The 57088-nt window shown below is 66.9% G+C and carries 50 protein-coding genes and 1 tRNA gene (1 of these 51 running past the window's edge); 25 read left to right on the top strand and 26 right to left on the bottom strand.

Annotation, left to right across the window (positions count from 1 at the left end):
• Nucleotides 1–1381, top strand: the 3' portion of a protein-coding gene (locus U4012_RS16405; RefSeq protein WP_321799950.1) for a mechanosensitive ion channel domain-containing protein. The gene continues 1100 nt to the left of window position 1, outside the view; only the last 1381 of its 2481 coding nucleotides appear in the window; the start codon falls outside the window, past its left edge; its stop codon occupies nt 1379–1381.
• Between the two features lie 73 nt (nt 1382–1454).
• Here the strand turns inward: U4012_RS16405 and U4012_RS16400 are convergent, their stop codons facing one another.
• Nucleotides 1455–1670, bottom strand: coding sequence for a hypothetical protein (locus U4012_RS16400; RefSeq protein WP_321799948.1), 216 nt, complete (start codon nt 1668–1670; stop codon nt 1455–1457).
• On the opposite strand from U4012_RS16400, the gene U4012_RS16395 reads away from it, so the two are divergent.
• The gene (locus tag U4012_RS16395; RefSeq protein ID WP_321799946.1) at nt 1650–1907 is read left to right on the top strand and encodes a hypothetical protein; all 258 of its coding nucleotides are present in this window, start codon (nt 1650–1652) and stop codon (nt 1905–1907) included. The two genes, U4012_RS16400 and U4012_RS16395, sit on opposite strands and share 21 nt — an antisense overlap.
• 745 nt (nt 1908–2652) lie before the next feature.
• Complete coding sequence (locus U4012_RS16390) at nt 2653–4488, top strand: S53 family peptidase (RefSeq protein ID WP_321799944.1); 1836 nt, start codon at nt 2653–2655, stop codon at nt 4486–4488.
• Nucleotides 4489–4626: 138 nt separating this feature from the next.
• On the opposite strand, the gene U4012_RS16385 is transcribed toward U4012_RS16390, so the two are convergent.
• The 10 genes from U4012_RS16385 to U4012_RS16340 form a co-directional block, all read right to left on the bottom strand.
• Entirely contained in the window at nt 4627–6177 is a 1551-nt protein-coding gene (locus U4012_RS16385; protein ID WP_321799942.1) for a phospholipase D family protein, read from the bottom strand.
• Nucleotides 6178–6594: 417 nt separating this feature from the next.
• Nucleotides 6595–9045, bottom strand: coding sequence for a glucose/quinate/shikimate family membrane-bound PQQ-dependent dehydrogenase (locus tag U4012_RS16380; protein ID WP_321799940.1), 2451 nt, complete (start codon nt 9043–9045; stop codon nt 6595–6597).
• A gap of 630 nt (nt 9046–9675) precedes the next feature.
• Nucleotides 9676–9754, bottom strand: a tRNA-Ile gene (locus U4012_RS16375).
• Between the two features lie 138 nt (nt 9755–9892).
• Entirely contained in the window at nt 9893–12310 is a 2418-nt protein-coding gene (gene rpoD, locus U4012_RS16370; protein WP_321799938.1) for an RNA polymerase sigma factor RpoD, read from the bottom strand.
• A gap of 88 nt (nt 12311–12398) precedes the next feature.
• Entirely contained in the window at nt 12399–14273 is a 1875-nt protein-coding gene (gene dnaG, locus U4012_RS16365; RefSeq protein ID WP_124646444.1) for a DNA primase, read from the bottom strand.
• A gap of 72 nt (nt 14274–14345) precedes the next feature.
• A complete protein-coding gene (locus U4012_RS16360; RefSeq protein WP_059524656.1) occupies nt 14346–14792 on the bottom strand; it encodes a GatB/YqeY domain-containing protein in 447 nt (148 codons plus the stop codon).
• Between the two features lie 185 nt (nt 14793–14977).
• Complete coding sequence (gene rpsU, locus U4012_RS16355) at nt 14978–15190, bottom strand: 30S ribosomal protein S21 (protein WP_006479415.1); 213 nt, start codon at nt 15188–15190, stop codon at nt 14978–14980.
• Between the two features lie 106 nt (nt 15191–15296).
• Nucleotides 15297–16517 carry an NAD(P)/FAD-dependent oxidoreductase gene (locus U4012_RS16350; RefSeq protein ID WP_124521304.1) on the bottom strand — a complete coding sequence of 407 codons (1221 nt, stop codon included), beginning with the start codon at nt 16515–16517 and terminating at the stop codon, nt 15297–15299.
• 630 nt (nt 16518–17147) lie between these two features.
• Nucleotides 17148–18224: a TIGR03118 family protein gene (locus U4012_RS16345; protein WP_321799931.1), complete on the bottom strand. Its 1077-nt coding sequence runs from the start codon at nt 18222–18224 to the stop codon at nt 17148–17150.
• A 235-nt stretch (nt 18225–18459) separates the two neighbouring features.
• The gene (locus tag U4012_RS16340) at nt 18460–18876 is read right to left on the bottom strand and encodes a sulfocyanin-like copper-binding protein (protein WP_321799929.1); all 417 of its coding nucleotides are present in this window, start codon (nt 18874–18876) and stop codon (nt 18460–18462) included.
• A 101-nt stretch (nt 18877–18977) separates the two neighbouring features.
• Here U4012_RS16340 and U4012_RS16335 point away from each other — a divergent pair, with 101 nt between their 5' ends.
• Together U4012_RS16335 and tsaD are read left to right on the top strand one after the other, a co-directional pair.
• Entirely contained in the window at nt 18978–19199 is a 222-nt protein-coding gene (locus U4012_RS16335) for a hypothetical protein (RefSeq protein WP_321799927.1), read from the top strand.
• A gap of 436 nt (nt 19200–19635) precedes the next feature.
• Entirely contained in the window at nt 19636–20676 is a 1041-nt protein-coding gene (gene tsaD / locus U4012_RS16330) for a tRNA (adenosine(37)-N6)-threonylcarbamoyltransferase complex transferase subunit TsaD (RefSeq protein ID WP_044845274.1), read from the top strand.
• Between the two features lie 133 nt (nt 20677–20809).
• On the opposite strand, the gene folE2 is transcribed toward tsaD, so the two are convergent.
• The 4 genes from folE2 to U4012_RS16310 form a co-directional block, all read right to left on the bottom strand.
• Nucleotides 20810–21619: a GTP cyclohydrolase FolE2 gene (gene folE2 / locus U4012_RS16325; protein ID WP_044845273.1), complete on the bottom strand. Its 810-nt coding sequence runs from the start codon at nt 21617–21619 to the stop codon at nt 20810–20812.
• A 154-nt stretch (nt 21620–21773) separates the two neighbouring features.
• Nucleotides 21774–23678 (bottom strand): 1-deoxy-D-xylulose-5-phosphate synthase, encoded by a 1905-nt coding sequence (gene dxs, locus U4012_RS16320; RefSeq protein WP_044845272.1) that lies wholly within the window; start codon nt 23676–23678, stop codon nt 21774–21776.
• Between the two features lie 80 nt (nt 23679–23758).
• Complete coding sequence (locus tag U4012_RS16315) at nt 23759–24643, bottom strand: polyprenyl synthetase family protein (RefSeq protein WP_044845271.1); 885 nt, start codon at nt 24641–24643, stop codon at nt 23759–23761.
• Complete coding sequence (locus tag U4012_RS16310) at nt 24640–24933, bottom strand: exodeoxyribonuclease VII small subunit (RefSeq protein WP_044845270.1); 294 nt, start codon at nt 24931–24933, stop codon at nt 24640–24642. Before U4012_RS16310 ends, U4012_RS16315 begins: the two co-directional genes overlap by 4 nt.
• A gap of 271 nt (nt 24934–25204) precedes the next feature.
• Here U4012_RS16310 and U4012_RS16305 point away from each other — a divergent pair, with 271 nt between their 5' ends.
• Both U4012_RS16305 and U4012_RS16300 read left to right on the top strand, forming a co-directional pair.
• A complete protein-coding gene (locus U4012_RS16305) occupies nt 25205–26311 on the top strand; it encodes an aromatic ring-hydroxylating dioxygenase subunit alpha (RefSeq protein WP_321799921.1) in 1107 nt (368 codons plus the stop codon).
• Nucleotides 26312–26427: 116 nt separating this feature from the next.
• Nucleotides 26428–27297, top strand: coding sequence for a sulfurtransferase (locus tag U4012_RS16300; protein WP_124486430.1), 870 nt, complete (start codon nt 26428–26430; stop codon nt 27295–27297).
• Nucleotides 27298–27346: 49 nt separating this feature from the next.
• On the opposite strand, the gene U4012_RS16295 is transcribed toward U4012_RS16300, so the two are convergent.
• The 3 genes from U4012_RS16295 to polA form a co-directional block, all read right to left on the bottom strand.
• Complete coding sequence (locus tag U4012_RS16295) at nt 27347–28222, bottom strand: dienelactone hydrolase family protein (protein WP_321799918.1); 876 nt, start codon at nt 28220–28222, stop codon at nt 27347–27349.
• Nucleotides 28223–28661: 439 nt separating this feature from the next.
• Nucleotides 28662–29996: an NAD(P)/FAD-dependent oxidoreductase gene (locus U4012_RS16290; RefSeq protein ID WP_321799916.1), complete on the bottom strand. Its 1335-nt coding sequence runs from the start codon at nt 29994–29996 to the stop codon at nt 28662–28664.
• Between the two features lie 280 nt (nt 29997–30276).
• A complete protein-coding gene (gene polA, locus U4012_RS16285; protein WP_124523276.1) occupies nt 30277–33030 on the bottom strand; it encodes a DNA polymerase I in 2754 nt (917 codons plus the stop codon).
• Between the two features lies 1 nt (nt 33031).
• Between polA and U4012_RS16280 the strand changes: the two genes are divergently transcribed.
• Together U4012_RS16280 and U4012_RS16275 are read left to right on the top strand one after the other, a co-directional pair.
• Nucleotides 33032–33790 (top strand): TIGR00730 family Rossman fold protein, encoded by a 759-nt coding sequence (locus tag U4012_RS16280; RefSeq protein ID WP_044845264.1) that lies wholly within the window; start codon nt 33032–33034, stop codon nt 33788–33790.
• Between the two features lie 394 nt (nt 33791–34184).
• The gene (locus U4012_RS16275) at nt 34185–34475 is read left to right on the top strand and encodes a hypothetical protein (protein ID WP_044845263.1); all 291 of its coding nucleotides are present in this window, start codon (nt 34185–34187) and stop codon (nt 34473–34475) included.
• 119 nt (nt 34476–34594) lie between these two features.
• On the opposite strand, the gene U4012_RS16270 is transcribed toward U4012_RS16275, so the two are convergent.
• On the bottom strand, nt 34595–36121 hold the full coding sequence (locus U4012_RS16270) for an AMP nucleosidase (protein ID WP_044845316.1): 1527 nt from the start codon (nt 36119–36121) through the stop codon (nt 34595–34597).
• A gap of 129 nt (nt 36122–36250) precedes the next feature.
• Here U4012_RS16270 and U4012_RS16265 point away from each other — a divergent pair, with 129 nt between their 5' ends.
• From U4012_RS16265 to U4012_RS16245, 5 genes are all read left to right on the top strand, one after another.
• The gene (locus U4012_RS16265; protein WP_321799910.1) at nt 36251–36658 is read left to right on the top strand and encodes a hypothetical protein; all 408 of its coding nucleotides are present in this window, start codon (nt 36251–36253) and stop codon (nt 36656–36658) included.
• Nucleotides 36659–36765: 107 nt separating this feature from the next.
• Entirely contained in the window at nt 36766–37764 is a 999-nt protein-coding gene (locus U4012_RS16260; protein ID WP_124667574.1) for a homoserine kinase, read from the top strand.
• The gene (locus tag U4012_RS16255) at nt 37755–38564 is read left to right on the top strand and encodes a BPSS1780 family membrane protein (protein WP_124522658.1); all 810 of its coding nucleotides are present in this window, start codon (nt 37755–37757) and stop codon (nt 38562–38564) included. The genes U4012_RS16260 and U4012_RS16255 overlap by 10 nt, the downstream gene beginning before the upstream one ends.
• A gap of 158 nt (nt 38565–38722) precedes the next feature.
• Entirely contained in the window at nt 38723–39175 is a 453-nt protein-coding gene (locus U4012_RS16250) for a MarR family transcriptional regulator (RefSeq protein ID WP_321799906.1), read from the top strand.
• A 153-nt stretch (nt 39176–39328) separates the two neighbouring features.
• Nucleotides 39329–39748, top strand: coding sequence for an organic hydroperoxide resistance protein (locus U4012_RS16245; protein ID WP_040139352.1), 420 nt, complete (start codon nt 39329–39331; stop codon nt 39746–39748).
• Between the two features lie 108 nt (nt 39749–39856).
• Here the strand turns inward: U4012_RS16245 and U4012_RS16240 are convergent, their stop codons facing one another.
• Together U4012_RS16240 and U4012_RS16235 are read right to left on the bottom strand one after the other, a co-directional pair.
• Nucleotides 39857–40033: a DUF3563 family protein gene (locus U4012_RS16240; protein ID WP_006753395.1), complete on the bottom strand. Its 177-nt coding sequence runs from the start codon at nt 40031–40033 to the stop codon at nt 39857–39859.
• Between the two features lie 96 nt (nt 40034–40129).
• Nucleotides 40130–41224 (bottom strand): PHB depolymerase family esterase, encoded by a 1095-nt coding sequence (locus tag U4012_RS16235; protein ID WP_124486435.1) that lies wholly within the window; start codon nt 41222–41224, stop codon nt 40130–40132.
• 248 nt (nt 41225–41472) lie between these two features.
• Between U4012_RS16235 and U4012_RS16230 the strand changes: the two genes are divergently transcribed.
• The 4 genes from U4012_RS16230 (at nt 41473) to U4012_RS16215 (ending at nt 44601) form a co-directional block, all read left to right on the top strand.
• Entirely contained in the window at nt 41473–42171 is a 699-nt protein-coding gene (locus tag U4012_RS16230; RefSeq protein ID WP_044845257.1) for a phosphatase PAP2 family protein, read from the top strand.
• A gap of 136 nt (nt 42172–42307) precedes the next feature.
• Entirely contained in the window at nt 42308–43105 is a 798-nt protein-coding gene (gene modA, locus U4012_RS16225; protein ID WP_321799901.1) for a molybdate ABC transporter substrate-binding protein, read from the top strand.
• 10 nt (nt 43106–43115) lie between these two features.
• Nucleotides 43116–43793, top strand: coding sequence for a molybdate ABC transporter permease subunit (gene modB, locus U4012_RS16220; RefSeq protein WP_124921428.1), 678 nt, complete (start codon nt 43116–43118; stop codon nt 43791–43793).
• Between the two features lie 106 nt (nt 43794–43899).
• A complete protein-coding gene (locus U4012_RS16215) occupies nt 43900–44601 on the top strand; it encodes a sulfate/molybdate ABC transporter ATP-binding protein (RefSeq protein WP_321799898.1) in 702 nt (233 codons plus the stop codon).
• Between the two features lie 182 nt (nt 44602–44783).
• On the opposite strand, the gene U4012_RS16210 is transcribed toward U4012_RS16215, so the two are convergent.
• From U4012_RS16210 to U4012_RS16200, 3 genes are all read right to left on the bottom strand, one after another.
• The gene (locus U4012_RS16210; RefSeq protein ID WP_124486439.1) at nt 44784–45629 is read right to left on the bottom strand and encodes a TOBE domain-containing protein; all 846 of its coding nucleotides are present in this window, start codon (nt 45627–45629) and stop codon (nt 44784–44786) included.
• A 48-nt stretch (nt 45630–45677) separates the two neighbouring features.
• Nucleotides 45678–47309, bottom strand: a complete 1632-nt coding sequence (locus tag U4012_RS16205; RefSeq protein ID WP_321799896.1) for a CHAD domain-containing protein — start codon at nt 47307–47309, stop codon at nt 45678–45680.
• A 139-nt stretch (nt 47310–47448) separates the two neighbouring features.
• Nucleotides 47449–47832 (bottom strand): tautomerase family protein, encoded by a 384-nt coding sequence (locus U4012_RS16200; protein ID WP_124571627.1) that lies wholly within the window; start codon nt 47830–47832, stop codon nt 47449–47451.
• Between the two features lie 109 nt (nt 47833–47941).
• Between U4012_RS16200 and U4012_RS16195 the strand changes: the two genes are divergently transcribed.
• The 5 genes from U4012_RS16195 (at nt 47942) to U4012_RS16175 (ending at nt 52635) form a co-directional block, all read left to right on the top strand.
• Nucleotides 47942–48799: a LysR family transcriptional regulator gene (locus U4012_RS16195; protein WP_321799893.1), complete on the top strand. Its 858-nt coding sequence runs from the start codon at nt 47942–47944 to the stop codon at nt 48797–48799.
• A 41-nt stretch (nt 48800–48840) separates the two neighbouring features.
• Nucleotides 48841–49764, top strand: a complete 924-nt coding sequence (locus tag U4012_RS16190; protein WP_321799891.1) for a DMT family transporter — start codon at nt 48841–48843, stop codon at nt 49762–49764.
• Nucleotides 49765–49831: 67 nt separating this feature from the next.
• Nucleotides 49832–50611: a sensor histidine kinase gene (locus U4012_RS16185; protein WP_044846580.1), complete on the top strand. Its 780-nt coding sequence runs from the start codon at nt 49832–49834 to the stop codon at nt 50609–50611.
• Between the two features lie 76 nt (nt 50612–50687).
• Nucleotides 50688–52028, top strand: a complete 1341-nt coding sequence (locus U4012_RS16180; protein ID WP_321799888.1) for a hemolysin family protein — start codon at nt 50688–50690, stop codon at nt 52026–52028.
• 22 nt (nt 52029–52050) lie between these two features.
• Nucleotides 52051–52635 (top strand): thiamine phosphate synthase, encoded by a 585-nt coding sequence (locus U4012_RS16175; protein ID WP_321799886.1) that lies wholly within the window; start codon nt 52051–52053, stop codon nt 52633–52635.
• A gap of 37 nt (nt 52636–52672) precedes the next feature.
• On the opposite strand, the gene U4012_RS16170 is transcribed toward U4012_RS16175, so the two are convergent.
• Entirely contained in the window at nt 52673–54322 is a 1650-nt protein-coding gene (locus tag U4012_RS16170) for a DUF3459 domain-containing protein (RefSeq protein ID WP_044846627.1), read from the bottom strand.
• 299 nt (nt 54323–54621) lie between these two features.
• Between U4012_RS16170 and U4012_RS16165 the strand changes: the two genes are divergently transcribed.
• Nucleotides 54622–55332, top strand: a complete 711-nt coding sequence (locus tag U4012_RS16165) for a class I SAM-dependent methyltransferase (RefSeq protein ID WP_321799883.1) — start codon at nt 54622–54624, stop codon at nt 55330–55332.
• 214 nt (nt 55333–55546) lie between these two features.
• Here the strand turns inward: U4012_RS16165 and U4012_RS16155 are convergent, their stop codons facing one another.
• Complete coding sequence (locus U4012_RS16155; RefSeq protein WP_044846584.1) at nt 55547–56200, bottom strand: DUF1345 domain-containing protein; 654 nt, start codon at nt 56198–56200, stop codon at nt 55547–55549.
• Nucleotides 56201–56336: 136 nt separating this feature from the next.
• Here U4012_RS16155 and U4012_RS16150 point away from each other — a divergent pair, with 136 nt between their 5' ends.
• A complete protein-coding gene (locus tag U4012_RS16150; protein ID WP_044846585.1) occupies nt 56337–57062 on the top strand; it encodes a metallophosphoesterase in 726 nt (241 codons plus the stop codon).
• Nucleotides 57063–57088: the final 26 nt, after the last annotated feature.

The raw sequence follows: 57088 nt of genomic DNA, 5'->3' as shown, positions 1-57088 counted from the left end.
GGCGGTCGCGCTCGTCGGCCACTTGATGATCTCGGCGCTGATCCTCCGGTGCCGCCAGCCGGTCGCCGCGCGCATCCGCGCGGCCGGCGAGGATCGGCCGGCCTTCGCGATGGTCGGCAATGCGCTCGCCGACGCGTGGGCGCCCGTGTCCGTGTTCGTCGTGATGGCGCTGTGGTTCGTGTGGGCGCTCGACGTCCACAACGGCTACCGCGTGCTGATCACGCTCGGCGGCCGCTCGATCGCCGTGATGATCGGCATGCGGATCGTGTCGATCGTCGTGTTCGGCGCGCTCGCGCGGGTGTTCCAGCGCCGCGACGACGACCGCACGCTCGTCCACCTGCACGCGTACCGCTACTACCCGCTGGTGCGCCAGGTCGTGTCGGCGGCGATCGCCGTCGTGACCGTCGTGCTGCTGCTGCAGACCTGGGGCGTGCCGATCTTCCACGCGTTCGCGACCGGCACGATCGGCCATCGGCTCGCGTCGGCGCTGATCACGATCGCGATTGCAGCCGTCGTCGCGCTGATCGTCTGGGAAGCCGCGAACATCGCGATCGAGCGCCGCCTGCAGCAGTGGACACGCGAAGGCAACCTCGTGCGCGCGACGCGCTTGCGCACGCTGCTGCCGATGCTGCGTTCGCTGCTGTTCATCATGATCGCGCTCGTCGTCGTGCTGACCGGCCTCAGCGAAATCGGCGTGAACATCGGTCCGCTGCTCGCCGGCGCCAGCATCTTCGGCGTCGCGCTCGGCTTCGGCTCGCAGAAGCTCGTGCAGGACTTCATCACCGGGATCTTCCTGCTGATGGAGAACGCGATGCAGGTGGGCGACTGGGTCACGCTCGCCGGCGTATCCGGCACGGTCGAATACCTGTCGATCCGCACCGTGCGGCTGCGCGCGGGCGACGGATCGCTGTACACGATCCCGTTCAGCTCGGTGACGACCGTCAACAATACGAATCGCGGGCTCGGCAACGCGGCCGTCAAGGTCAGCATCGCCTACGGTCAGGACATCGATCGCGCGATCGCGACGCTGAAGGAGATCGGCGCCGCGTTGCGCGACGATCCGGATTACAAGGACGGCATCCTGTCGGACTTCAGCTACTGGGGCATCGACCAGGTCGACGGCGCGGCGATCGCGCTGGCAGGACAGATCCAGTGCAAGGACTCGGCGCGCTGGGGCGTGCAGCGCGAATTCAATCGGCGCATCGCGGTGCTGTTCCGCGAACGCGGAATCCGGATCGCGAATCCGCAGCGCAGCCTCGTCGCGTATGACGAAGGTTTGCGTCCCGTCGCGCCCGAGAACGATGAGAACGGCGACCACGCCGCCGGCACGCCGGACGCCGGACCGCCGCCGCCCGTTGCGCCGGCGCGCAAGCCGGACTGATCGTACGGATGCCGCTGGCGCGACCACCGCCGGTCGCGCCGTGCGCGCGCCATCGAACGACGGATAGCAGCGCTCAACGCGCGGCGGTTTTCTTCGCGCGCCGAACGCACTTCGCTGCGTTCGCCGGCGCGGCCGGCGTCGCGCCGGCATCCCGCTCGCCGCCGCGCACGCTGCCGGCCAGATCGTCGCCGACGATCTTTCGGTGCGCGCGGCTTACCGCGACGGTTGCCCGAGCGCCATGTCGCAATTCATCGAGGACTTCAATGCCATGACCGTTCGCCTCAAGCACGCGACTACCTTCGAAACGACCTCGCCCGCCGATGCGGACCGCATCGTGCGCGCGCCGCTTGCGGAACTCGAAGCGCGGCTCGACGAGATCAAGACACTTGCGTCGGCAAGCGGCGACGCGCCGGACGAACGCCTGCTGCACTGTATCGACGGCCTGTTCCGGCTCGTCGACGACCTGCAGGCCGTCGAGCGGCACGACACGCCGAAGCTCGAGCTTCGGCGACGGGAGCGCCGTTGAAGTTTCCGTGCGGATGGCAGACCGGATTGCGTTACGCATTCGCCGGCGAGCGCGCTGCGCGACGCATGACCGGCTCAGCCGGTGTCTACGGCTCGAATGTTTCCTCCACAACCATTCGCTCATTACGAATCGAATCGTCAATTATCCGGCACGCCGATGCGTCATTACATCCGAAAGCGTCTTTGAAAATTACAAAATACCCCGCAATTTTTCAAAATCATTTCAGCTTATTCAATTTAATTTTGTTTCATATAATCAGAAAAAGTTTGACACCGAACTTTCGTTCTTGATACCGTCCGATTCAAGCAATCTGACGAATTGTCCACCACGCAATCGATTCCGCTCGACGCATTGCGCTTGCGCCACACCGACGTTCTCGCCGCCGACCGCCTCTTCTTCCGTTGGCGCATGCAACATCCCGATGCAATTGATTGGGCAGCTGCCGTCCGGCAGCGGGCCGAAGGATCGAACCGAATGAGCAGGACACCGAAACTGTTGCTCTAGTCATCCCGCCTGCATCAAACCCGCTGGCGCGGCCGCCCTGCTTCGCGGCGCAGCGCCTCCATTGCCGAGCATTCCAGCATTTCGCCCCCGGAGGATCACCACCCTTGCGGACCGGGCGAAAGGCCCCGTCGCGTCCGCGCCATCCGCGCGAGCGCGGCGGATATCGGCGGCGCACGATCCGCGCCGCTGTCGACCGTCGTTGTTCGTGCCGTTCGATGTTCAACCGGAGGGGTAATTCAACATGAATCAGGTTGCAGACAAGAAACAAAAGCACATCCGCATCGTCAAGCTCGCCTTCGCCGCCGCGGCAGCCGCTTCGTTCGGCATGGCGAGCGTCCATGCCGCACCGGCCGCCGGCTGGACGGAAACGCGCACCAAGGGCTTCCTGCCGCTCGTCCAGCAAGGTGAAAGCAGCAGTACCGCCGGCGCGCCGGCGGCCAGCACCGCCGCCGCTGCCGCGGCAGCCACCGAGATGGCGCCCGGCGAATCGGTCGACATCGTGCTCGGGCTGAACCTGCGCAACGAAGCGCAACTCGACCAGTACCTGCACGACCTGCATACGCCCGGCTCGCCGCACTACAAGCAGTTCCTCACGCCGGCGCAGTTCGCCGCGCAGTACGCGCCGACCGACCAGCAGGTCGCCTCCGTCGTCGCGCACCTGCGCCAGGCCGGCTTCGTCAACATCGTGGTTGCGCCGAACCGCCTGCTCGTGTCCGCCTCCGGCACCGCGGCAACGATCAAGTCGGCGTTCCGCACGACGCTCAAGCGCTTCACGCGCAACGGCCGCAGCGTCTACGCGAACACCGATGCCGCGCAGGTGCCGAACGCGATCGGCGGCATCGTCGGCGCGGTGCTGGGCCTGCAGAACGTCGAGCTCATGCACACCGGCGCGGGCAGCAAGCCGCAAGGCAACACCAGCAACCTGGCGATCCCCGCCGGCGCATCCGCGGTGCCGCACAACCCGACGGAATTCTCGTCGCTCTACGGCGGCGACGGCACGCCGACGGCCTCGCAGACCACGGTCGGCATCATCGCCGAAGGCGACCTGTCGCAGACCGTCAGCGACCTCAACACGTTCGCCGCGAACAACGGCCTCGGCACGATCAGCAGCAGCGTCGTGCCGACGGGTCCGTCAGGCAGTTCGTACACCGATACATCCGGCACCGTCGAATGGAACCTCGACAGCCAGTCGATCGTCGGCGCCGCCGGCGGCAGCGTGAAGCAGGTCGTGTTCTACGTGGCACCGTCGATGACGCTCACGGCGATCACCGCCGCGTACAACAAGGCGGTGAGCGACAACGTCGCGAAAGTCATCAACGTGTCGCTCGGCGTGTGCGAATCGTCCTCGTACAGCACCGGCTCGCAAGCGACCGACGACACGATCTTCAAGCAGGCCGTCGCGCAGGGGCAGACCTTCTCCGTGTCGGCCGGCGACCACGGTGCGTACGAATGCGCGAGCGGCACGCCGTCGCGCTCGACCTACACCGTGAGCGAGCCCGCGACGTCGCCGTACGTAATCGCGGTGGGCGGCACGACGCTGTTCACCAATACGTCGACCAATGCGTACAACAGCGAAATCGTCTGGAACGATCCGAGCTGGCAGCCGGGCACCGTGTGGTCGACAGGCGGCGGCTACAGCAAGTACGAAGCCGCGCCGGCGTGGCAATCGTCGAGCCTCACCGGGTCGACCAAGCGCGCGCTGCCGGACGTCGGCTTCGACGCCGACCTGCGCACCGGCGCGATCCTCGTGGTGAACGGCCAGACGTCCGACACGCTGTGGGGCTCGGGCTACCTGAACAACGAAGGCGGCACGAGCCTCGCCGCGCCGATCTTCACCGGCATCTGGGCGCGGCTGCAATCGGCGAACAACAACGCGCTCGGGTTCCCGGCGTCGAGCATCTACAAGTACTTCCCGAGCAATGCGGCGCTGCTGCACGACGTGACGTCCGGCAACAACGGCAGCGGCACGTACGGCTACAAGGCGAAGGCCGGCTGGGATGCGACGACGGGCTTCGGCAGCGTGAACATCTCGAAGCTGAACGCGTTCATCCAGGGCACGGCGGATTTCGCGCGCTGATCGTGCGATGAGCGGTGCGGTTCCGGGTGCGGGTCATTTCGCGCGCCCGGAACCGTGTCGGCGACAGTGCACGCGGCGCGTCCCGATCGACGACGACCGTCGGCACGCGTCGCCCGCGGCTGTCGCGCGCAGGCGAAATCACAGCTGCGATTCGATCGGAAACAAGCCGAGAAACCACACTTCCATGCGCCGCGCCGCCGACACTTCCGGTTCGTGATCGAGTTCGGTCACCTTCCCGTCCGCGTCGGTCTGAATCCACTTGAGGCGCCCCTTCCCGCCCGGATCGGTCCTCGCTTCGACGCGCCACGCGATTCGATCGAGCCGCGGCTCCAGGTCCGTCGCGACTTCGGATGCAATCGCCGGGCTCTCGCAGTAAACGCCGATCTCGGTATTGAGGTTCAGCGAGCGCGGGTCGAGATTCATCGACCCGATGAAGATGCTCTTGCGATCGAACACATACGTCTTCGCATGCAGCGATGCGCGCGACGAGCCGATGATGACCTGCTTCGAGATGCTCTTGTCGCCGGACGGGCGTCGCTCGTAAAGCCGCACGCCGGCTTCGACGAGATCGCGCCGATAGCGCCGGTAGCCGGCATGCACGGCCGCGACGTCGGTCGATGCGAGCGAGTTGGTCAGGATCGTCACTCGGACGCCGCGCGCCGTGAGCGCACGCAGCCGTTCGACCATCTCCTTGCCCGGCACGAAGTACGGCGACACGATCAGCAGCTCCTGCTCGGGCCGCAGCGCGAGTGCGCGCAGTTGCGGCATCAGGTGCCCGTCACTGTCCTTCGGCGAGCGTGCGATCTTCGCCGGATCGTCGTACAGGACCGTCGCGCGCCCCCACGACAGCTCGGTCCCCTGCCCGTGCACGATCTGGTCGAGCCTTTGCCGCGCCTCGAGCACGTACGGATTGTCCTCCATCGCGCGCAGGTAATCGCGCAGCCGTTCGCGCTCCCGGTCGAGGCCGCCGGGCGCCGCGTCGTGCCCGACCAGCGCATCGACCGGATATGCATACGGCGAATTCCAGAACGTATCGAATTCGGTCGAGATGTCGTTCACGACCGGGCCGTGCACGACCACGTCGAGATCGCCGAACTCCAGCATCGACGACGCGCCGAAGTACTCGTCGCCGATATTGCGGCCGCCGACGATCGCCGCCTGGTTGTCCGCGATCATCGCCTTGTTGTGCATGCGCCGGTTGACCCGCGAGAACTCGAGCACCGTGCCGATCTTCTTGAAGTGGCGCGTGGCGACCGGATTGAAGAGCCGGATCTCGATGTTCGGATGCGAGCTGATCTCGAGCAGCTTGCGGTCGTCCGCGTTCGTCCCGAGATCGTCGAGCAGCGCGCGCACGCGGACCCCGCGATCGGCCGCGCGGATGATCGCATCCGCGAGCTCGTGTCCGGTCAGGTCGTCGTGCCAGATGTAGTACTGAAGGTCCAGCGAGCGGTCCGCGCGATCGGCGAGCAGCACGCGCGCGTCGAGCGCATCGACCGGGTCGCGCAGCAGATGAAACGCATCCTGCCCAGGATGGGTGGCGGCCTGCTGGCGGAACGCCGCGCCGAGGCGCGTGTTTTCGGTATCGGAGAACGCATGCGTCGGCGCACGATCAGCCTGCGGCGGCAGGCTGGCGCACGCGGCAAGCATCAGCAACGAGAGAATCGCACTCCACGAACGCAACATGATCATGATGGCCACCCCACGGTCGGGCGAAGTCTGTTTGTGTTTGTTCTGGCTGCCGGACGGGGCGCGGCGCGGATCCCCGGTCCGCACGCTGGACGAATCCCGAGCGCGCGCGCCGGTCGCGCCACAGCATACTTCGATTGACATCGGGACGGCACGCGCTCCGTGTTTCCCGGTGGCGGCGATACGACATGCGACGCGGACGTGAACACGTTCGACACGTTCGCCACGTTCAGGCGGCGCGCAAAAGAAAAACCCGCGAGGCCTTGCGGCGTCGCGGGTTTCGAGATTTTGCCGAAGGCAAACGAGTCGCCAGAAAGCAGGCAAAAAAACGGCATGCCACGCATGCCGTTTCGGGGATCGCACCGTGCGCCGCGAGGCTCGATACCTCTGTCCGGCGCTCGGTGCGAACAGCAACGCGTGTTAGTTCGGCAGCGCGTAAGCGATCACGTAATCGCCGAGCTTCGTGCCGAAGGAGCCGTGGCCGCCTGCGGCGATCACGACGTACTGCTTGCCGTTGATCGAGTAGCTCATCGGCGTGGCCTGGCCGCCTGCCGGCAGGCGGGCTTCCCAGAGTTGCTTGCCGTCGTTCACGTCGAACGCGCGGATGTAGTTGTCCGCCGTTGCGCCGATGAACGCCACACCACCGGCCGTGATCATCGGGCCGCCCAGCATCGGCATCCCCATCTTGAACGGCAGCGGGATCGGCGAGCTGTCACGCACCGTGCCGATACGCTTCTTCCAGACGATCTCGTTGGTCTTCAGATCGATACCGGCGATGTAGCCCCATGCCGGTTGCTTGCAGGGCAGGCCAAGCGGCGAGAGGAACGGGTTCAGCGTCACGCCAAACGGCACGCCGTACTGCGGCTGGATACCCGATTCCGTACCGCTCCCCTTGGCACCCGATGCCGGTTCGATCGGGTTGCCCGGACCGCGTGGGATCAGACGCGACACGAACGGCAGCGCAATCGGGTTGGCGATGGCGATCTGACGATCGGTGTCGAGCGCAATGCCGCCCCACTCGAACATGCCCAGGTTGCCCGGGAACACCAGCGTGCCTTGCAGCGACGGCGGCGTGAAGGTGCCTTCATACCGCAGCTTGTGGAACATCACGCGGCAGACCAACTGGTCGTACATCGTCGCGCCCCACATGTCCTTGTCCGTGAGCAGGTTCTTCGGACGGAACGTGAGTTCGGAGAACGGCTGCGTCGGCGAGGTACGGTCGCCAGGCGCGGCGCCTTGCGGCACCGGCAGTTCCGGAGCCGGCACGACGGTTTCGCCGGTGCGGCGGTCGAGCACGAACAGGTTGCCGGTCTTGGCCGGCCCGTACACGACCGGCACGGTCTTGCCGTCCTTGGTCGTGATGTCGGCGAGCGTCGGCTGCGACGGCATGTCCATGTCCCACAGATCATGGTGAGCGGTCTGGTAGAACCAGGCCAGCTTGCCCGTCGACGCGTGCAGCGCGAGCAGGCCGCTTGCATATCGCTCCATCTCCGGCGTACGGTCGCCGCCCCAAATGTCCGGCGTACGCACGCCCATCGGCAGATAGACGATATCGAGCTTCGCGTCGTAGGCGGCGGGCGCCCATGAGTTCGGCGAGTTCCAGGTGTAGTGCTCGTCCGGGCCCGGGATATGGTTCGGGTCACTCGCGCCCGGATCGAACGCCCACACGAGCTGGCCCGTGCGCACGTCGTAACCACGGATCACACCCGACGGTTCCCGGTTCGAGAAGTTGTCTTCCACCGCGCCCGCTACGACGATCACCTTGCTGGTGACGACCGGCGGCGAAGTGGGCTCGTACATACCCGGCGTGGTGACCGGCATGGCATGCTGGAGATCGAGGTCGCCATTGCTGCCGAAGCCCGCGCAGCGCTCGCCTGTCAGTGCGTCGAGCGCGTACAGGTGGCCGTCGTTGACGGGCAGGTAGATACGGCGCGAGCACGCCCCCGTGGCCGATACGGCTGCGTCGCTTGCCGGTGCGGCGGCCTGCGGCGCCGAAGCAGCAGCGTCGCTAGCGGGAGCAGCCGTTGCCGATACATCGGCACTCGCCGTCAGATCGACATACGACACGCCGCGGCAAGTCACGTGCTGGAACGACGGATCGGTCTTGAGCTTCGGATCGAAGGTCCACTTGAGCGCGCCGCTCTGCGCGTCGAGCGCGAAGAGCTTCTGGTGCGGCGAGCACAGGTAGAGCAGATTGCCGATCTTGATAGGCGTGACTTCGTCGGTGATTTCACCCGGATCGTTCGGGCCTTTCATGTCGTTCGTGCGGAACGTCCAGGCCACCTGCAGGTTCTTCACGTTGTCCCGCGTGATCTGCTGCAGCGGCGCGTAGCGCGTGCCTTCCTGACTGCGGCCGTACGCGGGCCAGTCCGAGGCGTCGATGCCGTTGGCGTTCGCGGCGAGCGAACCGACAGACGAAGCCATCGTGCCATTGACCGTCTGCGGATCGTTGAAGCAGGCGTACACGAGCACGCCCGCCCAGATCACCAGCGCGCCGACGAGCGACTGCACGCCGAACTTGCGTGGCGCGTCGAGACGCCAGCTCACGAGCAGCAGCAACCACACACCGAACACGACGAGCACCCCCGAGCGCGGCGCGAGCGCCCAGAAGTCGGGACCCGACTCCCACAGCGACCAGATGGCAGTGCCCCCGAGCACGAGCGCGTAGAGCACGAGCGCAGTGGGACTACGGCGATACAGCAGCCACGTCACTGCCAGCAGCACGACGCCGGTCACGACGTAATACGCCGAGCCACCGAGCGAGAGCAGGTACGCGCCGCCTATCAGCAGAAAGAGCGATGTAAGCACGATAAACAGGAGCGTTACGACGCCGATGAACCCGGGCGATGATGATTCGCTTGATCTGGTCATGATGATCTCAACCTTCTTTTGAGGACGGCGCCAGCATCGCTTGTCACGCGATGCCTGTGGCGAGGCTCGCCCGCGCGAACACCGGCGAGTCGTCCAGCCACTGCGCTGTGCCCGCAGTGGCCGGCTGTGCGGAAAACGCTCCGCGAAACGGCCTGTTGCTTTAGAAGACGTGCATCATCCCGACGTACGCGCCGGTTTGCCCTTCGTCCATGTTCGGACGGGTCGGCGAGCTGGAAGCTGGAATCGCGAGCCGTCGCAAACACCGGGAATTTACCGTTCTTGCTGTTGTCCACGTGTGCGACCGTGCCGTACAAGAAGGCGCGCTTGCTCGGATTATAGGTGGTAGCGAGTGCGTCGAGCTCGCCTGCGTATGCCGATGGTCGGCTTCGATGCGCACCGGTCTGTCGTCGAATACGCAGACAAGCGATCGCTCGCCGCGAAATCTTCGGGAAGGCAGTTTAGGGATGGGGAACACGAACGGTCCCTACCCGTTCGGGTAGTCCGGAGCCATGGATTGCCCGGATCCGACGCGTTGAAGCCCAGAAACGAAAAAGCCGGCCCACCGGGCCGGCTTTTCGCGTCCAATCGCGGTCGGTTGCACCGCGTGGAAACTCTCGAACAAAGCGAATCTGGTGGGCCCCCCGGGAGTCGAACCCGGCACCAACGAATTATGAGTTCGCTGCTCTAACCAAGCATGAGCTAGGGGCCCAGACGGGAAGCAACCTGTGCTACACGCCACCCCGGCAACGAAGCCGGGCCGGCATTGTAACAACAAAGCCGCTAAAGAGGACAAACGCCACCGGCATCACGCGGATACCGGCGGCGTTCGCAAGTGAGACGCTGGAAATCAGTTCCCTTCGAGGAACGACTTCAGCTTGTCGGAACGGCTCGGGTGACGCAGCTTGCGCAGCGCCTTGGCCTCGATCTGACGGATCCGCTCGCGGGTAACGTCGAACTGCTTGCCGACTTCCTCGAGCGTGTGATCGGTGCTCATCTCGATACCGAAGCGCATCCGCAGAACCTTCGCCTCACGCGGCGTCAGCGAATCGAGCACATCCTTCACGACGTCGCGCATGCTGGCATGCAGCGCGGCATCCGCCGGCGCGACCGTGTTGTTGTCCTCGATGAAGTCGCCGAGATGGGAATCGTCGTCGTCACCGATCGGCGTTTCCATCGAGATCGGCTCCTTCGCGATCTTCATGATCTTGCGGATCTTGTCTTCCGGCATCTCCATCTTCTCGGCGAGCGTTGCCGGATCCGGCTCGAGACCGGTTTCCTGCAGGATCTGCCGCGAGATGCGGTTCATCTTGTTGATCGTTTCGATCATGTGAACCGGAATACGGATCGTGCGCGCCTGGTCCGCGATCGAACGCGTAATGGCCTGGCGGATCCACCACGTCGCATAGGTCGAGAACTTGTAGCCGCGACGGTATTCGAACTTGTCCACCGCCTTCATCAGGCCGATGTTGCCTTCCTGGATCAGGTCGAGGAACTGCAGGCCGCGGTTCGTATACTTCTTCGCGATCGAGATCACGAGACGCAGGTTCGCCTCGGTCATTTCACGCTTCGCCTGACGCGCCTTCAGTTCGCCGGCCGCCATCTGGCGGTTGGTTTCCTTCAGGTCCTTCAGCGGCAGCACGACGCGCGCCTGCAGGTCGATCAGACGCTGCTGCTGCTCGCGGATCGCCGGAACGTTACGCGACAGGACCGCGCTGTACGCATGGCCTTCGGCCGCGATCTTCTCGGCCCAGTCGAGATCCGTCTCGCTGCCGGGGAAGCGCGCGATGAATTCCGAACGCGGCATGCCGCACTTGTCGACGACGATGTGCAGGATCTGACGCTCGACCTGACGCACTTCGTCCACTTGCGCACGCAGCGTGTCGCACAGACGCTCGACGGTACGCGCGGTGAAGCGGATCGTCATCAGTTCGGTCTGAATCGTTTCCTGCGCCTTCAGGTAGGACTTCGACTTGTAGCCTTCCTTCTCGAACGCGCGGCGCATCTTGTCGAACCACTCGCTGATCTGCGAGAACTTGTCGAGCGAGGCACGCTTGAGGGCTTCGAGCTGGGCGGCATTGGCCGACGCCTGAGCGGCACCGTCGTCTTCCTCCTCTTCCTCTTCTTCCTCTTCCTCTTCGGCTTCCTCGTCCTCGTTCTCGATCGCTTCCGCTTCCTTCGCGGAGAAACCGTCCGTATCGGCGGAGTCCGAAGCATTCGGATCGAGCAGGCCGTCGACGAGCTCGTCGACGCGGATCTCTTCGTTCGCGACGCGCTCGGCCATCGCGAGGATGTCGGCGATCGTCGTCGGGCACGCGGAAATCGCCATCACCATGTGGCGCAGGCCGTCCTCGATCCGCTTCGCGATCTCGATTTCGCCTTCGCGCGTGAGCAGCTCGACCGTGCCCATCTCGCGCATGTACATCCGGACCGGATCGGTCGTGCGGCCGAATTCCGAATCGACGGTCGACAGCGCGACTTCCGCTTCTTCCTCGACTTCATCGTCCGACGACGCGGCCGGCGCGTTGTCGTTCAGGAGCAGCGTTTCCGCGTCCGGAGCCTGCTCGTAAACCGCCACGCCCATGTCGTTGAACGTGCCGATGATGCCTTCGAGGGCTTCGGTCTCGGTGAAGTTGTCCGGCAGATGGTCGTTGATTTCGGCATACGTGAGGAAGCCGCGCTCCTTGCCGAGCTTGATCAGCGCGCGCAGTTTCACGCGGCGCTCTTCGAGCTCCTCGGCCGTGCCGGGCGTGCTCGTCGCGAACGCTTCCTTCAGCAGCGCCTTTTCCTTGGCGCGACGATCGCGCACCTTGGATTTGCCCGGGGCAGCCGCGGCTGCGGGCTGCTCGTCGCTCTGATTTGCGTCGTCATCGACGGATACTTCGTTCAGCTTTTTGGTCATGGAGTTCGCCGTACCGGCTATATCGACTCGCGGCTGCTGGACGACAGCCGGTTGAACCGTAGGTGCATGAGTAGTACGTACTGCCGTTTCGTCCGCGGCGGCAGTCGTGTCCCTTGCGCTTTTCGCACTTGCCCGCTTCGCCGCCGGCTGGGCCGGCCCGGAGTCGGGTCTGGCGGCAGCCCGTGTTCTGGCTGCCGGCGCCGGCGCAGCCTGAGCAGTGCCGGCCGCGGTTTTCTTTCCCGCAGAGGCTGACGTGGCTGAAGACGTTGTCCTGGTGGAAGAAGCAGACTTGGCCGCTGTGACCTTGGTGGTCGGCTCCGTCGAGCCCTTGCCTGCTGCTTTCTTTCCGCCTGTCGTCTTTGCCATCGCGAATCTCGCCTCTGCTTAGAAAACAAACCGCTGGAAACCTTATATTATAGCACGCTGGGGCGCCCTCTCTCAGCGCCCCGGCCGCCTACAGCCCGAGCCGACGTTTCATATCGGTTCGCTGCTGGTTCAATTCCGTCAATTCGGCCAGTTCCTCGGGTGTGAAGGTCGATTGCCGCGCCAGCCGATCGAGCCGGTCGCAGCAGGCGTCATAGCGCATCTTGAGCACCGCGGCCTGCAGTTCCTCCCCCGCGATCCGTTCCTGTTCACGCTGCCGCTCGGGCACCGTCTCGTCTTCCGGATTCTGTAACAGCAAATCGCGGACGTTTTCATCATAGTCCAGAATTTCGCGGAAGATTTCCTCGTAAGTCGCGCCGTTCGAGGAGGTCCGCAGGACATCGGACAGCAGCCGGAACTCCGCGCCGTCACCCAGCGCACGCGCATGCTCGACGACTTCGGCGAACAGCTCGCCGATCCGCGGCAGCGCGCGCAGGGTCGCAAGCTGTTCGTCGTCGAGCTGCGACGCGATCCGCGGATGCATCACGAGCGTGCGCAACGCGCGCTTTTCGCTGTCCGTCACGCGCCGCCGCTCGCTGCGCGCGGGCGCCTGGCGCGGCGGCGCCGCGATGCGCGCATCGACGTCCGACAATCCCGCGACTTCCTCGAACGGGATATCGAGACGGTCGGCGAACATGTGCATGATCTGCGCGCGCAACGCGTTCGCCGGCAGCGCCTGCAACAGCGGCTTCGCGTCGAACAGCGCCTTCGCGCGACCTTCCGGCTGATCGAGCGCCTTGCCCGCAATTGCTTCGTTCAACAGAAATTGCGACAGCGGCATCGCGCGCTCGACCTGCTCGGAGAACGCGTCCGCACCGAATTCGCGTACATAGCTGTCCGGATCGTGCTCGGCCGGCAGGAAAAGGAATCGGATCGTCCGGTTGTCCGCCGCATGCGGCAGGCACGCTTCGAGCGCGCGGCGCGCCGCGCGCCGGCCGGCCGAGTCGCCGTCGAAGCTGAAAATGACCGTGTCAGTCTGGCGCAGCAACTTCTGTACGTGGATCGGCGTGCATGCCGTGCCGAGCGTCGCGACCGCGTTCGGGAAGCCGAGCTGGGCGAGCGCGACGACGTCCATGTAGCCTTCGACGACCAGCACATACTTGCGCTCGCGGATCGCGAGGCGCGCCTCGAACAGCCCGTACAGTTCGCTGCCCTTGTTGAACAGCGGCGTTTCCGGCGAATTCAGGTACTTCGGCTCGCCGCTGCCGAGCACGCGTCCGCCGAACCCGATCACCTGCCCCTTCACGTTGCGGATCGGGAACATGATCCGCTCGCGGAACCGGTCGTAGCGTCGCGCCACACCCTGCGCGTCGGTTTTCTCGCTGACGATCACGAGCCCCGATTCGACGAGCGAGTCGTCGCGATAGTCCGGGAACGCCGTTTCGAGGTTCTGCCAGCCGTCCGGCGCATAGCCGAGCCCGAAGCGCGCGGCGATCTCGCCGGTCAGGCCCCGGTTCTTCAGGTACTGGATCGCGACGGTCGCGCCACGCAGTTGCTTGCGGTAGTAGTCGCACGCGGCGGACATCACGTCGGACAGCGCGGTCGCGACCGATTTCGACACGGGCGCCGGATAGTCGCCGCCGCCTCCACCGCCGCCGCCGCCGCGCATCGACGGCTCGTGCGGCACGGTCAGCCCGACCGACTGCGCGAGCTCCTGCACGGCTTCCGGGAACGTGAGCCCCGCATGCTCCATCAGGAAGCCGATCGCCGTGCCGTGCGCGCCGCAGCCGAAGCAGTGATAGAACTGCTTGGTCGGGCTGACGGTAAACGACGGGCTCTTCTCGTTATGGAACGGGCACAACCCCATGAAGTTGGCGCCGCCCTTCTTGAGCTGCACGTACCGGCCCACCACGTCGACGATATCGACGCGGTTCAGCAAATCCTGCAGGAACGAATGCGGAATCACCGTGGGATCGAGCGAAAAAAAGACAATACGACGCCCCGGCGCACGCGCATGCGACGCGCCGGGAAGCGGGTTTTACTTCGACAGCGCGGCCTTGACCTGCGCGGAAACGGCCGTCATGTCGGCGCGGCCGGCGAGCTTGCCCTTCAGCACGCCCATCACCTTGCCCATGTCCTGCGGGCCAGCTGCGCCGGTTGCCGCGACCGCGGCCTGGACTTCGGCGGCCACTTCGGCGTCCGACAGCTGCGCGGGCATGTAGGCGCCCAGCACCGTCAGTTCGGCCTGCTCCTTCGCGACGAGATCGTCGCGGCCGGCGGCCTCGAACTGGCTGATCGAGTCCTTGCGCTGCTTGATCATCTTGTCGATCACCGCGGTGATGCCCGCGTCGTCGAGGGTCACCCGATCATCGACCTCGCGCTGCTTGATCGCGGCCATCAGCAGGCGAATCGTCGCCAGACGCTCGCTTTCCTTCGCGCGCATCGCGGCCTTCATGTCTTCGCTGATCTGCTCTTTCAAACTCATCTTGCACCCGGGATGGAAACGTGACTTCGACGCCCGCGAACGGGCGTCAACACAAAAACCCGCTTGGGACTAAGTCTCAAGCGGGTTGCTCGAATCCGGCATCGGCGACTCGCGGCCCCGGAACGAGGCCGATCGTGCGGAGGTCGCCGGTGCGCCGCTCAGCGAACCGCGCGGCGCTCAATCGTTCAGTACAGCTTCTTCGGCAGCGTCTGGCTGCGAATCCGCTTGTAATGACGCTTCACCGCAGCAGCCTTCTTGCGCTTGCGCTCGGCGGTCGGCTTTTCGTAGAACTCCCGCGCACGAAGCTCGGTCAGCAGACCGTTCTTCTCGATCGTGCGCTTGAAGCGACGCATGGCGACTTCGAACGGCTCGTTTTCTTTAACGCGAATGATCGTCATGATCCGACACGAATAAAGGTTTGCAGGGAAGACTTACGAGTATAGCAGAGGGTCGTGCAAAGACATAAGGGCCGGGGTCCCGTCAACGGCAGGGCGCGCAGCCGTGTCAGGCGCCGCGCGAGAACTCCGCCGCAGCCTGCCCGGCCGCCGTGCCGGACGCCCATGCCCACTGGAAGTTGTAACCGCCGAGCCAGCCCGTCACGTCCACCGCCTCGCCGATGAAGAACAGCCCCGGCACCCGCGCGCTCATCATCGTCGCCGACGACAGTTCGCGCGTATCGACGCCTCCTTTCGTCACCTCGGCCTTCTTGTAGCCCTCGGTGCCGTTCGGTGTCAGCGTCCAGCCGGACAGCGCGTCGCCGATCTGGCGCAGCGTCTTGTCGGGCAGGTCCGCGAGCCGCGCGTCGGCCGCGACGCGGTGCGTGTCGAGCCAGACGTGGGCGAGGCGAGACGGCACCCAGTCCGCGAGCAGCGAGCCGATCTGCCGCTTCGACGTGCGCTTCGCGTCGAGCAGGTCGGCCACCGCGTCGCGCTGCGGCAGCAGGTCGATACGGATCGGGTCGCCCGACTGCCAGTAGCTGGAGATCTGGAGGATGCCCGGGCCCGACAGGCCGCGATGGGTCAGCAGCAGGTCCTCGACGAATTCGCCGCCGCGCTTCTTGTCGCCGGTCGACACGCGCACTTCGAGCGACACGCCGGACAGCGCCGCGAACGGCTCCCAGTCCTGCGACGCAAAGGTGAGCGGCACGAGCGCGGGCCGCGTATCGACGAGCTTGTGGCCGAACTGCTTCGCGAGCCGGTAGCCGAAGTCGGTGGCACCGATCTTCGGGATCGACAGGCCGCCGGTGGCGACGATCAGCGCGCGTGCGCGGATCGGCCCCGCCTGCTGCGTGTCGAGCGTGAAGCCGTCGGACGGCGCGTGGCGCACCGCGTCGACCACCACCGGCCGGCGCCAGGCGATGCCGCCCGCGTCGCATTCATGCTTCAGCACGTCGATGACCGCGTCGCTGCCGTGATCGCAAAAGAGCTGCCCCTTGTGCTTTTCGTGCCAGGTCACGTGGTGACGCTTGAGCAGCCCGAGGAAGTCGCGCGGCGTGTAGCGCGCAAGCGCCGAGCGCGCGAAATGCGGATTCGACGACAGGTAGTTGTCGGGACCCGCATGGAGGTTCGTGAAGTTGCAGCGGCCGCCGCCCGAGATGCGGATTTTCTCGGCGAGCCGCGGCGCATGGTCGATCAGCACCACGCGGCGGCCGAGTTGCCCGGCGACCGCGGCGCTCATCATCCCGGCGGCCCCCGCGCCGATCACGGCGATGTCGTAAGTTTCCATGGCGCGGTTTGTTCAGGAACTTTGCATAGGCTAGGAATTATGCATATTTATCAGCCACTTAGAGGTAGGCGACTGATGAATATCTTGAGGAAGGGCGAATGATACATGCGACGGCGGAGAACGCAACGCTTGGATGGTGGCGCAGCCCCGATTCGCAGGTGGCGCTCGCAACCGTGAATCGACGGCCCCATCCTTGCTGGTCGGCAGGAGAACCTGAATGCGGCTGAGCTCATCCACCAGCGACTTCCTCGTCAGCAGCCGGGCCCGATCCCGGGTTCCCGATCCTGCCTTGGGACAACATGGACGGTTGCCGTCCAGAGACACTCTCGGATTCGGTTCGGACGATGCGCTTGTTCTCTTTCCATTGACCGCACGGTGTTTGATTGTTTTTAGTGGAAGTCAAGGTCGCATTGGAACTGGCTCCGCACGGCCTGGGCAGGTTGAGCGAGTCAATGAGGTCACTTGTGAAGCTGCGAGGCGCTTACGAACATTCACTTGCCCCTGCAGATCGACCGCCCCAATCGATGAATGAGGTGACATTTGGCCAAACCGACGCTTATGGATTTCGGCTGCCCGATCAAGTCTCGGCGCGGCTCGCTCCTGAGTTGGCTGCTGAGGTCATCCTGGCGATCACGGTCCCACGTCGATGCGGCCATAGAGACCATCCGCTTCGTCGTTCGCGCCGGCCGCGAAGAACAGCGTATTAGTGGGCTGACTGTTGAGCCCATTCCCGAATGCGATGCCCCACAGTCCAGGCTCGACGATTGCGCTGCCGTCAGCGTGCTCAAGGGTCCCGAGCATGGTCCCGGAAGTCGCATCGAACGCGTGGATCATGCCATCGCCAAAGTTGCCGATCAGGACGGCGTTGCTGAAGCGTCCAAAATTCGCGGGAGCCAGTGCCATACCCCACGGCGCATTCAGTGACCCACCGGTAGCGAAGCGCTGCAGGAATTGTCCCGACGGACTGAACACATCTATCACGCCGAAGCCTGCGCCCTTGACGTCATCATGTGCTGCCGCATCCTGCTTCGCGTAGGCGACGAACAGTTTCGAGCCGAGCGCCTGGATGCCGAATGGCGCGAATCCCGCAGGTAAAGCGGGATCCTGAAACGCGCCGACTGGCGTGACTTTGGCGAAGGTCCGGTCGAACACGTCGATCCGGTTGTTGTGGAAGTCCGTCGCGTACAGGAAATTCGCCCCGTTGTTACTGGCAATCGCGAGTCCCTTGTAGACGGCGGCGCCGCCGCTGTCGAACACGGTGATTGCCGACGTCGGGTTGACCGCGGGCGACCATGCGGTCATGGTCCCGCCCTCGCCAACGAAAATGAACGCTGCAGGCCCCGATTTGGCGCCCTGGGTCACCATGAAGTCATTCGTGCCATTGAACACGATCCCGGTCGGATCGGGGTCGCCGCTCGTGCCCGGCGGGATCGTCACGACGAGCGATTGCGGCACGCCGTTGCCATCGTAGAGCGTCGCGTGCTGCGTGCCGTTATCCGCGACCCAGACGAAGCCCTTGGGATTGAAGGCAATGCCCCATGGATTCTTCAGGTTGGCATCCACGTGCGCAGCCGGAACAGCGCCGTCGGAGACCAACGCACTGACCGCGTACTGTCTCTCGTGAGACGAACCGCCGCCACACGCCACGACGCTCGCCAGCACGACAGCCGACAACGCAGCACCGAACGCCGCATGGATCTGTTTCATGATGGAACTCCGAACGTGGAAGAGCAGCTAGTAAACGAATCGGCAACCTCGTTTATTCCGCCCGTCTCGCCCGCGCATCATGAATTTTCGAAGCATGGTCATCGAAGCGGGCGAACTCGCTCCGATCGATGTCGATCCATAGTTGTCGGCGGAAGCCGAACGCCGATGCACGTAAGTCTCCGCATATCGACACGTGTCGTTGACGGCCATTGTTCTAGCAAGCCCGCGTTGCAATTCACGGTGCCACGACAAGCACTGTGTGCATGCCGGATTCATAGTGCCCCGGCTTGTTGCAGATCAGCACGTAGTGGCCGGGTGCGAGCTTGAATGACCCACGCTTGCTCCTGCCGGGCGCGATATCTTCGACTTCCCCGATTTTCGTCAGCCTGTGCTCCATTACCTCTCCTTTTCTGACAGGGAGCGCATCGTCAGACAGATCCGTCTTGAGCACGACGAGCTCATGTTCCATGTTGTTGTCAGCGGCATTTTTGACATCAAGCGTGACCCGACCAGACTTCACGGTGTGCGTCTTGAGCTGAATCGAGTTCGATAGCAATGTCGCGTCGACTGTATGCTGCGCCCAGCTTGCCTGCGGCGTCACACCAAGGACGACCGCGCCCGCGACGACGATGACTCTGCAAATGGCATACATGGCTCCCTCCATAGACATTGAAGCATCGCGTCTGCCGCGAGTTGAGCGACTGCCGTGCGCTATTCATCGAGCGCGCAAGGCCCCCCTGCCTGTGTGACGGCATGAACGTTCTCGGGCGCGCGCGATACCTAAACGTACGCATCGGGGCACTTATTCCCGGAGCCGCGCAGTGCGCGACGCCGTCCATTCTCGCCGCGTTCATCACGGTACTGGCCATCGTCTTCCTGCAATGGTCGTTCCGTGCAACGCAGGTGCGTAACCGCCAACTCGCACATGTTGGCTGGCTCCATGCGGCCTTTGCCGCGATGCTGTTCGCCATCTGACGAAATCGGCGGCGGCATCGACGCGTGAAGATCGATGCCGTCGCGCAAGTGTCCGACAACTCGCTTCAGCTCGATTTCACCGGAAACGCGCTGCATCGGCCGTCAACCTGGCCGTCGTGTGCCGGCTGTGCATTCGCGCGACTCATACGTCTTCCCCGGTACAGGGAGGCGATCTGGAACATGGCCTACTCCGAGCCTCCACGACGTCTATCGCCACAGAGCCATCCGTCGTCGACCGGCGCGGATTGGAACCGCGTTGAAGCGGCAGCATCCTGTTCGACATGTGAACCGACCCGACGAAGGTTACAGAAGCGTTGAACCTGCCCGGCCTGCGGCCCGGGCCGCGCAAAGCGGCGGCCGACTCTCGCCTGCTATAATTTGCGGTTACGTCTACCTTCCTGCGGCGCGCTCGATGCAGCGCGCCCCGCCCTGACCCATGCTCGTTCTCGGCATCGAAAGCTCCTGCGACGAAACCGGCCTCGCGCTCTACGACACGCAGCGCGGCCTGCTCGCGCATGCGCTCCATTCGCAGATCGCGATGCACCGCGAATACGGCGGCGTCGTGCCCGAGCTCGCGTCGCGCGACCACATCCGCCGCGCGCTGCCGCTGCTCGAGGAAGTCATGGCGCAAAGCGGCACGCGCCGCGACGACATCGACGCGATCGCATTCACGCAAGGCCCCGGCCTCGCCGGCGCGCTGCTGGTCGGCGCGAGCATCGCGAATGCGCTCGCGCTCGCATGGAACAAGCCGACCGTCGGCATCCATCACCTCGAAGGCCATCTGCTGTCGCCGCTGCTCGTCGACGAGCCGCCGCCGTTCCCGTTCATCGCGCTGCTGGTGTCGGGCGGCCACACGCAACTGATGCGCGTGACCGACGTCGGCGTGTACGAGACGCTCGGCGAGACGCTCGACGACGCGGCCGGCGAAGCGTTCGACAAGACGGCGAAGCTGATCGGCCTCGGCTATCCGGGCGGCCCGGAAGTGTCGAAGCTCGCGGAAACGGGCACGCCGGGCGCGGTCGTGCTGCCGCGCCCGATGCTGCATTCGGGCGATCTCGACTTCAGCTTCAGCGGCCTGAAGACGGCCGTGCTCACGCAGATGAAGAAGTTCGAAGCGGCGAAGCTGGAGGGCGTTGCGCTCGAGCGCGCGAAGGCCGATCTCGCGCGCGGCTTCGTCGACGCAGCCGTCGACGTGCTCGTCGCGAAATCGCTCGCCGCGCTCAAGAAGACGAAGCTCAAGCGCCTCGTGGTCGCGGGCGGCGTCGGTGCGAACCGCCAGTTGCGCGCGGCGCTGTCGGCCGCCGCGGCCAAGCGCGGCTTCGACGTGCACTACCCCGATCTCGCGCTCTGCACCGACAACGGCGCAATGATCGCGCTTGCCGGCGCATTGCGGCTCGGCCGCTGGCCCGAGCAGGCGAATGCGGACTACGCGTTCACGGTGAAGCCACGCTGGGATCTCGCGTCGCTCGCACGCTGAGTCGCGCGGCACGGCGCTGCGCAACGTCGCTCGCACACCTGCACTCGCTGGACGGAAAACAAGAAGGCCGCTCGATTCGAGCGGCCTTCTTCATTGCAGCGGCAAATCGACGCAGCGCCGCAGCGCCCCGACGTTACGCAGCGTGTCGCTTGTCGCGCTCGATCAGCGCATACGCGCTGTGATTGTGGATCGATTCGAAGTTCTCGGCTTCGAGCACGTAGGCAATCACGCGCTCGTCCGCGTCGAGACGCTGCGCGACGTCGCGCACCAGATCCTCGACGAACTTCGGGTTTTCGTATGCGCGCTCCGTCACGAACTTCTCGTCCGGACGCTTCAGCAAGCCCCACAGCTCGCACGACGCCTCTTCTTCCGCGATGCGGATCAGCGCCTCGACCGGCAGGTCGGCTGCGAGTTCGGCATCGATCGTCACGTGCGAGCGCTGGTTGTGCGCGCCGTACTGCGAAATCTTCTTCGAACACGGGCACAGGCTCGTCACCGGCACGAGCACCTTCAGGAACAGGCGCGTTTCGCCGTCGCGGCATTCGCCCGCGAGCGTCACTTCGTAGTCGAGCAGGCTCTGCACGCCCGACACCGGCGCCGTCTTGTTCACGAAGTACGGGAACGTGACCTCGATGCGGCCGGCCTCGGCTTCCAGCTTCTCCAGCATCGACGCGAGCATCGCGCGGAAGCGCTCGACCGTCAGCGGCGCACGGTTCTCTTCGAGCAGCGCGACGAAGCGCGACATGTGCGTGCCCTTCTGATCGGCAGGCAGGCGCACGTCGAGATTCCAGACGCCGACGCTCGGCTGCACGTCGCCGCTCTCGGTGCACACCGTCAACGGATGCCGGACCGCCTTCACGCCCACGCGCTGAATCGGAATCTGGCGGGTATCCACCGTGCTCTGCACGTCGGGCATCACGAAGGCGGGATTCATCTGGTTCATCTTGTTCAATCCTTGTAAGCCGCGCGTTCGACGACGCGCACGCCGCGTCACGCGGCAGCCGGAAAAGCAACATGGGCCCGCAGGCCCATGTTTTCCGCATCAATGTAGACCGGTTGCGCCAGTCGCACCGACGCCGCCCGCAGGCGGCGCCAGCTTATGCGACGCGCTTCGCCTGATCGGCGACATCCGCCGCCGGGCTCAGGAAGCGTTCGCGAATCGATTTCGCGATGCCCGCGCCGTCGAGGCCGCATTGCGACAGCAGCTTCGCGGGATCGCCATGATCGATGAACTGGTCAGGGAGGCCCAATTGTATTACGGGTCGGATAACCCCACTCTCCATCAGGGCTTCGACGCAGGCCGAGCCCGCACCGCCCATCACGCAGCCTTCCTCGACCGTGACGAGATAGTCGTGCGTCTCGGCGAGTTCACGCACGAGCGCCGCATCGACCGGCTTCACGAAACGCATGTTCGCGACCGTGGCGTCGAGCTCCTCGCCCGCCGCGAGCGACGGCGCGACCATCGTGCCGAACGCGAGGATCGCGACGCGCTTGCCTTCCGGCTGCGACGTACGGCGACGCACTTCACCCTTGCCGAGCGGGATCTCGGTGAATTCCTTCACCGTCGGCACGCCGGTGCCCGCGCCGCGCGGATAGCGCACCGCGGTCGGGTTCGGCTGCTGCAGCGCCGTGTGCAGCATCTGGCGGCACTCGTCCTCGTCGGACGCGGCCATGATCGTCATGTTCGGGATGCAGCGCATGAACGCGAGATCGTATGCGCCCGCATGCGTCGCGCCGTCGGCGCCGACGAGGCCCGCGCGGTCGATCGCGAACACGACCGGCAGGTTCTGCAGCGCGACGTCGTGGATCAGCTGGTCGTACGCACGCTGCAGGAACGTCGAGTAGATCGCGACGACGGGCTTCAGCCCTTCGGTCGCGAGACCGCCCGCGAACGTCACCGCGTGCTGCTCGGCGATGCCGACGTCGTAGTAGCGATCCTTGAAACGCTTCTCGAACTCGACCATGCCCGAGCCTTCGCGCATCGCGGGCGTGATGCCGACGACGCGCGTATCGCGCTCGGCTTCATCGCACAGCCATTCGCCGAATACTTGCGTATAAGTCTTTTTCGCGGGCGTGGCCGACGGCTTGATGCCTTCCGCCGGGTTGAACTTGCCGGGGCCGTGATAGAGCACGGGATCCGCTTCGGCGAGCTTGTAGCCCTGGCCTTTCTTCGTCACCACGTGCAGGAATTGCGGGCCGCGCAGTTCGCGGATGTTCTGCAGCGTCGGGATCAGCGAATCGAGATCGTGACCGTCGATCGGGCCGATGTAGTTGAAGCCGAACTCCTCGAACAGCGTGGCCGGCACGACCATGCCCTTCGCGTGCTCCTCGAGCTTGCGCGCGAGTTCGAGCACCGGCGGCGCCACGCTCAGCACGCGCTCGACGCCCGCACGCGCGGCCGCGTAGAAGCGGCCCGACATCAGGCGCGCGAGATGGCGGTTCAGCGCGCCGACCGGCGGCGAAATCGACATGTCGTTGTCGTTGAGGATCACGAGCAGCTTCGCATCCTCCGACACGCCCGCGTTGTTCATCGCCTCGAACGCCATGCCGGCCGTCATTGCGCCGTCGCCGATCACCGCGATCGAGAAGCGGTCGTCGCCGTTCAGCTGGCTGCCGATCGCCATCCCGAGCGCCGCCGAGATCGACGTGCTCGAGTGCGCGGTGCCGAACGTGTCGTATTCCGACTCGCTGCGGCGCGGGAAACCCGAGATGCCGTCGTACTGGCGCAGCGAATGCATCTGGTCGCGGCGGCCCGTCAGGATCTTGTGCGGGTAGGTCTGGTGACCCACGTCCCAGACGATCCGGTCGTTCGGCGTGTTGAACACGTAGTGCAACGCGATCGTCAGCTCGACCGTCCCGAGGTTGGACGACAGATGGCCGCCCGTCTTCGACACGCTGTCGAGCACGAACGCGCGCAGTTCATCCGCGAGCGGTTGGAGTTGGCGACGATCGAGGCGGCGCAGATCCGCCGGGTCGTCGATGGTTTTCAGCAAGTCGTACATCGTCGTTCCATTGTAGGAAATCAAACGCGCCCGCATTCTATTGCACGCACCGTAGCGTGTGCGCAGCGGCGGGCTTCGCGTCAGCTGACCCGGTTCACCACCAGGTCGGCAAGTTCGGCGAGACGCTGTGCGCGTGCGCCGAACGGTTTCAGCGCATCATGCGCTTCGGCGCGCAGCTGGGCTGCGAGCTCACGCGACGCGTCGAGGCCGAGGATCGATACGTAGGTCGGCTTGTCGTTCGCCGCATCCTTGCCGGCCGTCTTGCCGAGCGTCGCCGAATCGGTCGTGACGTCGAGAATGTCGTCGACGACCTGGAAGGCCAGACCCACGGCCCCCGCGTAGACGTCGAGCGCGGCCATCGCCTCCGCCGACGGCGTGTCGCCCGCCAGCGCGCCCATCCGCACGGCCGCGCGCAACAGCGCGCCCGTCTTCATCCGGTGCATCGTCTCGAGCTGCTCGCGCGTCAGCTTGAGGCCGACGCTCGCCAGGTCGATCGCCTGCCCGCCGGCCATGCCGATCGAGCCGCTCGCCAGCGCCAGCTCGCGCACCAGCGCGGCCTGCTGCACCGGCGACAGCGCGGCGGCGTCGGTCAGCGCGACGAAAGCCTGCGACTGCAGCGCATCGCCGACCAGCAGCGCCGTCGGCTCGTCGTACTGCACGTGCACGGTCGGCTTGCCGCGTCGCAGCGCGTCGTCGTCCATGCACGGCATGTCGTCGTGCACGAGCGAGTAGACGTGGATCATCTCCAGCGCCGCCGCTGCCGCGTTGCGCGCCGCTTCCGTCGCGCCGGTCAGTTCGCCTGCTGCATGGCACAGCAGCGGGCGAACGCGTTTGCCGCCGCCGAGGACCGCGTAGCGCATCGCTTCGTGGAGTTGCGTGGGCACCACGTTGTCAGCCGGCAAATAGTGGCCGAGTGCGTCCTCGACACGGTCGAGCACGGACCGCATCCATTGTTCGAATGTCATAGATCGTCGTCTTCGCCGTCCGTGGCGGCCGTTCCGGACGAAAGCGGCTTCAGCGTCGCGCCGTCGAGCACGCGAACCTGCTGCTCCACTTTCTCGAGCTGCTGTTGGCAAAACGCAACGAGAGTCGCACCGCGGCGATACGCAGCGAGCGAATCCTCGAGGCTCAACGTGCCGCCTTCCATCCGGGCAACCAGCGTCTCGAGTTCCGCGAGCGCCGTTTCATAGTTGTCCGGCAACGGTTCGGTGCCATTGCCGGGCGGGGTGGCGCCTTGGGATGCGGTTTTCGCCATGGACGAGGGTGTCAAATTTCAAAACAAGTCGGACATTCTACGGCAAAAGAGAATTTTCCGACCTGCCGACTTGGGCACCCGGGCACGCATTCGGGCCCCTTCTTCGACACACATTGTGCGCCACCCGATCGCCGCCGGACAAAAAATTGACACAAATCAGGCACTTAATCCTAGCCTTGCGAGGCGAACCGGGTATAATTCCGCGTTTCCCTAAATCGATTTTTCGATGGTTGGGTTGTTCACTGCTTTCACGCTAACACCGGGAGTGGGAATGTCCAATCTGAGCGATGCGCTTCAGTTGAAGTCGGCTCACAGCCAGCTTCCAGTCACTGCATACTTCGATGAGGCGCTGCTCGAGCGCGAGATCGAGACCCTCTTCAAGAAAGGACCTCGTTACGTCGGGCACGAGTTGATGGTGCCCGAGGCGGGGGATTATTTTGCGCTGCCGTCCGAGAAGGAAGGCCGCGTGCTGGTCCGCAACCCGGCGAACCAGATCGAACTGCTGTCGAACGTGTGCCGCCACCGGCAGGCGATCATGCTGAACGGGCGCGGCCACACGCAGAACATCGTGTGTCCGCTGCACCGCTGGACGTACGATCTGGAAGGCCAGCTGCTCGGCGCGCCGCACTTCCCCGACAAGCCGTGCCTGAACCTCGGCAAGAGCCCGCTGCAGAACTGGCAGGGGCTGCTGTTCGAGGCCGAAGGCCGCAACGTCGCGCGCGATCTCGCGAACCTCGGCACGAAGCATCACTTCGACTTCTCCGAGTATCACTTCGATCACGTCGAAGTGCACGAGTGCGATTACAACTGGAAGACGTTCATCGAGGTCTACCTCGAGGATTACCACGTCGTCCCGTTCCACCCGGGCCTCGGCAGCTTCGTGTCGTGCGACGATCTCAAATGGGAGTTCGGCGACTGGTACAGCGTGCAGACGGTCGGCGTGCACAACGCGCTCGCGAAACCGGGCAGCGCGACCTACAAGACGTGGCACGAGCAGGTGCTCAAGTTCCGCAACGGCGTGCCGCCGGAGTTCGGCGCGATCTGGATGGTCTACTACCCGGGCCTGATGATCGAGTGGTATCCGCACGTGCTCGTCGTGTCGTGGCTGATTCCGCGCGGCCCGCAGAAGACGACCAACATCGTCGAGTTCTACTACCCCGAGGAAATCGCGCTGTTCGAGCGCGAGTTCGTCGAGGCCGAGCGCGCCGCCTATATGGAGACGGCCATCGAGGACGACGAAATCGCGATGCGGATGGACGCAGGCCGCCGTGCACTGATGGCGCGCGGCGAATCGCAGATCGGCCCGTACCAGAGCCCGATGGAAGACGGCATGCAGCACTTCCACGAGTTCCTGCGCCGCCACCTCGGCGATCTCTGACCTGCACGCGGCGCTTGCGCGCCGCACGGCATTCGGCATATGAAAAGACGGGTTCCGGCCCGTCTTTTTTTGTTTAGACTTGGAGTATCAGGCCGTTTGCACTCCAGGGAGCCGTCATGCCACATACCCACTACACCACGCTCATCTCAGCAACCAATCTCGCCGAGCGCCTGGCCGCGGCGCCGGGCAGCGTTGCCGTGTTCGACTGCCGCTTCGATCTCGCCGATCCGGGCGCAGGCGAAGCCGCCTACGCAGCCGGCCATATCGCGGGCGCACAGTATCTCCATCTCGACCGCGACCTGTCCGGCCGCAAGACCGGCACCAACGGCCGCCATCCGCTGCCGACCCGCGACGCGCTCGCAACGCTGCTCGCCAGCCGCGGCGTCAAGCAGGGCCAGCAGGTCGTCGCCTATGATGCACACGGCGGCGCCTATGCGGCGCGCCTGTGGTGGCTGCTGCGCTGGCTCGGGCACGACTCCGTCGCGGTGCTCGACGGCGGCCTGCAGGCATGGGAAGCAGCCGGCCAGCCGCTGACCGCCGACGTGCCGCACCCGGCCGCCGGCGACTTCCGCGCGGCAGCCCCGCTCGAATCGACGGTCGACGCGGCGGCCGTGCTCGCGAACGTCACGTCGGCCCAGCGCGTCGTGATCGATGCGCGCGCGCCGGATCGCTATCGCGGCGAAAACGAAACGATCGATCGTGTCGGCGGCCATATTCCCGGCGCACGCAACCGGTTCTTCAAGGACAACCTGGCCGCCGACGGCCGCTTCAAGACCGGCCACGAACTGCGCGAGACGTTCACCGCGCTGCTGGCCGGCACCGAACCGAACAACGCGATCCTGCAATGCGGATCCGGCGTGACCGCGTGCCACAACGCACTCGCGCTCGAGATCGCCGGGCTCCACGGTGCGTCGCTGTACCCGGGCTCGTGGAGCGAATGGAGCGCCGATCCGTCGCGGCCGATCGCGACCGGCCCGAACCCGTAAGCACCGGCGCGACACGTCGACGAGGCGACGGCATCTGCCGCCTCGTCGCTTACATTACGCCGTACTTGTGGAACCACTCGATCGCGCGCTTCCAGCCGTCCTCGGCATCGCCCTTCACGTAACTCGGCCGGTAATCCGCGAAGAACGCATGACCGGCATCCGGATAGACGACGATCTCCGATTGGCGCGCGAGCTTCGAATCGCTCGCCTGGATCGCCTTGCGCATGTTCGCGAGTGCCGCCTGCGTGATGTTCGTATCCTTCTCGCCGTACAGCCCGAGCACCGGCACCTTCAGCAACGACGCATGATCGACCGGATTGAACGGTGTCATCTCGTCGGTCTTGCCTTCAACGAACCCGTACCACGCGACGGCCGCCAGCACGTGCGGATTGTGCTCCGCATACAGCCACGCCTGGCGGCCGCCCCAGCAGAACCCCGTCACGCCGAGACGCGACAGGTCGCCGCCATTCTTGCCGGCCCACGCGACGGTCGCATCGAGATCCTCGGTGACCTGACGGTCCGGCACCTTGTTGACGATGTTGTCGACGAGCGCCTGGATGGTCGGATACTTCGACACGTCGCCCTGGCGCGCGAACAGGTCGGGCGCGATCGCGAGATAGCCGAGCTTCGCGAAGCGGCGGCAGACGTCGGCGATATGCGCATGCACGCCGAAGACCTCGTGGATCACGATGACGACCGGCAGGTTCGTCTTGCCGGCCGGCTGCGCGCGATACGCGGGGATGCTCGCGTCGCCCGAGCGGATCTCGATGGTGTCGACGTCCAGCCCGGCGCTGTCGGTCGTGATCGTCTGCGCCGACACGGGCAGCACGGCCGCCGCGAAGGTGCCGCCCAGCGCAGCCTGCATGAACTTGCGGCGCGAGAACGGAACACGGGGAACCAGGCTGTCGACTTCGGGTTTCAACATGAATGCACTCCTCGATTGGGCGCCGCCGTCACGGTCATGGCTTGGACCTGACGGGGCATCGCGCCGGCGGACGGCGCGGATGTCGCGGCGGTTGACACTCCGCCGCAAGCGGAAACCCGCACAAGATGCCCAATAATCCGTTGTCACGTCAACTGTCAGATGTGTAAGACTCGATTACGAAGGCGTAATCCGGCGGGCGTCCGTCACGGTATCGATAACCGCGGTCCGGCCCGGCGAGTTCATCCGCGGCGCATATGCGGCAAGCGCCTTCGCGCGCTCGAATGCTTGCGGATCGGCACGAAACGACGCGCAATACAGATGCGCAATAATCAGGCCCGGCACGCGAACGCACGACCACCCTGCACTTGAAACGACAACGGGCAGGAAATGCGCGCGATGCGCATTCCCTGCCCGCCCGGCGCACGAACGTGCGGCCGCGTCAGTGCAGCTTGACGCGCGGCAGCGTCGTGCGGCGCAGCCAGTGCGCGACCGTATCGAGCATCATGCGCGGATAGCCGTGCAGCGCCGCGATGTGCAGCCGGTACAGCGACATGTACATGAAGCGCGCGAACAACCCTTCGATCAGCATGTTGCCGCCGATCAGCCCGCCCATCAGGTTGCCGACCGCGCTGAAATGACCGAGCGACACGAGCGATCCGAAATCGCGATACGTGAATTCCGGCAGCGAACGCCCGTCGAGCCGGCAACCGATCGCCTTCAGCAGGAAGCTCGCCTGCTGGTGCGCCGCCTGCGCGCGCGGCGGCACGTTGCGCTCGTTGCCGGGCCATACGCAGGCCGCGCAATCGCCGAGCGCGAATACGTTGTCGTCGGTGAAGGTCTGCAGCGTACGGCGCACGTCGAGCTGGCCGAGCTTGTTGACCTGCAGGCCGTCGAGATTCGACAGCACGGACGGCGCCTTGATGCCGGCCGCCCAGACCGTGAGATCCGCACGCACCGTCTTGCCGCTCGCGGTGTGCACGAAACCCGGCGCGACTTCGGTCACGCGCTCGGCGAGCATCAAGCGCACACCGAGCTTTTCGAGCAGCTCGGCCGTTGCCGTCGATACGCGCTCCTGCAGCGCGGGCAGAATCCGCGGCCCCGATTCGATCAGCACGATGCCGACGTCGTGCTGCGGGTCGAGCTTGTGCAGCCCGTAGACGGACAGCACCTGCGCGGTATTGCGCAGCTCGGCGGACAACTCGACGCCCGTCGCGCCGCCACCGACGATCACGACCTGGATGCGCGGTTCGGCCGCCGCCCCGGGCGCGGGCTGCGCCGGCGCCTGATGCTCGGCGCGCATGCACGCGGCGATCAGGCGCTTGCGGAAGCGCTCGGCCTCGCCGACCGTATCGAGCGCGATCGCGTTTTCGGCCGCGCCCTGCACGCCGAAGAAGTGCGTCGTGCTGCCGATCGCGATCACGAGCGTGTCGTATTCCAGGTCGCGTGCCGGCAGCAGCTCCGCGCCGTCGCTGTCGTTGACGGGCGACAGCGTGATGCGCTTCGCCGCGCGGTCGAGCGCGGTCAGTTCGCCCTGCTGAAACTCGAAGCCATGCCAGCGCGCCTGCGCCGCGTATTCGAGCTCCTGCGTGAACGGGTCCATGCTGCCGGCCGCGACCTCGTGCAGCAACGGCTTCCAGATGTGGGTCGGATTGCGGTCGACGAGCGTGACGAGCGCACGTGCGGGACGATTGCCGCGCGCGCCGTAACGGTCGCCGAGCCGCGTCGCCAGTTCCAGGCCGCCTGCGCCGCCGCCTACGATGATGATCCGATGCATCTGATTCCCCCTTTGCGATTCGAAACTGCTGCCGCCGCACGAGGCAGACGCGATGCGTTCGCGCCGCCCGTTGGATTAACCGGTTCGGACATCATCGATGTGCAGTTCGAAACACTTCGATGCGTCCGATGCCGGAACACGGGGCGCGCTGCCCCCGCGACAATGACCTGACTGACTTGCATTGTCCGGGAGCTTGCGCGTTGACCACAAGCAAACCATCTCGATATTCAGCATCCCTGCAACAATATGCCGCGGGAAACGGGAATCGCACGGGGGTGCGTCAGTGTGCCTCTTCCCAGTTCGCGCCGGCGCCCACTTCGGCGACCAGCGGCACCTTCAGCTTCGCCACGCCGCACATCATTTCCGGCAGCTTCTCGCGCACGAGCGACAGTTCTGCGTCGGGCACCTCGAGCACCAGTTCGTCGTGCACCTGCATGATCATCCGCGACGCGAGCCGGTCGCGCGTGAGCCAGTCGTCCACCGCGATCATCGACAGCTTGATCAGGTCGGCCGCCGTGCCCTGCATCGGTGCGTTGATGGCGGCGCGCTCGGCGGCCTGACGGCGCGGGCCGTTGCCGCCGTTGATCTCCGGCAGCCACAGGCGGCGGCCGAAAACGGTTTCGACGTAGCCCTTCTCCTTCGCCACCGCGCGCGTGTTTTCCATGTACTGCGCGACGCCCGGGTAGCGCGCGAAATAGCGGTCGATGTAGAGCTTCGCCGCATCGCGCGTGATGCCGAGGTTCGACGCGAGGCCGAACGCGCTCATCCCGTAGATGAGCCCGAAGTTGATCACCTTCGCGATCCGGCGCTGGTCGGAATTGACCTCCAGCGGCGTCACGCCGAACACTTCGGCGGCGGTTGCGCGGTGGATGTCCTCGCCCTGCGAGAACGCGCGCAGCAGCGACGCGTCGCCGGAAATGTGCGCCATGATCCGCAGTTCGATCTGCGAATAGTCGGCCGACACGATGCGATGCCCCGGCGATGCGATGAACGCCTCGCGGATCCGCCGGCCTTCGGCCGTGCGCACCGGAATGTTCTGAAGATTGGGGTCGTTCGACGCGAGACGGCCCGTGACCGCGACCGCCTGCGCATAGTTCGTGTGCACGCGGCCCGTTGCGGGATTCACCATGCGCGGCAGCTTGTCGGTGTAGGTCGACTTCAGCTTCGACAGCCCGCGATGCTCGAGCAGCAGCTTCGGCAGCGGGTAATCCTCGGCGAGCTTCTGCAGCACTTCCTCGTCGGTCGACGGTGCGCCGCTCGGCGTCTTCTTCACGACCGGCAACTGCAGCTTCTCGAAGAAGATCTGCCCGATCTGCTTCGGCGAGCCGAGATTGAACTCGCCGCCCGCCAGTTCGTACGCCTGGCCCTCGAGCTCGATGAGCCGCGTCGCGATCTCGCTGCTTTGCGCCTGCAGGCGTGCGTCGTCGATCAGCACGCCGGTGCGCTCCATCTTGCGCAGCACGAGCGACACCGGCATCTCGATCTCGCGATACACGCGCTCGAGGCCCGCTTCGCGCGCGACCTGCGGATACAGCGCCTGATGCAACTGCAGCGTGATGTCCGCATCCTCGGCCGCATACGCCGCAGCCTGCTCGAGCGCCACTTCGTCGAAGCCGATCTGCTTCGCGCCCTTGCCGGCCACGTCTTCGTACTTGATCGTCTTGACGCCCAGATGACGCAGCGCGAGGCTGTCCATGTCGTGCGTGCGGTGCGATTCGAGCACGTACGATTCGAGCAGCGTGTCGTGCTCGATGCCGTTCAGCGCGATGTCGTAGTTCGCGAGCACCTGCGCGTCGTACTTCAGGTGCTGGCCGACCTTCTTGCGGTCGGCCGATTCGAGCCACGGCTTCAGGCGCGCGAGCACGTCGTCGATCGGCAGTTGCTCGGGCAGGTCGGGACCGCGATGCGCGACCGGAAGATATGCGGCCTTGCCCGGCTCGACCGAGAACGACAGGCCGACGAGCCGCGCGGTCATCGGGTCGAGCGACGTGGTTTCGGTGTCGAACGCGGTCAGCGCGGCCGCGTCGATCTTCGCGAACCATGCGTCGAACTGCTCCCAGGTCTGGATCGTGTCGTACTCGCGGACGATGTCTGCGGCCACCACCGGGGCGGGGTCACCTTCCGGCGCATCGGCGCCGCCGCCTTCGGCGGGCGCGCTGTCGACTTCGCGCAGCCACGTCTTGAAGCCGTAGCGCGCGAAGATGTCGCGCAGCAGGTCGCGTGCTTCGCCGTCGCTCTTCAGCGACGCTTCGATCGATTCGAGATGCGGCGCGAGATCGCAGGCCGTGTCGACGGTCACGAGCTTGCGGCCGAGCGGCAGGAAGTCGAGCGCGCGACGCAGGTTGTCGCCGACCACCCCCTTGATCTCGCCTGCGTGTTCGATCACGCCGTCGAGGCTGTCGTATTGCGACAGCCACTTCACGGCCGTCTTCGGCCCGCACTTCTCGACGCCGGGCACGTTGTCGACGGTGTCGCCGATCAGCGCGAGGTAGTCGATGATCCGCTCGGGCGGCACGCCGAACTTCGCGACCACGCCGTCGCGATCGAGCGTCTCGTTGGTCATCGTGTTGACGAGCGTGACGTGATCGGTGACGAGTTGCGCGAGGTCCTTGTCGCCGGTCGATACGATCACGTTCATCCCGTGCCGTTCGGCTTCGCGCGCGAGCGTGCCGATCACGTCGTCGGCCTCGACGCCCTCGACCATCAGCAGCGGCCAGCCGAGCGCGCGCACGGCGCCGTGAATCGGTTCGACCTGCAATGCAAGATCGGGCGGCATCGACGGACGGTTTGCCTTATAGTCGGCATAAAGGTCGTCGCGGAACGTCTTGCCCTTTGCATCGAACACGCAAGCGCTATACTCTGCACTGACTTCCTTGCGCATACGACGCAGCATGTTGATGATTCCGTAGAGCGCTCCGGTCGGCTCCCCGCCAGGGCCACGCAAATCAGGCATCGCATGGTAAGCCCGATACAGATAGCTCGAACCGTCAACCAATAGCAGGGTCTTACCTTCCAGATTTCGTTCTTCAGGCATTATGAACAAGAGAAAAGTGATTCCGAGTCTGCGTTCGCTCGCAGATCAAGAACGCGCGACGGCCAAGAAGGCGCGCGCATCGTGGCAGATGTTCACGATTATGGCAGAGTTTATCGAGGCGACCGAGTACCTGTCGGAGATCCGCCCGGCCGTCAGCATCTACGGTTCTGCCCGTCTGAAGCCCGATACGCCGCACTACAAGTTGGCCGTGCAGATCGCGCGCAAGCTGTCCGACGCCGGCTTCGCGGTGATCTCCGGCGGCGGCCCCGGCATCATGGAAGCCGCGAACAAGGGCGCGCACGCCGGCAAGGCGCCGTCGGTCGGCCTGAACATCGAGCTGCCGCACGAGCAGGCCGGCAACCACTACCAGGACATTTCGCTGCGCTTCCGCCACTTCTTCACGCGCAAGGTCACGTTCGTGAAGAACTCCGACGCGGTGATCGTGATGCCGGGCGGCTTCGGCACGCTCGACGAACTGTCCGAAGTGCTCACGCTGATCCAGACGAAGAAGTCGCGCCTCGTGCCGATCATTCTCGTCGGCAGCACGTTCTGGCAGGGGCTGCTGCAATGGTTCCGCGACCAGTTGATCCCGAACGGCCTCATCAATCCGGAAGACATGGACCTGATGCAGGTGATCGACGATCCCGACCAGGTGCTCGACGCCGTGCTCGCGTTCTACGAGGACAGCGGCGAGGAAGAAGGCGCGGACGGCGACGATCATCCGCCGCGGCCCGAAGAAGACCGCATGTTCTATCTGTAATTCGATCGGCTCGATGGCCGGCCTTCACGGCCGGCATCCCGCTTCCCGCGCGGCAGGCATGGCGATTCCGCCACCTGCCGCGCGTCATTTTGTAACGCCGCGTTAATCCCGCAACGCAGCCGCGCACCGTCGAATGTCAAATTCGGGCGGGCGGTGCCGCACAACGCATTCGACGCGTGCCACGCCCGGCACCGACCATTGTCAAATCACGCTGCCTGCCATCGGTCCAGCCGGCCGGCCTGACGTCAATCTGCCGTAACAAATGCCGCTCGCATTTTCCGTGCGGCGCCCGCACACTGCCTCTTGTCGGCGTGGCGTCCCCCCGGTGGAACGATCCCCCCTCGCGTCCATCGCGTCGCGCCGGCCTTTTGACAACGACATCACGGAAAACAACATGAAACGTTCGCTGATCGCCCTCGCCTTCGCCGGCCTCGGTGTTTCGCTGTCCGGCCTCGCCCACGCCGTCAACGTCGACGTCAACATCGGCACGCCCGCGCCGGTCGTCGTCGCGCCCGCGCCTGTCGTGGTCGCACCGGCTCCCGCGGTCATCGTCGGCTGGCACGGCGATCGTTACTGGGACGGCCGCCGCTACTGGGAACGCCGCGAGTGGGAAGATCACGAGCGCCATCATGGTCACGGCGGCTACCACTGCCCGCCGGGACACGCGAAGAAGGGCGAGTGCTGAGCATCCGAGTGCGGGTTCGATCGGGCTCGCGCACTGCAGGACAAAGAACAAGGCCGCACGTGAACGAAAGTTCGCGTGCGGCCTTCGTCGTTACGCCCGCGGCTTGCGCGGCGTTCACATCACTGAAACGCCACTTCCGCGAAGCTTCGCAGTTTCCGGCTATGCAGCTTGTCGAGCCCGTTCGTGCGCAGGATCTCCATCGCCTTCACGCCGATCTGCAGATGCTGGTCGACCTGCCCGCGATAGAACGTGTCGGCCATGCCCGGCAGCTTCAGCTCGCCGTGCAGCGGCTTGTCGGACACGCACAGCAGCGTGCCGTACGGCACGCGGAACCGGAACCCGTTCGCGGCGATCGTCGCGCTTTCCATGTCGAGCGCGATCGCACGGCTCTGCGACAGCCGCTGCACGGGTTCGCGGTGATCGCGCAGCTCCCAGTTGCGGTTGTCGACGCTCGCGACCGTGCCCGTGCGCATCACGCGCTTCAGTTCGGCGCCTTCGAGACGGGTGACCTCGGCCACGCCGCGCTCGAGCGCGAGCTGCACTTCGGCGAGCGCCGGGATCGGCACCCACAGCGGCAGGTCCGCATCCAGCACGTGATCCTCGCGCACGTAACCGTGCGCGAGCACGTAGTCGCCGAGGCGCTGCGTGTTGCGCAGGCCCGCGCAGTGGCCGAGCATCACCCACGCGTGCGGACGCAGCACCGCGATGTGATCGGTGATCGTCTTCGCGTTCGACGGGCCGACACCGATGTTGACCATCGTGATCCCGCTGCCGTCCGCGCGCTTCAGGTGATACGCGGGCATCTGCGGCAGCCGCGGCGGCGCGGCGCCCTCGGCCGGCTCGCTGCCGAGGTTCGCGTTGTACGTGATGACGTCGCCCGGCTCGACGAACGCGCTGTACTGGCTGCGGTACGCGCGCACCTCGGGATCGTCGCTCTCCGTCATCATCGTGCGGCCGAGCTTCACGAATTCGTCGATGTAGAACTGGTAGTTCGTGTAGAGCACGTAGTTCTGGAAGTGCGTGGGCGACGTCGCCGTGTAGTGACGCAGCCGGTGCAGCGAGAAGTCGACGCGTGCGGCGGTGAACAGCGCGAGCGGATGCGGCTCGCCGGGCGCCGGCTCGAACGTGCCGTTGACGATGCGGTCGTCGAGGTACGACAGGTCGGGCGTGTCGAAGATGTCGCGCATCGCGAGCAGGCGGTCGCGGTCGAGCTCGCCTTCGAGATGGATGCCTTCGGGAAACGCGAAGTGAACCGGAATCGGCTGCGACGAGACGCCGATCTCGATCTTCACATGGTGATTCTTCGACAGCAGGCGCAGTTGCTCGCGATAGTAGTTCGCGAACAGGTCGGGGCGCGTGACGGTCGTCTCGAACACGCCGGGACCCGCGACGAAACCGTACGAACGGCGCGAATCGACGTGCGTGTTGACGTCGGTACGAATCCGCACGAACGGATAGCACGCACGCACGTGCTCGGTGATCGGTTCGTGGCGGCGATAACGCGCGAAGGCATCGCGCAGGAAGCCCGTGTTGGTGTCGTAGATGGCCGACAGCCGCGCGACGGCGGCGACGGAATCGTCGAATGCTTCGACGGGCGGACTCTCGGGCGTCAGCACCCGATGCCGGCGGCTCAAATCGTTCTTCATTTTCATCACCTCGTCTGATCGGACGACATTACCACGGAACCCGGTCACGCTCATGGCCGCCCGCTTGCACGCGAGGGCCGGGCCGCGCGCAGTATTTGCTAAAATCGGAAGGTTCACTGGAGACTCATCATGAAGCCGCTCATTCTCGTCGCCGCTGCCGCCGTGTTCGCGGGCACGTTTGCCGCTGCCGGCGCCGCTTACGCCGCCGGCGGCACGCCCGACGCCGACGCGCAGGCCCGGGCCGAGGCCAACGAGGCCGCCGGCCTGCCCGATCTCCGCAAGATCAACCGGCCGGGCGCCGAAGTCACGTCGAAAGTCGACTTCACCGACATCCGCCGCACGCCGAGCTTCCATGCCAAGAGCAAGAGCGGCACCGAGGTCACCGAGTATCGCGATCGCGGCAAGCCGGTCGAAATCGACGTGAAGTCGAACTTCGGCACGCGCTACCAGATGAGCTCGACGCTCGACACGTCGCCGAAGCCGCACGACGCGGGCGTCCCGATCACGCGCCTGCCGTCGGTCAACCTGCGCTACTGATTTCCTGCCGCGCCGCGTCGGTCCCGACGCGGCGCGCCGGCATTCCCTTCACCTCCTGTCGCGCCGCACGCCGCGCGCGTGCCGACAACTGACCAGACGCATCTCGCATGGCCGTTTTCACCGCTGTTTCCGACTCCGATCTCGCGCAATGGATGCGCCACTACGAACTGGGCGACGTGCTGGCGTTCCGCGGCATTCCGTCCGGCATCGAGAACAGCAACTTCTTCCTGACGACGACACGCGGCGAGTACGTCCTGACGATCTTCGAAAAGCTGACGGCGGAACAGCTGCCGTTCTACCTCGACCTGATGCGCCATCTGGCGAGCCACGGCGTGCCGGTGCCGGATCCGGTCCCGCGCGACGACGGCGCACTGTTCGGCGAGCTGCACGGCAAGCCGGCGGCGATCGTCACGAAGCTCGACGGCGCCGCCGAACTCGCGCCGGGGGTCGAACACTGCATCGAGGTCGGGCAGATGCTCGCGCGCCTGCACCTCGCGGGGCGCGACTATGCGCGTCACCAGCCGAACCTGCGCAGCCTGCCGTGGTGGCAGGAAAACGTGCCGGCGATCGTCCCGTTCGTTTCCGACGCGCAGCGCACGCTGCTCGAGGACGAACTCGCGCACCAGGCCGCGTTCTTCGCGTCGGACGACTACGCGGCGCTGCCGGGCGGCCCGTGCCACTGCGACCTGTTCCGCGACAACGTGCTGTTCGCGCACGCGGCGCCCGGCACCGGTCATGAGGTACGGCTCGGCGGCTTCTTCGATTTCTATTTCGCGGGCTGCGACAAATGGCTGTTCGACGTCGCGGTCACCGTCAACGACTGGTGCGTCGACCTCGCGACGGGCGTGCTCGACGTCGCGCGCGCCGATGCGCTGGTGCGCGCCTACCAGACGGTCCGGCCGTTCACGGCCGAGGAACGCCGCCACTGGAGCGACATGCTGCGCGCGGGCGCGTACCGCTTCTGGGTGTCGCGCCTGTACGACTTCTACCTGCCGCGCGCGGCCGAAATGCTCAAACCGCACGATCCCGGTCATTTCGAACGCATCCTGCGTGAGCGTATCGCCCACACGCCCGCGCTTCCCGAGACCCATACCGCATGCAACTGATCGAAGTGCCCGCGAAAGCGGGCTATGTCTGGTTCCGACAAGGCATCTGGCTGTTCCGCCGGAACCCGCTCGCGTTCATCACGCTGTTTTTCACGTACCTGCTGGCGATCACGCTGGTGTCGATGGTGCCGGTGATCGGCGCGGCGCTGCCGCTGCTGTTCATCCCCGGCATCGCGGTCGGCTTCATGGCGGCATGCCGCGACACGGTGGCCGGCAAGCCGGTGATGCCGACGATCCTCATCGACGGCTTCCGCTCGTACGGCACCGCGACGACGCAGCGGCTGCTCGTGCTCGGCGTGGTCTATGTCGCGCTGATGGTGCTGGTGTTCGCCGCGTCGTCCCTCGTGGACGGCGGCGGGCTGCTCCAGATGATGCTCGGCGCCACGAACGACGCGAGTCCGACGCCGGAAACGCTCGCCGCGCAAGGCACGCTCGGCGCGCTGCTGCTGGCGACGCTGCTCTACGCGCCGGTCGCGATGCTGTTCTGGTTCGCGCCGGTGCTCACCGCGTGGCACGACATTCCGCCCGCCAAGGCGCTGTTCTTCAGCATCGTCAGCTGCTGGCGCAATCGCGGCGCATTCGTCGTGTACGGGCTGCTGTGGTTCGGCGTCGCGCTCGGCACGTCGTTCGGCCTGTCGCTGCTGCTGCAGGCGCTCGGCGCCGGCGCCTATGTGCTGACGATCATGATGCCGGTGACGATCCTCATCGTCACGATGATGTACTGCTCGTTCTACGCGACCTATCGCGGCTGCTTCGGCGTGCAGGAACCGGGCGCCGCGACGCCCACCACCGGCCGCTGACGCCGTTCGGCCGGCGCCCGCCGCCGGCCGTCCATCCCTCCTCCCGGCCGGCCCGGCGCGGATCCCCGGCGCCACGCCCCACCCTGTTCAACCGAATCTTTTGCGCGCAAAATAATTTGCGTACAAATCGTTAGCGCGTCCGCCGCGCCGCCCGAATCATGGACCGCCTGCCCCCGCTGCCCCAGACGCTCGACGAGCAACTGTGCTTCGCGCTCTACTCGACATCGCATGCGATGACGAAGGCGTACAAGCCGCTGCTCGACAAGCTGTCGCTGACCTATCCCCAATATCTGGCGATGCTCGTGCTGTGGGAGCGCGACGACATCGCCGTAAAGGACATCGCCGCCCGCCTCGACCTCGATCCGGCCACCGTCACGCCGCTGCTGAAGCGGCTCGAGGCGCTCGGCTACGTCGAACGCGTGCGCAGCGTCGCCGACGAGCGCATCGTCAACGTGCGCTTGACGACGGAAGGCCGCGCGCTGAAGGACAAGGCGCGCTCGGTGCCCGCCGATCTCTTTTGCGCGATGCAGCAAACGCCCGAGTTCCTGGTCAGGCTGCGCGCGGATCTCCAGCAGTTGCGCCACGCGCTGTCGGCCGCCAACGAAGGCTGACGAACCCGCGATCGCAAACGGCCCGGCACTGCCGGGCCTTTTCTTAAAAATTTCATTTGCACACAAATCATTTGTGTTCTATATTTTCCTCGTGGCCGGCGACACCCGTCCGACCGGACCGCTTCCTCCCATTCTTCCGACAGGAGCTGCACCATGAACATTCTGTACAAGACCAGCGCCACGAGCACGGGCGGCCGCGACGGCCGCGCGGTATCCGCCGACAACAGGCTGGAAGTGAAGCTGGCCGCGCCGCGCGAACTCGGCGGCACGGGCGCGGAGGGCACGAACCCGGAACAGCTGTTTGCCGCAGGTTACTCGGCCTGTTTCCTCAGCGCGATGAAATTCGTCGCGGGCCAGAACAAGCAGACGCTGCCGGCCGACACGCAAGTGACCGCGGAAGTGGGCATCGGCCCGAACGACGCAGGCGGCTTCGGGCTCGACATCGAACTGCGCGTGTCGCTGCCGGGGCTCGACAAGGCCGATGCGCAGGCGCTGGTCGACAAGGCGCACCACGTGTGCCCATACTCGAACGCGACCCGCAACAACGTGCCGGTGCGCCTGACGGTCGTCTGACGCGACGCACGACGTTGAATGCAAAAAGGGCGTGTGCGGCTGCTTGCCGCACACGCCCTTTTGCGTGATTCGCTGGACCGGCTGACATGCCGGCCCGCGCTGCGCTGCTTAACGCGAGCCGAACGAGAACGGGCGGTTCATCGCCGCTTCGCGATCGATCTTGCGCATGCGGAATTCGAGATCGTAGATGTCGGTTGCTTCGGAAAGGTACGCGTCGGCGCGCTCTTTCGCGGCCTTTTCAGCGTTCTTGGTCAGCATCAGGAAGAGGTGGCTCAGCAGGTACATGGTCGATCTCGCAATCCAAAGGTTCTTTGACTAGGGTTTTCCCGAATTATAGGGAAAACCCTAGCCTTTGGCCAGCGTCGATCGGAAGGTGCGTCGTCAGGTCGCCACAGTGCGGCGATTCTCTTCGAAAAAGGTCCAGATCATTGCGCTCGCATCGGGGCCGACCGCCGCGTGGAACGGCACCGCCTCGTCGCCGCCCGACCATGCATGATCGAGCCCCTTCACGTGACAGAGCCGCACGATCGACTCGCCGTCGCGACGCACGTCGGTGATCTGCGCGCCGGCCTCGCGCGTTTCCACCCGCTCGCCGCCGCGCAGTGCGCCGCGGCTGTCCGCGAGCCCGTTCAGGCGCATGAACTGCACCGTCAGCTGGTCCGCATTCTTCGGCGCGACGACATGGTCGCCGTCGCCCTGCACGATCAGCACGGGCATGCCCGGATAGGCCCCGGTGTCGACCAGCGTGTCGACCACCGCAGCCGGGTTCTGCCGCAGGCCGCGCCGCATCACGTCCATCGCGCTGATCCCGGAATTCGCCTCGCCGAGCGCGGGGCCCGAATGCAGCGCGACCGCCGCGAAGCGGTCCGGGTGATGCAGTGCGAGCAGCGCCGCCAGGCCCGCGCCGGCCGACAGCCCGGCGACGTAGACGCGCGATGCATCGAAGCCGTGCTCGTCGACGAGCGCATCGACGAGCGACGCGACCGCATCCGCCTCGCCGCGGCCCGCGCGGTCGGTGTCTTCATACCAGTGCCAGCAGCCGTGCGCATGCGCCCGCAGCGACTGCTCCGGATACAGCACCGCGAAACCGTACTTGTCGGCCAGCAGGTTCATCCGGGTGCCCTGCGCGAACTCGTCGACCGATTGCTGGCAGCCGTGCAGCATCACGACCAGCGGTATCGCGCCGCGCCGCCGGCCAGGCGGAACGTACAGGCCGTAGGCGAGCTGCTGGACCAGGCGGCCCAGCGCGGGCGCCATCGGATGCTCGCCGCGCGTCCACTCGCCGGCGGCCCAGGCGGCCGCGCGCGGCCGCACGCGCGACTCACGTGGCGGGGACAAATCGGTTGCGGCGGGCGATGCGGCGGCCTCGAGCGTATCGCGCGCGATCCGCTGGGCCTCGCGCGCCGCGCGTTTGGCGGCCGGAGACAGCATTCGTTTCATGCCGCCTAGCCATACCTTCGTCAGACTTTTGGTCATCAATCGGGCTCGCAGTCAGGAAAAATAGGGATACGACACGGGGTGCATCATTCGACTTTGTGCAATGCACCATAACATTGTTTCTGGGATTTTTCCTGCGCGCGGAGAGTTCCCCTCGGCGCAAAAAACGGGCCTCGAACACACGCGGCGCTATACTGGGGTTTGGCCGCTTGTATCCGTTGTAGTCGTTCTTCCCGGCTCGCGCGTTGATTTAAGCATTCGTCCCGCCCCTGCTCGTTCCCCTCCCGATGTTCGACCTGCCCTCTCACCTGTGGATCACGATCACCGCGTTCGGTGGCGCCGGCCTGACCTTGCCGCTCGCGATCACGATCGCCGTATGGCTCGCGCTCGGCTACTCGTGGCAGCGCGCGGCCGCGTGGCTCGGCGTGCTCGCGGCCGCGATCGGGGTCGTCGCGCTCACGAAGATCGCCTTCCTCGGCTGGGGCATCGGCATCCGCGCGTGGGACTTCACGGGATTCAGCGGCCACGCGATGCTGTCGACGTCGGTGTATCCCGTCGCGATCTTCCTCGCGCTGATCCGCACGCGCACGCCGGTGCGGATCGCCGGCATCGCGCTCGGGCTCGCGGCCGGCATCGCGGTCGGCGTGTCGCGCGTCGCGCTTGACGCGCATTCGCCGTCCGAATCGATCACCGGCTGCATCGTCGGCGCGATCGCCGCGCTGGCGTTCATCGCCGGCTCGTGGCACGCGGTACCGCACCGCTGGTCGGTGGCGGCGGTCGTCGCGAGCCTCGCGCTCGTCACCGTCGCACTGCACGGCATCACGGTGCCGTCGCACCGCTGGGTCACCAGGGTCGCGCTGGAGCTGTCGGGGCACGAGCGGCCGTTCGTCCGCGCCCGCTGGAAAGCGAATCCGAACTACCGGCCGGCATCGCAGCCGTCGTCGCTGCAGCGCACCGATTCGTCGCAGCCGCTGCTGCACGCGTGACGGGCCGCACGCACGTCATCCGGTCGCCTTTCAAGTCTGAAGATCGTCATGCGCGCCGTCGCATGAACGGTATGTCGAGCGTTATAACCCGCCCTATATTACGATTACGGTTTCCAACCATTCAAACGCCCCGACCATGCGCTCGACCGTCCGCCCGCTTCGCCGCACCCTGCTCCGCCTGCTGCCGCTCGCCGCGCTTGCCGCGGGCATCGCGTTCAGCGCGCCGGCTTGCGCTGCCGACGAGCTGGTCGTGTCGGCGGCCGCGAGCCTGACGAACGCGTTCAAGGCCGTCGGCGATGCGTTCCAGAAGCAGCATCCGGACACCAAGGTGCTGTTCAACTTCGGCGCGTCGGACGTGCTGATGCAGCAGATCGCCAAGGGCGCACCGGCCGACGTGTTCGCCTCGGCCGACCAGAAGGCGATGGATCGCGCGGTCAGCGAAAAGGTCATCGTGCCGGGCACGCGCCGCGATTTCGCGGCGAACTCGCTCGTGCTGATCGTGCCGGCGGACAGCCGTGCGGTCGCGCCGACGTCGCTGAACGACCTGACGGCGCCCGGCGTGAAGCGCATCGCGTACGGCGACCCGGCGTCGGTGCCGGTCGGCCGCTACACCGAAGGCGCGCTGCGCGCGGCAGGCGTGTGGGACGCCGTCAGCGCGAAGGGTGTGCTGGCCGCCAACGTGCGCCAGAGCCTCGATTACGTCGCGCGCGGCGAAGTCGACGCGGGCTTCGTGTTCGGCACCGACGCGGCGATCATGCCGGGCCGCGTGAAGGTCGCGCTGACCGTGCCGACGCAGACGGCCATCACCTATCCGATCGCGGTGGTCAAGGACAGCCGCCATGCCGCGGAGGCGCAGTCGTTCATCGACTTCGTCGCGTCGCCGCAGGGCCAGGCCGTGCTGGCGACGTTCGGTTTCAAGCCCGCGGGCAAGTGAGCGCAGCATGATGCAGGACGCCTGGGTACCGCTGCTGTTGTCGCTGAAGGTCGCCGGCTGGGCGACCGCGCTCGACATCGTGCTCGGCGTCGCCGCCGCCTTCGTGCTCGCGCGCTGGCGCTCGCCGCTGCGCGACGTGGTCGATTCGCTGCTGACGCTGCCGCTCGTGCTGCCGCCGACGGTGCTCGGCTATTACCTGCTCGTGCTGCTCGGCCGGCACGGCGTGTTCGGCGCGTGGCTCGACACGCTCGGCATCGAACTCGTCTTCACGTGGCAGGGCGCGGTCATCGCGTCGATGGTCGTCGCGTTTCCGCTGATCCTGAAATCGGCACGCGCCGCGTTCGAAAGCGTCGACCCGCATCTCGAGCGCGCGGCACGCACGCTCGGGCTCGGCGAAGCCGCGGTGTTCTTCCGCGTGACGCTGCCGCTCGCCACGCGCGGCATCCTGGCCGGCGCGCTGCTTGCCTTCGCGCGCGCGCTCGGCGAATTCGGCGCGACGCTGATGATCGCGGGCAACCTGCCCGGCCGCACGCAGACGCTGTCGGTCGCGATCTATGCGGCGGTGCAGGCCGGCGACGACAGCACGGCCAATTTCCTCGTGCTGGTGACGTCGATCACCTGCGTGCTCGTGCTGCTCGCGACCGGCTGGCTCGTGCCGTCGCGTGCCGGACGGAGCCAGCCGACATGACGCGCCAGCCGCATCCGCACCGCTGCGCCGCACCGGTCGCGGCAACACGCCGTCCCGTCGCGCGGGCGGTTTCGCGCACGCACGGCGCGGCACGACGGAGGCCCGCATGAGCGTCGCCGTCGATATCCGCAAGACCTACGCGAACGCCGAGCGCCGCTTCACGCTCGACGTGTCGTTTACGGCCAGCACGCAGCGCGTCGTGCTGTTCGGGCCGTCCGGCGCCGGCAAGAGCATGACGCTGCAGGCGATCGCCGGCTTGCTGTCACCCGACGAAGGCACGATCACGCTGAACGGCGAAACGCTGTTCGATTCCGCGCGCGGCATCGACGTGCCGACCCGTGCACGCCGCGTCGCGTATCTGTTCCAGGACTATGCGCTGTTTCCGCACCTGAACGTGCGCCAGAACATCGCGTTCGGGCTCACGCCGGGCCTGCGCAACCCGCGTGCGAAGGCGGTGCCGCCCGAAGTCGCGTACTGGCTGCAGGCGTTCGAACTCGACACGCTCGCCGGGCAATTCCCGTCGCAGTTGTCGGGCGGGCAGAAACAGCGCGTCGCGCTTGCCCGCGCGCTGGTCGCGCAGCCGAACATCCTGCTGCTCGACGAGCCGTTCGCGGCGCTCGACGGCGCGCTGCGCCAGCGCATGCGCCACGAACTCGCCGAACTGCAGGCGCGGCTCGATATCCCGATGGTGCTCATCTCGCACGATCCCGACGACGTCGCCGCGTTCGGCGACCAGGTCGTGCAATTGAGCGAAGGACGCGTGCAGGCCGCAACGCCGCACGCCGAGTGGCCGACGCGCGTCACGTGATCGCGCGAAGGCGGTGGCCCATGTGGCCACGTTGGAGCCTGAGAGAAGCCGCACGTGCGGCACAAGCTGGAACGAGCTGAAAAGGGGATCGAAACCGGCGCCTCCTGCATGTCGGGCGGCGCCGGTTTCGCCGCGTCCGCCCACGGTCATCGACAGGGACGGCGCGCGCCGCCGTCGTGCGATCAGCCCGTCACCGCGAGAATCACGCTCGATGCCTTGAACAGCGCGATCGCACGCCGGCCGGCGTCGAGTTGCAACGCGCCGACACTGTCGTTCGTGACCACGGCCGTGAGCGTCCCGCCACCGTCGAGCGCCAGCGTCACCTCGCTGTTCACCGCGCCCGCCGTGACCGTTTCGACCGTCCCGTGCAACTGGTTGCGTGCGGACACCTTCAAGGTCGCGTCGGCTCCGCCGTCGTCGTCGACCGCCAGCACGACCCACGACGCCTTCACGAGCGCGCACGCGTCCGCGCCCGGCTGCAGGCCGAGCGCGTCGGCGCTTTCGTGCGTCAGCACCGCGACGATCGCCTGCCCGCCCGGCAGCACGAGCGTCACCTCGTCGTTCACCGTGCCGCGCACGATCGACTCGACCTTGCCGAACCACTGGTTGCGCGCGCTCGTCTTCATCCCGATCCGGCCGATCAGCGCCCAGTCGACGTCGAAGCCGGACACCGCCGCGCTCGCGGCGTCGATGAAGCGGCGATGCTCGCGCTCGATCGTGCGGAACGCGGCGATCAGCGACGTCGCGCGCGGCGTCAGCGTCGTGCCGCCGCCGCCCTTGCCGCCCGTCGAGCGCGTCACGAGCGGCTCGCCGGCCAGGTTGTTCATCGTATCGATCGCCTCCCACGCGGCCTTGTAGCTGAGCCCGACGGCCTTTGCCGCGCGCGTGATCGATCCGGTGTCGCCGATCGCCGCGAGCAGCGCGATGCGGGTGGCGCCGCCGAGCGTCTGCTCACCCGCGCGCAGCCACAGTTCGCCGCCCAGTTCGAGCGGCCCGGCGGAAGAGGAAGGAGGCGATGCGTCGCTCATCGGTCTGTCGGAAGAAAACGGGTGGCCATTATAGTGAGCGCGCGCCGCTCAACGCGGCTTGCCGTCGAGCTTTGGCGGGCGCAGGCTCGCGAGGAGCGCCTCGGCGTCGCGCGCCGCGCGTTGCTCGAGCGCCGCACCGTAGCCGCGCACGAAACCGAGCTGGTACGCGGGCGCCGCCAGTTGCTCGAGATGATGCAGCGCGACGATCGTGTCGTTCGCCTCGCCGAGCACGCTCTGCACGCGCGCGAGCGTCTTGACCGTTTCGTTGCGCGTGCGGCGCGAGGCCAGCGACGCGAAGAACTCGAGCGCGTAGCGCAGCCGCTTCGCGTCGATCCGCACCTGGTGCCGCGCGGCCGTGTCAAGCGACGTGAGCGACGGCGATGCATACAGGTGACCGAACAGCCGCCGCACGCGCTTGGTCGCGTGGCGCCGCAGCGACGGCGTGTCGTCGTCGCCGGCGGCCGGCGGCAGCGCGAGCGCGCTCAGCCATTCGAGCCAGCCGAGCGTCAGGCGCGCATAGCGCGCCGAATGCAACGCCTGGCGCAATTCGACGCGCGCCGCCGTCGCCTGGACGCGCGCGGCGTCGAGCGTGCCGTCCCAGTCGGCGCTGCCGCCGTCGGCCGCGATCAGCGCGGGCAGGCTTTCGGTCGAGAACACGTCCCAGTCGCGCACCGTGCCGAGCAGCGACGCGACCCAGCGCAAGTCGGCGCCGAACGTGTTCTTCCATTGCTCGTCCGCAAAGCGTGGAAAGAAGCGCATCAGCGTGCGCAGCCGGCGCAGCGCGACGCGCATCTGGTGCACGAACTCGGGATCGTCGCGATCGAGCACGCCGCCCTCGTTGCCGAGCCATTGCGCGGCAATGTCGCCGGACAGCGCGAACAGCGCGGCCCGCTGCGTGCGGATGCCGGTCAGGTCGACGAGTTGCGCCTTGACCGGCCTCGCAACGGCGGGCTCGCCCGCGCACGCGCGATCGATCACGCTGGTGAGCTGCACGAACGCGGGCCATGCGCCGCTGAGCTCGCGCGCGGCGGCGAACAGCGCGCGCAGCGCGGCCGTGCGCGCGGCGACGGTTTCCCAGTCGGGCGCCGCGAGGCGCAGCTCGACCTGGCGGCGCGGTGGTTCGGTGCCACGGTGCAGAATGATGTCGTCGAGCGTCATCTCGACCACCACGCCGCTGTCGTCCGCCCAGCGCCCGCGCCGCCGCTCGCTGACGAGCCGCAGCGGCGCCGGCCCGGACGATGCGGCGAGCGCCGCTTCTGCAACGGCGTCGGCCGTCACGCGGTCGCCCTCGCCGGTCGCCTGCGGCGCATCCGCATCGGCGATCGGCGCCGATGCGGGCGTGGCCACCGCGATGCCCGCGTGTTCGGCATCGAACAGTTCGCGCTCCACGACGCCGGGCGCGAATGCCTTCGTGCGCGACGCGACGACCCGCCGGCCGTGCGCGTTCGACTCGATCCACGTCCACCAGCACTCGCCGGGGCTCGGCTCGGCTTCCTCGACCTGGCATGGCTCGATCGTCACGTGTTCCTGGCCGCGCCGCATCCGCACCTGCGGACAGATCCGCCACGCACGGACGAGTTCGGCGCCGAAGTCGCGCTGCTCACCACGGGCCCGGCTTCCCGCCCTGACCGGCCAACCTTCCAGCGACAGGCACAACACGATTTCCAGCACACGCGACATGGAGGCTCCTGCACATGAAGAATCGCCGGCACGTCCTCCGTGCCGGCGTCGTCCGTGAAGCAGCTTCCATAGTACACGCGGCCAATATGCGTTGGCGACGATCTGGCCCTGTCGCCCCTGTCACGCATCAAACGACGTATCAGACGACGTATTGCGCGATGCCGTTGCCGAACGACCAATCCTCCTTCAGCACTTCGACGAGACTGATGAAGACGTCCTGCGGCCGCACGCCGGGCTGCCGCGCGAGATTCTCGGCGATGGTCCGGTACAGCGCCTGCTTCTGCTCGAGCGTACGCGTGTTGTTCGCCGTGATCTGGACCATCACCAGATCGTCGCTGCGTTCGATGTCGAGGTAGTGGCGGCCGAAGAAGAAGTTCTCGGCCGAATGCTCGGTCACGACCATGAAGATGTCGTCCTCGGGCACGTTGAACGTGTGCATCAGCGCGCGGTGCACGCCGTCGACGAGCGCCGCACGGTAGGCGGCCGGTTTGCCTTCGCGCACGGCGATACGGGTGAATGGCATGGTCCTGCTCCTTTCGGTGACGTTGAGAATCGGAAACGCAAGGTCAGGTTAGGCGCGCAGAACTATAATGAACAGTCATCATCTGATATTTCATTCATTTACATTCGAAATGAAAGTCCTCGACCTCGATGCGGTGCGCGCATTCGTGCTGGTCGCCGATCTCGCGAGCTTCACGCGCGCCGCCGACGCGCTCGGCACCACGCAATCGGCCGTCAGCCTGAAGCTGAAGCGGCTCGAAGCGCACCTGGGCAAGCCGCTGCTCGCACGCACGCCGCGCGTCGTCAAGCTGGCGGCGGACGGCGAGAACTTCCTGCCGGCCGCCCGCGCGCTGCTCGAGGCGCACGACCAGGCGCTCGGCGCGATTTCGGCCGGCACGCACCGCCTGTCGCTCGGGGTCAGCGAGCACGTCGCGGTGCCCGACCTGCCGGCCGTGCTGACGAGCCTGCACCGGCAGGATCCCGGGCTGTCGCTGGAGATGCATCTGGGCATGTCGGCGAGCCTGCTCGCGCAATACGACGAACGGCGGCTCGACGCGGCGATCGTGCGGCACGAACCGGGCGAGGATCCGCCGCGCGACGACGGCACGCTGCTGTTCACCGAACCGCTCGCATGGCTCGCCGCGCCCGACTGGGCGCCGCGCGCGGGCGAGCCGCTGCCGCTCGCGGTGCTGGCCGGGCCGTGCGGCGTGCGGGCCGCCGCGCTGCGTGCGCTCGAGCATGCGGGGCGGCCGTGGCGCGAGCGCTTTACGGGCGGCGGCGTCGCGGCGGTCACGGCCGCCGCCGCGGCCGGGCTCGCGATCTGTCCGCTGGCCCGGCGGGTCGCGCCGCGCACGCTGGTCGACGTCGGCACGAAATTCGGCCTGCCGCCGCTGCCGCATTCGCAGGTCGTGCTGTATTCACGCGTGCGCGCCGCCCGCGCGGCGGCCGCACTTCGCAGGTTTTCCGACAGCCTTGCAATCTCGGCGTAAACTACGCGGTTCCGCTGCCCGCAATCCCCTGACGAATTCCGATGAAACCCGACGCCCGCAAGCACCTCCGTGCCAACCTGCTGATGCTCGCCGCCGCCGCGATCTGGGGCTCGGCGTTCGTCGCGCAACGACTGAGCCTCGACGTGATCGGGCCGTTCCTGTTCACGGGGCTGCGCTTCCTGCTCGGCGCGCTGGTGCTGCTCCCGCTGCTGATGGTCAACGCAGGCTCGCGCGCGCAGTTCGCGGCGATTCGCCGCGAGCCGGCCCTGTTCGCGCCGGGTCTCGCGCTCGGCGTGCTGCTCGCCGTATCGATCTCGCTGCAGCAGGTCGGCCTGCAGTACACGCGGGTCGCGAACGCGGGCTTCATCAGCTCGCTGTACGTCGTGATCGTGCCGCTGATGGGCGTGTTCGTCCGCCACCGGATCGGCGCCGGCACGTGGTTCGGCGCGCTGCTCGCGGCGCTCGGCCTGTACTTCCTCAGCATCGACGAGCATTTCTCGGTGCTCTACGGCGACTGGTTCCAGCTCGCGGGCGCCGTGGTCATCGCCGCGCACGTGATGACCGTCGGCCATTTCGCGAAGCGGCACGATCCGCTCGTGCTCGCGTTCCTGCAATTCGTCGCGTGCGGCGTGCTGTGCCTCGCGGCCGGCCTCGCGATCGAGCCGGTCAACCTCGCGATGCTGAAGCGCGCGCTGCCGACGCTGCTGTACGGCGGGCTGCTGTCGGTCGGCGTCGGCTATACGCTGCAGGTCGTCGCGCAGCGCGATGCGGCGCCGGCGCACGCGGCCGTGATCTTCAGCATGGAGGGCGTGTTCGCGGCCATCGCCGGCTGGGCCGCGCTCGGCGAGACGCTGACGCTGCGCGCGCTGGTCGGCTGCGCGCTGATGCTCGCCGGCCTGCTCGCGTGCCAGTTGCTGCCGAACGGCAACGCACGGAAAAAGGACGAGGACGCGCTGCCGGCGTGACACGCACGATCCCTATAATGGCGGTTCGCGTGCTTTTCATGCCAACCGCTTCCGACAGGCCAGCCCCGTGACGTCCACTCCCGTCGATCCCGCCGCCGACCTGCTGCGCGAACGCGCAGCGCACTATGCCGCCGAGGCCGCGCTGTTCCAGCGCGACCAGGCGCTGTCCATCGCTTCGCACGACCTGCGCAGCCCGCTGAACGCGATGCACAGCTGGGCGTACGTGCTCGAGCGCCAGCTCGCCAGCGCCGACCCGAACCTGCAACGCGCGCTCGCGGGCATCCGCGCGGGGATCGACCAGCAGGTCGCGCTGATCGACGACGTGCTCGACGCACCGCGCGCGGCAACACGCACCCTGGCGATCGCCACGCAGCCGTTCGCGCTGCGCCCGCTGCTCGACGACACGCTCGCACTGGTGCGCTGCGCACTCGCCGACGCACGACAGGTGAGCGTCGACGCGACGCTGCCCGACGGCGAGCCGTCGCTGACCGCCGACCGCGAGCGCATCGCGCAGGCGCTCTGGACGATGCTGACGACGGCCGTCGAAGCCAGCGCCGCCGGCAGCCGCGTGACGTTCACGTGCGCGCGTGACGGCGCGCAGTACGTCGCGCACGTCGCCTGCGACGTGAACGCCGCCGCCCTCGCCGATCCGGCGCTGCCGCATGCATTCGAACCGTTCGCGCGCCGCGAGATGCTGCACCCGCGCGACGCGAAGCGCGTCGCAGCGGCGCTCGCGCTGTGCCAGCGTGTCGCGCTCGCGCACGGCGGCTCGTTCACCCACGCCCCGTTCGCCGACGGCGCCGCCGTCACCCTGTCGCTCACCGTCCCCTGCGAGGCGCCGGTGTAAGCCATCGGCCGCCCGACACATTACATTCCCCTTTCCGGCCCTATACTGTTGGGCCTGTCATGACTGGAGCGATTCTTTGTTACAGATCTTCGCGCTCATCGGCGCGTTGTTCCTGGTGGCCCTCAACGGGTTTTTCGTCGCAGCCGAATTCGGCCTCGTCAAACTGCGCGCGACGCGCGTCAAGACACTTGCCCGCAAGCACGGCCTGCGCGGGCGCATCCTCGCGATCGTGCACGGCCGGCTCGACGCGTATCTGTCCGCCTGCCAGCTCGGCATCACGCTCGCGTCGCTCGGCCTCGGCTGGGTCGGCGAGCCGGCGTTCGCGGAACTGATCGGGCCGCTGCTCGACCTGATCGGCGTGCAGTCCGAACGCATCGTGCACCTGATTTCGCTCGTGTTCGCGTTCTCGCTGATCTCGTTCCTGCACATCGTGGTCGGCGAGCTCGCGCCGAAATCGATGGCGATCCGCCAGTCGGAGAAGGTCGGCCTGTGGGTCGCGCTGCCGCTCTACGCGTTCTACTGGGCGATGTATCCGGCGATCTGGGTACTCAACACCAGCGCGAACGCGGTGCTGAAGCTCGCGGGCCTGTCGGCCGACCATGGCGGCGATGCGCACTACTCGACCGACGAGCTGAAGCTGATCCTGCGCAGCCGCCGCAGCGCGGGCAACGCGGCCCAGCCGGCGCGCGGCACGTACACCAACGACGAGTGGAACACGCTTGCGCACTCGCTCGATTTCTCGTCGATGACGGTGTCGGACCTGATGCGGCCGGCGCATGAAATGATCGGCCTGCGCCGCGACCTGCCGCTGCCCGACAACATGGAAATCGTCGCGCGGCACCGCTTCAGCCGCTATCCGCTGTTCGAGAATGCGTCGCGCGAACAGGTGAGCGGGCTGATCCACCTGAAGGACCTGCTGCTCGCGCGTCACGCCGGGGCGGCGCTCGAAGACCTGTCCGACTACGTGCGCCCGGTGCAGTACGTGAAGCCCGACACGCCGGCGCTGGAGCTGTTCCGCCGCTTCCGCAAGGGCGCGCCGCACTTCGCGCTGGTCGGCAACAAGGGCGAGAAGCCGATCGGCTTCCTGACGCTCGACAACCTGCTCGGTGCGCTGGTCGGCCAGATCCACGACGAGTTCCGCCAGGGCGACGCGGACTGGAGCCGCCTCGACGACGGCACGCTGATGGGCAAGGGCAGCCTGCCCGTCGTGTCGCTCGAGCAGGCGCTCGGCATCGACATCGACGAAGGGCGTGCGGAATCGGTCGGCGGCCTGGTGATTCACGCGCTCAGCGATCTGCCGACCGAAGGGCAGCGCGTGTCGTTCGATCGCTTCGACGTCGTCGTGAAGAAGATGAACGGTCCGCGCATCGTGCTGGTGCGCGTCTATCCGAAGATCGCGAAGGAGGCCGACGAATGACGGCCGCCGCGGGCCGCGCGCGATGACGCCGACGCTGCCGCGCTGCTGCGTGATCACGCCGGAGCCGGCGTCCGCGTCGGCCGCCGATTGCCTCGCATTCCTCGACACGCTGTCGGCCGTGCTCGCGCGCGGCGAAACGCTCGTGCAGCTGCGCGTGAAGTCGTTCGACGCGGCCGCGTTCGCACGGCTGGCCGCCGATGCGCTCGCGCGCTGCGACGCCGCCAGCGCGCAACTGATGCTCAACGGGCCGATCGACGCGGCCGGCGTGATGCGGCTCGACGGCGCGGGCTGGCACCTCGACGGCGCCGCGCTGCGCGCCGTCGCGCAACGGCCGCTGCCGGCCGCTCGCCGCATGTCGGCCGCCTGCCATGCGGCCGACGATCTCGTGCTGGCCGCGCGTGCGGGCGTGGATTTCGTCACGCTGTCGCCCGTGTTGCCGACGCTCAGCCATCCCGGCGCGCCGACGCTCGGCTGGACGCAATTCGCTGCGCTGGCCGCGCAGGCCGCGATGCCGGTCTATGCGCTCGGCGGCATGACGCGCGCGCATCTCGACGACGCGCGCCGCCACGGCGCGTACGGCGTCGCGGGCATTCGCGGTTTCTGGTAAGGGCGGCCGGGCGCGCCAGCGCCCGACCCTCCGGGCATCACGCGTGCGGAACGGGACGCATCGCGCGCCATGCGCGGTCGTCGATCCGACGCACGTCGTGCGTCAGCGCGTACCGGTTGACGTCGCCCGTCAGCCACGCGACGAGCGAATACGGCGGCAACTCCCCTTCGTCGACCCGGTCGCGTGCGCGTGCCGGCGTCTCGAACACGACCTGCCCGCGCGGCGCATCGAACGGCACCGCGTCGGGCGACAGGTTCAACGCGATGGTCAGCGTCTCGTCGTCGGCGAGCCGCCATGACGCGAGCAGCGCGTCGGCATCGCCGTCACCGCTCGCCTTCAACGCATGCGCGTCCTGCGGCCGGCAATCGGACAGCCGCGGCGCGATCAGCTTCGCGCGCACCGCGAGCGCCGACTGCACGAAATGCGCGCGATCGACATCGCGCGCGGTTTCGTCGAAGATCAGCGGGATCTGCGGCGTGAGCAGCGACAACGCAAGCGCCGCGAGGCCCGCCGCCTGCTCGCTGTCGCGCTGTTCGCTGTCACGCCACGCGCCGTCGGACAGCACCAGCGACGTGAGCGACAGCCCTTCGGCGCACGGGCCGTCGCCCGCCGCCGCCGGCTGGAACGCCGCGCCTGCGGCGGTCAGCGCGCGCGCGAGCGTGTGGATCGACTGGTGGGGCGAAATCCCTTCGTGCGCCGATGTGTCGCGCCCCGTCAGCCGATGCAATGCGCGTTCTCCGCAACCGTTCCACTGCGCATCGAAATGCGTATCGGCCAGGTGCACCGGATGACGCTCGCTGCCGAGCACGAGGTGGATCATCCGGTCGGCCGGCACGGCCGCGCGCACGCGGTCGGCGATCTCGCGCAGCCACGACGTGCCGATCCGGTCGGCCTCGCGCAGCCGCAGGCCGTCGCAACGGTATTCGTCGATCCAGTACAGCGCGTTGTCGCAGAAGAAGTCGCAGACTTCCGGATGGTCGAGCGCAAGCGGCGCCGCCTGCAGCGGATCGTCGCGCGTATGGAAGAACGGCACCGCGTAATGGCGCAGTGCGTCGGTGCCGCTGCCGAAGCGCGCGTAATCGAGTTCCAGCAGAACCGCGAGACCGTAGCCGTGCGCGGCGTCGATCAATGCCTTCAGCGCGTCGGGGCCGCCCTCGGACGCGAGTGGCGCGAACGGCAGACTGTCGTGCGGCGACGCGAGCAACTCCAGCGCGGTCACGCCGAGACGCGCGAGCTGCGGCAACCGGCGGCGCACGCCGTCGAAGCCGCCCACCGCGTGCGGACGAATCGCGTACAGCGCGATGTCTTCCCACGGGCGGCCGCGCCAGAACGTGTTGCGCCATGTGAACGCGCGCGGATCGACGACCTCGCTCGGGCCGTTGAGCCCGTCCGGTTGCGAACGCGACGCGGGATCGGGAATCGACACGACATCGTCGAGCCGGTAACGGTAACGCGCGCCCGCACCGCATTCGACGAACACTTCGAACCAGTGCGGACCGGCCGCCGTCATCGGGACGAGCGTCGGGCCGGAGCCGGTATCGAGTTCGAGCTGAACATGCGTGCTGCCCGGCGCCCACACGCGGAAATGCGTGCGCGGCGACGTGCCGAGCGCACCGCAGGGCTGCGCGCCGGACGGCAGGCAGTGTATGTAGTGCTGCGCATACGGATCGTGCGGACAATCTGACATGATGCGCTCCTCGTGCGTGCCGAGCGGCATGGCCGCGCGATTCGCGCGGCGCATCGGGCCCGGCATGCGACGGCCAGGCAGGGGGAAGAAAAGTATGCGCCGCTTTCACGATCGCGACGCATCGAATCCTCACATTTTTAAATGCGAATCGACCCCGGCAAGGGTTGCGCGCGATGCGCGCCGAATCGGGTAGTCCGCATACCGGAATGGTCGCTCGCCTTGTTGCGCCGCGGCCCCGCACTTACGCTCGGTGCGATGCGCGTGGGCACCTCGCCCGCGCGAGAATTCGAGGAATCTCCATGTCGCTCCCCGCCAGCGCCGCGAAGTTCGATCCGGCACGCGCGCACGAATACGCCGAACAATCCCGCATCGCGCTCGCCGGCTACGACGCGTGCCACGAACTCGCCGCGTGCATGCTCGCGTCGGCGATCGGTGTACGCGATGCGCGGCTCCTCGTCGTGGGCGCAGGCGGCACGGGGCAGGAAATCTGCGTGCCCGCGGCGCTCGAACCGGGCTGGCAGTTCACGGCCGTCGATCCGTCCGCGCCGATGCTCGCGCTCGCGCGTGCCAACGTCGAAGCGGCGGGGTTCGCCGCCCGCACGCAATTCGTCGAGGCCGGCGTCGACGCGCTGCCCGATGCGCCGGCGTTCGACGGCGCGACGCTGATCGGCGTGCTGCATCACGTCCCCGGCGATGCGGCGAAGGCCGCGCTGCTGGATGCGATCGCGCGCCGCCTGAAGCCCGGTGCACCGCTCGTGATCGCGGCCAACTATCGCCGCTATGCGGAGCACCCTCGCCTGCTCGACGCGTGGCAGCAGCGCTGGCGGATGAAGGGCGCGACGCCCGACGCCGTGCGTGCGCAGCTGGCGAAAATCCTGCAGGGCGCCGATCCGCCCGCTGCCGAGGAAGCCGTCTTCGCGTTGCTGCACGATGCGGGCTTCGATGCGCCGCTGCGCTTTTTCTCGAGCCTGTTCTGGGGCGCGTGGATCGCGGCGCGGCGCGGCGCGTGACGGCGTAAGTCGGCGTAAGTCGGGGCGAAGCGGCGAGCCGCAGCGTCAGCGCGGCCACCATCCGGACGCGCTTTCCGCTCGAAGCCGCGATGGCGCGTGGCGACGGCGGCACGCATCCGCCGATCGCTCGCTGTCTCGATAGCGAGCCACGCGCGGGCCGCCGACCGCCGCGCTCGAGCGCGGCGATCGGTAAGAACGGCTCAAGTCATCCGCGTCAGCTCAGCAACCCTGCCGCGACGTTGATCGACAGCCCGAGCACGGCCATGTTGAAGTAGAACGACAGGATCGACTGCGCGAGCACCGCGCGACGCGCGGCGCGATTCGCGAGCGACACGTCGGCCGTCTGCGACGCGACCGCGAGCGTAAAGGCGAAATACAGGAAGTCCCAGTAGTCGGGCTCGGGGTTGCGGTCGGGAAACCGCAGCGCGCGATCGCTGCTCGGCGAGCCGTAATAGAGCCGCGCATAGTGCAGCGTGAAGATCGTCGGGATCAGGAACCATGCGCCGAACAGCGTCGCGCCCGTGACCGCGTAGTGGCCGAGCCCGGCACGAAAGCCGACGTTCTTCGCGGTGGCGAGCTCGATCGCGATCGCGGCGACGCTCGCGACCGTCGCGATGCAGATCACCGTCAGCACGGTCGTCGCGTTCTCGTCCTCGCGGATCGCGATCTCGCGCACCTGATGGTGATGTGCGGTGACCATGCGCCCCCACATCAGCACGAGATACAGCCAGACCGTGCAATCCCAGCCGATCAGCGCACGCGCGGTCGGTCTCAACTGCAACGGCAGCAGCAGCGCGCACAGCACGCCCGCGGCGAAGGCGGCGACCATGCGCGGCCGGTTGCGTAATACCTGCGGATAAAGCGTCATCGTGTGATTCCGAAAGCGGATGGAAAGGGTTCGGCCCGCGTGCGAACGGCCCGCCGGGCAGCGCCGGCGGGTACCGCCCCGATTATCGCCATTCCTGCATGACGTTGCGACTGGCGTGAGCGCCTAAGATATCGGGATGACTCCCGTCCTCTGCCACCATCCCGCGAACGCGGCCGGCCGCGACTTCGTCGTCGGTGATCTGCACGGCTGCGTGGATGTGCTGCGCGCGCTGCTGCACGACATCGGCTTCGATCCGGCTCGCGACCGGCTGTTCTCGGTCGGCGATCTCGTCGACCGAGGCCCCGCGTCCGAAACCGCGCTCGAGCTGCTCGACCGCCCGTGGTGCCACGTGGTGCGCGGCAATCACGAAGAAGTGCTGAGCCTCGTCGCGCGCGGCAAGCTGTCGCACGATGCGTGGCGCGGGATCGGCGGCGACTGGGGCGCCGACCTCCCGCCGGAACGGCTGCACGCGCACGCGGCGCGCGTCGACGCGCTGCCGCTCGTACGCGTGATCGGCGACGGCCCCGCGCGCTTCAACGTGCTGCATGCGGAATTCCTCGGTCCGGACGCCGAACTCGACGCGGGCAGCTATTCGCCCGACGTGCGCGAGCGGCTGATCTGGGGGCGCGACCTGGTCCAGGGGCTCGTCGACCCGGCCCGGCAGGCCGGCCTGTCGCTGACCTGCACCGGCCACACGCCGGTGCGTGCGCCGCAGCGCATCGGCGCGCAATGGTTCATCGACACCGGCGCGTTCGCACCGTCGGGACGCCTGACGATCGTCGAGCCGCGCACAGGCGACACGTGGTCGCTGACGCAGGCCGACGCGCGCGCGCGTCATGCGGGCGACCTGCCGCTGCCTTAGGCCCACGTTCACGCCGATAACGGGCC

This window comes from Burkholderia sp. BCC1988 (assembly GCF_905339895.1).
In the GTDB taxonomy this organism is placed as follows: Bacteria; Pseudomonadota; Gammaproteobacteria; order Burkholderiales; family Burkholderiaceae; genus Burkholderia.
This window is presented reverse-complemented; position numbering and strand designations above follow the sequence as displayed.

Excerpts from the sequence above, each read along its gene's own strand:
- tsaD (WP_044845274.1), top strand. The coding sequence starts at position 19,636 with ATGCTCGTTCTCGGCATCGAAAGCTCCTGCGACGAAACCGGCCTCGCG.
- U4012_RS16190 (WP_321799891.1), top strand. The coding sequence starts at position 48,841 with ATGAAACCCGACGCCCGCAAGCACCTCCGTGCCAACCTGCTGATGCTC.
- U4012_RS16315 (WP_044845271.1), bottom strand. The coding sequence starts at position 24,643 with ATGACATTCGAACAATGGATGCGGTCCGTGCTCGACCGTGTCGAGGAC.
- U4012_RS16240 (WP_006753395.1), bottom strand. The coding sequence starts at position 40,033 with ATGTACCTGCTGAGCCACCTCTTCCTGATGCTGACCAAGAACGCTGAA.
- U4012_RS16340 (WP_321799929.1), bottom strand. The coding sequence starts at position 18,876 with ATGTATGCCATTTGCAGAGTCATCGTCGTCGCGGGCGCGGTCGTCCTT.
- U4012_RS16245 (WP_040139352.1), top strand. The coding sequence starts at position 39,329 with ATGAACATTCTGTACAAGACCAGCGCCACGAGCACGGGCGGCCGCGAC.
- U4012_RS16385 (WP_321799942.1), bottom strand. The coding sequence starts at position 6,177 with ATGATCATGTTGCGTTCGTGGAGTGCGATTCTCTCGTTGCTGATGCTT.
- folE2 (WP_044845273.1), bottom strand. The coding sequence starts at position 21,619 with ATGAACCAGATGAATCCCGCCTTCGTGATGCCCGACGTGCAGAGCACG.
- U4012_RS16215 (WP_321799898.1), top strand. The coding sequence starts at position 43,900 with ATGAGCGTCGCCGTCGATATCCGCAAGACCTACGCGAACGCCGAGCGC.
- modA (WP_321799901.1), top strand. The coding sequence starts at position 42,308 with ATGCGCTCGACCGTCCGCCCGCTTCGCCGCACCCTGCTCCGCCTGCTG.
- U4012_RS16175 (WP_321799886.1), top strand. The coding sequence starts at position 52,051 with ATGACGCCGACGCTGCCGCGCTGCTGCGTGATCACGCCGGAGCCGGCG.
- U4012_RS16265 (WP_321799910.1), top strand. The coding sequence starts at position 36,251 with ATGAAGCCGCTCATTCTCGTCGCCGCTGCCGCCGTGTTCGCGGGCACG.
- U4012_RS16295 (WP_321799918.1), bottom strand. The coding sequence starts at position 28,222 with ATGTTGAAACCCGAAGTCGACAGCCTGGTTCCCCGTGTTCCGTTCTCG.
- U4012_RS16210 (WP_124486439.1), bottom strand. The coding sequence starts at position 45,629 with ATGAGCGACGCATCGCCTCCTTCCTCTTCCGCCGGGCCGCTCGAACTG.
- U4012_RS16300 (WP_124486430.1), top strand. The coding sequence starts at position 26,428 with ATGCCACATACCCACTACACCACGCTCATCTCAGCAACCAATCTCGCC.
- U4012_RS16155 (WP_044846584.1), bottom strand. The coding sequence starts at position 56,200 with ATGACGCTTTATCCGCAGGTATTACGCAACCGGCCGCGCATGGTCGCC.
- U4012_RS16395 (WP_321799946.1), top strand. The coding sequence starts at position 1,650 with ATGACCGTTCGCCTCAAGCACGCGACTACCTTCGAAACGACCTCGCCC.
- U4012_RS16310 (WP_044845270.1), bottom strand. The coding sequence starts at position 24,933 with ATGGCGAAAACCGCATCCCAAGGCGCCACCCCGCCCGGCAATGGCACC.
- U4012_RS16165 (WP_321799883.1), top strand. The coding sequence starts at position 54,622 with ATGTCGCTCCCCGCCAGCGCCGCGAAGTTCGATCCGGCACGCGCGCAC.
- U4012_RS16230 (WP_044845257.1), top strand. The coding sequence starts at position 41,473 with ATGTTCGACCTGCCCTCTCACCTGTGGATCACGATCACCGCGTTCGGT.
- rpoD (WP_321799938.1), bottom strand. The coding sequence starts at position 12,310 with ATGGCAAAGACGACAGGCGGAAAGAAAGCAGCAGGCAAGGGCTCGACG.
- U4012_RS16205 (WP_321799896.1), bottom strand. The coding sequence starts at position 47,309 with ATGTCGCGTGTGCTGGAAATCGTGTTGTGCCTGTCGCTGGAAGGTTGG.
- U4012_RS16270 (WP_044845316.1), bottom strand. The coding sequence starts at position 36,121 with ATGAAGAACGATTTGAGCCGCCGGCATCGGGTGCTGACGCCCGAGAGT.
- U4012_RS16305 (WP_321799921.1), top strand. The coding sequence starts at position 25,205 with ATGTCCAATCTGAGCGATGCGCTTCAGTTGAAGTCGGCTCACAGCCAG.
- U4012_RS16380 (WP_321799940.1), bottom strand. The coding sequence starts at position 9,045 with ATGACCAGATCAAGCGAATCATCATCGCCCGGGTTCATCGGCGTCGTA.
- U4012_RS16255 (WP_124522658.1), top strand. The coding sequence starts at position 37,755 with ATGCAACTGATCGAAGTGCCCGCGAAAGCGGGCTATGTCTGGTTCCGA.
- U4012_RS16275 (WP_044845263.1), top strand. The coding sequence starts at position 34,185 with ATGAAACGTTCGCTGATCGCCCTCGCCTTCGCCGGCCTCGGTGTTTCG.
- dxs (WP_044845272.1), bottom strand. The coding sequence starts at position 23,678 with ATGTACGACTTGCTGAAAACCATCGACGACCCGGCGGATCTGCGCCGC.
- rpsU (WP_006479415.1), bottom strand. The coding sequence starts at position 15,190 with ATGACGATCATTCGCGTTAAAGAAAACGAGCCGTTCGAAGTCGCCATG.
- U4012_RS16195 (WP_321799893.1), top strand. The coding sequence starts at position 47,942 with ATGAAAGTCCTCGACCTCGATGCGGTGCGCGCATTCGTGCTGGTCGCC.
- U4012_RS16170 (WP_044846627.1), bottom strand. The coding sequence starts at position 54,322 with ATGTCAGATTGTCCGCACGATCCGTATGCGCAGCACTACATACACTGC.
- U4012_RS16150 (WP_044846585.1), top strand. The coding sequence starts at position 56,337 with ATGACTCCCGTCCTCTGCCACCATCCCGCGAACGCGGCCGGCCGCGAC.
- U4012_RS16350 (WP_124521304.1), bottom strand. The coding sequence starts at position 16,517 with ATGGAAACTTACGACATCGCCGTGATCGGCGCGGGGGCCGCCGGGATG.
- U4012_RS16390 (WP_321799944.1), top strand. The coding sequence starts at position 2,653 with ATGAATCAGGTTGCAGACAAGAAACAAAAGCACATCCGCATCGTCAAG.
- U4012_RS16250 (WP_321799906.1), top strand. The coding sequence starts at position 38,723 with ATGGACCGCCTGCCCCCGCTGCCCCAGACGCTCGACGAGCAACTGTGC.
- U4012_RS16360 (WP_059524656.1), bottom strand. The coding sequence starts at position 14,792 with ATGAGTTTGAAAGAGCAGATCAGCGAAGACATGAAGGCCGCGATGCGC.
- U4012_RS16345 (WP_321799931.1), bottom strand. The coding sequence starts at position 18,224 with ATGAAACAGATCCATGCGGCGTTCGGTGCTGCGTTGTCGGCTGTCGTG.
- modB (WP_124921428.1), top strand. The coding sequence starts at position 43,116 with ATGCAGGACGCCTGGGTACCGCTGCTGTTGTCGCTGAAGGTCGCCGGC.
- U4012_RS16335 (WP_321799927.1), top strand. The coding sequence starts at position 18,978 with ATGAACGTTCTCGGGCGCGCGCGATACCTAAACGTACGCATCGGGGCA.
- U4012_RS16280 (WP_044845264.1), top strand. The coding sequence starts at position 33,032 with ATGAACAAGAGAAAAGTGATTCCGAGTCTGCGTTCGCTCGCAGATCAA.
- U4012_RS16260 (WP_124667574.1), top strand. The coding sequence starts at position 36,766 with ATGGCCGTTTTCACCGCTGTTTCCGACTCCGATCTCGCGCAATGGATG.
- U4012_RS16200 (WP_124571627.1), bottom strand. The coding sequence starts at position 47,832 with ATGCCATTCACCCGTATCGCCGTGCGCGAAGGCAAACCGGCCGCCTAC.
- U4012_RS16235 (WP_124486435.1), bottom strand. The coding sequence starts at position 41,224 with ATGACCAAAAGTCTGACGAAGGTATGGCTAGGCGGCATGAAACGAATG.
- polA (WP_124523276.1), bottom strand. The coding sequence starts at position 33,030 with ATGCCTGAAGAACGAAATCTGGAAGGTAAGACCCTGCTATTGGTTGAC.
- U4012_RS16290 (WP_321799916.1), bottom strand. The coding sequence starts at position 29,996 with ATGCATCGGATCATCATCGTAGGCGGCGGCGCAGGCGGCCTGGAACTG.